This window comes from Sodalis sp. RH21 (assembly GCF_047324175.1).
Classification (GTDB): Bacteria; Pseudomonadota; Gammaproteobacteria; order Enterobacterales; family Enterobacteriaceae; genus Acerihabitans.
Window position 1 is genome coordinate 1,495,374 of the sequence record NZ_CP178732.1, and the last position, 57,671, is coordinate 1,553,044.

General features: G+C 57.3%; 45 protein-coding genes, 1 tRNA gene and 3 pseudogenes (2 of these 49 cut by a window edge). 29 read left to right on the forward strand and 20 right to left on the reverse strand.

The annotated features are described in order from the left end of the window. Window positions 1-107, reverse strand: the beginning of a protein-coding gene (gene ttdR / locus ACL2XP_RS06910; RefSeq protein WP_413737897.1) for an L-tartrate utilization transcriptional activator TtdR. It extends 802 nt beyond the left edge of the window; 107 of the gene's 909 nt are visible here — the first part of the coding sequence; the start codon lies at window positions 105-107; the stop codon falls past the left edge of the window. Between the two features lie 409 nt (window positions 108-516). On the opposite strand from ttdR, the gene ttdA reads away from it, so the two are divergent. The 4 genes from ttdA to ACL2XP_RS06930 all read left to right on the forward strand — a co-directional run bounded on the left by ttdA (window position 517) and on the right by ACL2XP_RS06930 (window position 4,412). Further along, entirely contained in the window at window positions 517-1,428 is a 912-nt protein-coding gene (gene ttdA / locus ACL2XP_RS06915; protein WP_413737898.1) for a L(+)-tartrate dehydratase subunit alpha, read from the forward strand. Next, window positions 1,425-2,030: a L(+)-tartrate dehydratase subunit beta gene (ttdB, locus tag ACL2XP_RS06920; RefSeq protein ID WP_413737900.1), complete on the forward strand. Its 606-nt coding sequence runs from the start codon at window positions 1,425-1,427 to the stop codon at window positions 2,028-2,030. The genes ttdA and ttdB overlap by 4 nt, the downstream gene beginning before the upstream one ends. A 50-nt stretch (window positions 2,031-2,080) precedes the next feature. Then, the gene (locus tag ACL2XP_RS06925; RefSeq protein ID WP_413737901.1) at window positions 2,081-3,541 is read left to right on the forward strand and encodes an anion permease; all 1,461 of its coding nucleotides are present in this window, start codon (window positions 2,081-2,083) and stop codon (window positions 3,539-3,541) included. Between the two features lie 646 nt (window positions 3,542-4,187). Next, window positions 4,188-4,412 carry a hypothetical protein gene (locus ACL2XP_RS06930; protein ID WP_413737902.1) on the forward strand — a complete coding sequence of 75 codons (225 nt, stop codon included), beginning with the start codon at window positions 4,188-4,190 and terminating at the stop codon, window positions 4,410-4,412. 107 nt (window positions 4,413-4,519) lie between these two features. On the opposite strand, the gene ACL2XP_RS06935 is transcribed toward ACL2XP_RS06930, so the two are convergent. The 3 genes from ACL2XP_RS06935 to ACL2XP_RS06945 form a co-directional block, all read right to left on the reverse strand. Next, window positions 4,520-4,596: transfer RNA gene (locus ACL2XP_RS06935), tRNA-Pro, on the reverse strand. Window positions 4,597-4,674: 78 nt separating this feature from the next. Then, window positions 4,675-6,450 (reverse strand): LPS biosynthesis-modulating metalloenzyme YejM, encoded by a 1,776-nt coding sequence (gene yejM / locus ACL2XP_RS06940; RefSeq protein ID WP_413737904.1) that lies wholly within the window; start codon window positions 6,448-6,450, stop codon window positions 4,675-4,677. A 23-nt stretch (window positions 6,451-6,473) separates the two neighbouring features. Beyond that, window positions 6,474-6,701 carry a YejL family protein gene (locus ACL2XP_RS06945; RefSeq protein WP_413737905.1) on the reverse strand — a complete coding sequence of 76 codons (228 nt, stop codon included), beginning with the start codon at window positions 6,699-6,701 and terminating at the stop codon, window positions 6,474-6,476. Window positions 6,702-6,882: 181 nt separating this feature from the next. On the opposite strand from ACL2XP_RS06945, the gene yejK reads away from it, so the two are divergent. Next, the gene (yejK, locus tag ACL2XP_RS06950; RefSeq protein ID WP_413737906.1) at window positions 6,883-7,890 is read left to right on the forward strand and encodes a nucleoid-associated protein YejK; all 1,008 of its coding nucleotides are present in this window, start codon (window positions 6,883-6,885) and stop codon (window positions 7,888-7,890) included. A gap of 114 nt (window positions 7,891-8,004) precedes the next feature. Here the strand turns inward: yejK and rplY are convergent, their stop codons facing one another. Continuing rightward, a complete protein-coding gene (rplY, locus tag ACL2XP_RS06955) occupies window positions 8,005-8,289 on the reverse strand; it encodes a 50S ribosomal protein L25 (protein ID WP_413737907.1) in 285 nt (94 codons plus the stop codon). A 126-nt stretch (window positions 8,290-8,415) separates the two neighbouring features. Beyond that, window positions 8,416-10,176 (reverse strand): DEAD/DEAH box helicase, encoded by a 1,761-nt coding sequence (locus ACL2XP_RS06960; RefSeq protein WP_413737909.1) that lies wholly within the window; start codon window positions 10,174-10,176, stop codon window positions 8,416-8,418. Window positions 10,177-10,489: 313 nt separating this feature from the next. Between ACL2XP_RS06960 and rsuA the strand changes: the two genes are divergently transcribed. The 8 genes from rsuA to ACL2XP_RS07000 all read left to right on the forward strand — a co-directional run bounded on the left by rsuA (window position 10,490) and on the right by ACL2XP_RS07000 (window position 18,422). After that, a complete protein-coding gene (gene rsuA, locus ACL2XP_RS06965) occupies window positions 10,490-11,197 on the forward strand; it encodes a 16S rRNA pseudouridine(516) synthase RsuA (protein WP_413737910.1) in 708 nt (235 codons plus the stop codon). Window positions 11,198-11,250: 53 nt separating this feature from the next. Then, window positions 11,251-12,453 carry a Bcr/CflA family multidrug efflux MFS transporter gene (locus ACL2XP_RS06970; RefSeq protein WP_413737911.1) on the forward strand — a complete coding sequence of 401 codons (1,203 nt, stop codon included), beginning with the start codon at window positions 11,251-11,253 and terminating at the stop codon, window positions 12,451-12,453. A 522-nt stretch (window positions 12,454-12,975) separates the two neighbouring features. After that, complete coding sequence (locus ACL2XP_RS06975; RefSeq protein WP_413737913.1) at window positions 12,976-13,395, forward strand: hypothetical protein; 420 nt, start codon at window positions 12,976-12,978, stop codon at window positions 13,393-13,395. Beyond that, window positions 13,392-13,595 (forward strand): hypothetical protein, encoded by a 204-nt coding sequence (locus tag ACL2XP_RS06980; RefSeq protein WP_413737915.1) that lies wholly within the window; start codon window positions 13,392-13,394, stop codon window positions 13,593-13,595. The genes ACL2XP_RS06975 and ACL2XP_RS06980 overlap by 4 nt, the downstream gene beginning before the upstream one ends. Window positions 13,596-14,353: 758 nt before the next feature. Next, complete coding sequence (gene efeU, locus ACL2XP_RS06985) at window positions 14,354-15,184, forward strand: iron uptake transporter permease EfeU (protein ID WP_413737916.1); 831 nt, start codon at window positions 14,354-14,356, stop codon at window positions 15,182-15,184. A gap of 40 nt (window positions 15,185-15,224) precedes the next feature. Then, complete coding sequence (efeO, locus tag ACL2XP_RS06990) at window positions 15,225-16,361, forward strand: iron uptake system protein EfeO (protein WP_413737917.1); 1,137 nt, start codon at window positions 15,225-15,227, stop codon at window positions 16,359-16,361. A gap of 13 nt (window positions 16,362-16,374) precedes the next feature. Next, window positions 16,375-17,655, forward strand: coding sequence for an iron uptake transporter deferrochelatase/peroxidase subunit (gene efeB, locus ACL2XP_RS06995; RefSeq protein WP_413737919.1), 1,281 nt, complete (start codon window positions 16,375-16,377; stop codon window positions 17,653-17,655). A 398-nt stretch (window positions 17,656-18,053) separates the two neighbouring features. Further along, on the forward strand, window positions 18,054-18,422 hold the full coding sequence (locus ACL2XP_RS07000; RefSeq protein WP_413737921.1) for a YejG family protein: 369 nt from the start codon (window positions 18,054-18,056) through the stop codon (window positions 18,420-18,422). A gap of 34 nt (window positions 18,423-18,456) precedes the next feature. On the opposite strand, the gene yejF is transcribed toward ACL2XP_RS07000, so the two are convergent. From yejF to ACL2XP_RS07050, 10 genes are all read right to left on the reverse strand, one after another. Further along, window positions 18,457-20,046 carry a microcin C ABC transporter ATP-binding protein YejF gene (gene yejF, locus ACL2XP_RS07005; protein WP_413737923.1) on the reverse strand — a complete coding sequence of 530 codons (1,590 nt, stop codon included), beginning with the start codon at window positions 20,044-20,046 and terminating at the stop codon, window positions 18,457-18,459. A 3-nt stretch (window positions 20,047-20,049) separates the two neighbouring features. Then, a complete protein-coding gene (locus ACL2XP_RS07010; protein WP_413737924.1) occupies window positions 20,050-21,075 on the reverse strand; it encodes an ABC transporter permease in 1,026 nt (341 codons plus the stop codon). Continuing rightward, window positions 21,072-22,166, reverse strand: coding sequence for a microcin C ABC transporter permease YejB (locus ACL2XP_RS07015; protein ID WP_413737925.1), 1,095 nt, complete (start codon window positions 22,164-22,166; stop codon window positions 21,072-21,074). The genes ACL2XP_RS07010 and ACL2XP_RS07015 overlap by 4 nt, the downstream gene beginning before the upstream one ends. A 34-nt stretch (window positions 22,167-22,200) precedes the next feature. Then, window positions 22,201-24,012, reverse strand: a complete 1,812-nt coding sequence (locus tag ACL2XP_RS07020; protein WP_413737926.1) for an extracellular solute-binding protein — start codon at window positions 24,010-24,012, stop codon at window positions 22,201-22,203. A 485-nt stretch (window positions 24,013-24,497) separates the two neighbouring features. Continuing rightward, window positions 24,498-25,100, reverse strand: a complete 603-nt coding sequence (gene mepS / locus ACL2XP_RS07025) for a bifunctional murein DD-endopeptidase/murein LD-carboxypeptidase (protein ID WP_413737927.1) — start codon at window positions 25,098-25,100, stop codon at window positions 24,498-24,500. A gap of 405 nt (window positions 25,101-25,505) precedes the next feature. Next, the gene (locus ACL2XP_RS07030; protein ID WP_413737928.1) at window positions 25,506-26,219 is read right to left on the reverse strand and encodes a phosphatase PAP2 family protein; all 714 of its coding nucleotides are present in this window, start codon (window positions 26,217-26,219) and stop codon (window positions 25,506-25,508) included. A gap of 43 nt (window positions 26,220-26,262) precedes the next feature. Next, a complete protein-coding gene (locus ACL2XP_RS07035) occupies window positions 26,263-27,252 on the reverse strand; it encodes a CobW family GTP-binding protein (RefSeq protein WP_413737929.1) in 990 nt (329 codons plus the stop codon). 3 nt (window positions 27,253-27,255) lie between these two features. After that, window positions 27,256-28,746: a mannitol dehydrogenase family protein gene (locus ACL2XP_RS07040; RefSeq protein ID WP_413737930.1), complete on the reverse strand. Its 1,491-nt coding sequence runs from the start codon at window positions 28,744-28,746 to the stop codon at window positions 27,256-27,258. Between the two features lie 181 nt (window positions 28,747-28,927). Continuing rightward, the gene (gene yeiP / locus ACL2XP_RS07045) at window positions 28,928-29,500 is read right to left on the reverse strand and encodes an elongation factor P-like protein YeiP (RefSeq protein WP_413737931.1); all 573 of its coding nucleotides are present in this window, start codon (window positions 29,498-29,500) and stop codon (window positions 28,928-28,930) included. Between the two features lie 30 nt (window positions 29,501-29,530). Then, window positions 29,531-30,781, reverse strand: coding sequence for a sugar efflux transporter (locus ACL2XP_RS07050; RefSeq protein ID WP_413737932.1), 1,251 nt, complete (start codon window positions 30,779-30,781; stop codon window positions 29,531-29,533). 359 nt (window positions 30,782-31,140) lie between these two features. Between ACL2XP_RS07050 and fruB the strand changes: the two genes are divergently transcribed. The 7 genes and pseudogenes from fruB (at window position 31,141) to ACL2XP_RS07085 (ending at window position 40,869) form a co-directional block, all read left to right on the forward strand. After that, window positions 31,141-32,280, forward strand: coding sequence for a fused PTS fructose transporter subunit IIA/HPr protein (gene fruB, locus ACL2XP_RS07055; protein ID WP_413737933.1), 1,140 nt, complete (start codon window positions 31,141-31,143; stop codon window positions 32,278-32,280). Beyond that, a complete protein-coding gene (gene fruK, locus ACL2XP_RS07060; protein ID WP_413737934.1) occupies window positions 32,277-33,233 on the forward strand; it encodes a 1-phosphofructokinase in 957 nt (318 codons plus the stop codon). The genes fruB and fruK overlap by 4 nt, the downstream gene beginning before the upstream one ends. Continuing rightward, complete coding sequence (gene fruA / locus ACL2XP_RS07065; RefSeq protein WP_413737935.1) at window positions 33,230-34,936, forward strand: PTS fructose transporter subunit IIBC; 1,707 nt, start codon at window positions 33,230-33,232, stop codon at window positions 34,934-34,936. The genes fruK and fruA overlap by 4 nt, the downstream gene beginning before the upstream one ends. A 170-nt stretch (window positions 34,937-35,106) precedes the next feature. Next, on the forward strand, window positions 35,107-37,980 hold the full coding sequence (locus tag ACL2XP_RS07070) for a sigma 54-interacting transcriptional regulator (protein WP_413737936.1): 2,874 nt from the start codon (window positions 35,107-35,109) through the stop codon (window positions 37,978-37,980). A 302-nt stretch (window positions 37,981-38,282) separates the two neighbouring features. Then, window positions 38,283-39,191, forward strand: a pseudogene (locus ACL2XP_RS07075) (mannose/fructose/sorbose PTS transporter subunit IIB). Window positions 39,192-39,202: 11 nt separating this feature from the next. Then, complete coding sequence (locus tag ACL2XP_RS07080) at window positions 39,203-40,009, forward strand: PTS mannose/fructose/sorbose transporter subunit IIC (protein ID WP_413737938.1); 807 nt, start codon at window positions 39,203-39,205, stop codon at window positions 40,007-40,009. Between the two features lie 14 nt (window positions 40,010-40,023). Further along, window positions 40,024-40,869, forward strand: a complete 846-nt coding sequence (locus ACL2XP_RS07085; protein ID WP_413737939.1) for a mannose/fructose/sorbose PTS transporter subunit IID — start codon at window positions 40,024-40,026, stop codon at window positions 40,867-40,869. Window positions 40,870-40,978: 109 nt separating this feature from the next. On the opposite strand, the gene narL is transcribed toward ACL2XP_RS07085, so the two are convergent. Beyond that, entirely contained in the window at window positions 40,979-41,659 is a 681-nt protein-coding gene (gene narL / locus ACL2XP_RS07090) for a two-component system response regulator NarL (RefSeq protein ID WP_413737940.1), read from the reverse strand. Beyond that, window positions 41,656-43,473, reverse strand: coding sequence for a nitrate/nitrite two-component system sensor histidine kinase NarX (gene narX / locus ACL2XP_RS07095; RefSeq protein ID WP_413737942.1), 1,818 nt, complete (start codon window positions 43,471-43,473; stop codon window positions 41,656-41,658). Before narX ends, narL begins: the two co-directional genes overlap by 4 nt. A 334-nt stretch (window positions 43,474-43,807) precedes the next feature. Here narX and ACL2XP_RS07100 point away from each other — a divergent pair, with 334 nt between their 5' ends. The 5 genes from ACL2XP_RS07100 (at window position 43,808) to narI (ending at window position 52,034) form a co-directional block, all read left to right on the forward strand. Then, window positions 43,808-45,226 carry a NarK family nitrate/nitrite MFS transporter gene (locus ACL2XP_RS07100; protein WP_413737944.1) on the forward strand — a complete coding sequence of 473 codons (1,419 nt, stop codon included), beginning with the start codon at window positions 43,808-43,810 and terminating at the stop codon, window positions 45,224-45,226. Window positions 45,227-45,324: 98 nt separating this feature from the next. Further along, the gene (locus tag ACL2XP_RS07105; protein WP_413737946.1) at window positions 45,325-49,107 is read left to right on the forward strand and encodes a nitrate reductase subunit alpha; all 3,783 of its coding nucleotides are present in this window, start codon (window positions 45,325-45,327) and stop codon (window positions 49,105-49,107) included. Beyond that, window positions 49,104-50,648: a nitrate reductase subunit beta gene (narH, locus tag ACL2XP_RS07110; RefSeq protein ID WP_413737948.1), complete on the forward strand. Its 1,545-nt coding sequence runs from the start codon at window positions 49,104-49,106 to the stop codon at window positions 50,646-50,648. Before ACL2XP_RS07105 ends, narH begins: the two co-directional genes overlap by 4 nt. After that, window positions 50,641-51,354: a nitrate reductase molybdenum cofactor assembly chaperone gene (gene narJ, locus ACL2XP_RS07115; protein WP_413737949.1), complete on the forward strand. Its 714-nt coding sequence runs from the start codon at window positions 50,641-50,643 to the stop codon at window positions 51,352-51,354. Before narH ends, narJ begins: the two co-directional genes overlap by 8 nt. A gap of 2 nt (window positions 51,355-51,356) precedes the next feature. Beyond that, entirely contained in the window at window positions 51,357-52,034 is a 678-nt protein-coding gene (narI, locus tag ACL2XP_RS07120; RefSeq protein WP_413737950.1) for a respiratory nitrate reductase subunit gamma, read from the forward strand. Between the two features lie 56 nt (window positions 52,035-52,090). On the opposite strand, the gene nfo is transcribed toward narI, so the two are convergent. Together nfo and ACL2XP_RS07130 are read right to left on the reverse strand one after the other, a co-directional pair. Beyond that, window positions 52,091-52,936 (reverse strand): deoxyribonuclease IV, encoded by an 846-nt coding sequence (gene nfo / locus ACL2XP_RS07125; RefSeq protein WP_413737952.1) that lies wholly within the window; start codon window positions 52,934-52,936, stop codon window positions 52,091-52,093. 123 nt (window positions 52,937-53,059) lie between these two features. Beyond that, entirely contained in the window at window positions 53,060-54,130 is a 1,071-nt protein-coding gene (locus ACL2XP_RS07130; RefSeq protein WP_413737954.1) for a YeiH family protein, read from the reverse strand. A 138-nt stretch (window positions 54,131-54,268) separates the two neighbouring features. Between ACL2XP_RS07130 and yieE the strand changes: the two genes are divergently transcribed. The 4 genes and pseudogenes from yieE to ACL2XP_RS07150 all read left to right on the forward strand — a co-directional run. Next, window positions 54,269-55,141 carry a DNA-binding transcriptional regulator YeiE gene (yieE, locus tag ACL2XP_RS07135; protein ID WP_413737956.1) on the forward strand — a complete coding sequence of 291 codons (873 nt, stop codon included), beginning with the start codon at window positions 54,269-54,271 and terminating at the stop codon, window positions 55,139-55,141. A gap of 157 nt (window positions 55,142-55,298) precedes the next feature. After that, window positions 55,299-56,798: an amino acid permease gene (locus ACL2XP_RS07140; RefSeq protein WP_413737957.1), complete on the forward strand. Its 1,500-nt coding sequence runs from the start codon at window positions 55,299-55,301 to the stop codon at window positions 56,796-56,798. A gap of 199 nt (window positions 56,799-56,997) precedes the next feature. Continuing rightward, window positions 56,998-57,450: pseudogene (locus ACL2XP_RS07145) on the forward strand (iron chelate uptake ABC transporter family permease subunit); the annotation flags it as partial. Further along, window positions 57,441-57,671: pseudogene (locus ACL2XP_RS07150) on the forward strand (ABC transporter ATP-binding protein); its annotated part runs 336 nt beyond the window's last position; the annotation flags it as partial. The pseudogenes ACL2XP_RS07145 and ACL2XP_RS07150, both read left to right, overlap by 10 nt.

Genomic DNA, 57,671 nt, shown 5'->3' on the forward strand with positions numbered 1-57,671 from the left:
GCCGGTGTCTGCCCTAAATTTTCAGCGGCAGCCAATAAACTGCCGCTATTAACCACTGTGGTTAATACCTGAAGGTCTTTCGGTAAAGGATAGTGAACGAGACTCATTACGCTATTCCCGGGCTAATATCGCATAGTGTCAATATTAACGCGTAATGAGCCATAATGAGAATTAATAACCATTAATTTTGTATATGTATCGGCGGACTTAACCGATTTTATTTTTTGGTTATTTTTATGTTATTTTATTGTTGTTATTTTAAATCAAAATGTAATTTATCTATAATCACTTTTTATGATATATCACTATAAAGCGCGAATTTTCAAGCAAAATCGATAATTCACGTTCTGTTAATTTAATAATCACGCTTTAAAAATAGAATAACCTTACAGTTTATGATACTTTTTTATTACTGTCGGCAGAGCAAAAAAATCATATAAATAGAGGCCATGTCTTTATTTTAATAATACAAATATGGCGCCACGTTTCGCCATATTTTATGCTGGAGCACTATTTATGAGCATACGTGAGCAAAAAGAATCAGTGAAAGAACTCACCGATATTGTGGCCGACTTCACCGCAATGATATCGACCAGAATGCCGGATGATGTTGTTGATAAATTAAAAAAATTACGTGATTTAGAAAATGAGGGTATGGCGAAAATAATTTACCATACTATGTTTGATAATATGGAAAAGGCCATAAAACTCAACCGGCCCGCTTGCCAGGATACCGGGGAAATCATGTTTTATGTCAAAGCAGGCGCTAAGTTTCCCTTATTAGGCGAGCTGCAGGGTATCCTGAAAGCCGCAGTGCAACAGGCCACCATCAAAGCGCCGCTGCGTCATAATGCCGTTGAAATATTCGATGAAGTCAATACCGGCAATAATACCGGCACCGGTGTCCCTTGGGTAACCTGGGATATCATCCCCGATAACGACTGCGCTGAAATTGAAGTGTATATGGCCGGCGGCGGCTGCACCTTGCCGGGCCGCTCAAAAGTGCTGATGCCGTCGGAGGGTTACGAAGGCGTGGTGAAATTTGTTTTTGAAAATATATCTACGCTAGCCGTTAATGCCTGTCCGCCGGTATTGGTGGGCGTCGGTATCGCCACGTCAGTTGAAACGGCGGCCGTATTGTCGCGCAAAGCCATATTACGCCCGATCGGCACCCGCCATCCCAACCCTGTGGCCGCGGATTTAGAAGTCCGGCTGGAAGAAGGTTTGAATAAATTAGGTATCGGCCCGCAGGGATTAACCGGCAAGGCCTCGGTTATGGGCGTGCATATCGAATCGGCGGCGCGTCATCCCTCCACCATCGGCGTAGCCGTATCTACCGGTTGCTGGGCCCACCGGCGGGGGACGCTGCTGGTACATCATGACCTGTCTTTCGAGAGCATCTCCCATACCAGAGGTGACCAGCTATGAAAAAAGTATTAACCACACCGATTAAAGATGAAGATTTAGCTGATATTAAAGCCGGAGATATCATTTATTTAAACGGCACGTTGGTAACATGCAGGGATGTGTGCCATCGCCGTCTGATAGAACTAAAACGCGAAATACCTTTTGACCTGAAAGGCAAAGCTATTTTCCATGCCGGTCCTATTGTTAAAAAGAATGGTGATAAATGGGAGATGATCTCTATCGGCCCAACCACCAGCATGCGTATGGAAAGTTTTGAAAAGGCATTTATCGAACAAACGGGCGTTAAATTGATTATCGGCAAGGGCGGCATGGGGCCTAATACCGAGCAGGGCTGTAAACAGTATAAAGCGCTGCATGCTATTTTCCCGGCAGGTTGCGCCGTATTGGCAGCCACTCAGGTTGAAGAAATCGAAGAAGTCCATTGGACTGAACTTGGCATGCCGGAATCGCTCTGGGTGTGCCGGGTAAAGGACTTTGGCCCGTTGATAGTGTCTATCGACACGCATGGAAACAACCTTATTGAAACCAACAAAAAAATATTTGCCGATAAACGTGATGCAATTGTTGATGAGATTTGCGAGCACGTTCATTACATTAAATAATATAAAAGGAGGGCGATTCACCACCCTCCATAATAAATAAGGAAATTATTATGACAAAGTTAAATTTGTCATGGCGATTCTTTATCCCCATTGCAGTTGCTATTATTATTGCATTGTTCCCTTCACCCAGTGGTTTACCCGTATACGCATGGCTCTATTTCGCTATATTTATGGGCGTCATCGTGGGATTGATCCTGGAGCCTGTTCCCGGCGCCGTGGTCGCTATGACCGGTCTGGCGGTTATTGGCGTTTTCTCTCCCTGGCTGCTGTTCAGTCCCACTCAATTGGCCGAGCCCGGTTTCAATTTTACTTCTAAAGCGCTTTCCTGGGTCGTTTCCGGTTTTTCCAACTCGGTCATCTGGTTGATATTCGCGGCGTTTATGTTTGGGACCGGCTATGAGAAAACGGGCCTGGGCCGGCGTATAGCGCTGTTATTAGTGAAAAAAATGGGGCACAAAACGCTGTTGCTCGGTTATGCCATCATGTTTTCAGAATTGCTGCTGGCGCCGGTTACGCCCTCTAATTCAGCGCGGGGCGCGGGGATTATTTATCCCATTATCCGCAACCTGCCGCCATTGTATGATTCACAGCCCAATACGCCGGGGATACGCAAGATTGGTTCCTATATCATGTGGATAGGTATTAGCGCGGATTGTGTCACCAGCGCAATATTCCTGACCGCCATGGCGCCCAATCTGCTGTTGGCCGGCTTGCTCAAATCCGCTTCGGGAACAACCTTGTCCTGGGGCGCCTGGTTTATCGGCATGCTGCCGTTAAGTCTGTTGCTGATTGCGCTGGTCCCTTGGCTGGCTTATATCCTCTATCCCCCGGAAATCAAACAGGGTAATCAGGTGCCCGAGTGGGCAAAAAAAGAACTTGAGGCCATGGGGCCGCTGCACCGGCGTGAAAAAATACTGCTGGGGCTGATGATTACGGCGCTAGTGCTGTGGATCTTCGGCGGTGGGTTTATTGATGCGGCATTGGTGGGGTATTCGGTAGTCGCGGTGATGCTGCTCTGCAAAGTTATTACCTGGGACGATATTATCAGCAACAAATCGGCCTGGAGCGTGTTCTTCTGGCTGGCATCATTGATTGCACTGGCTACCGGGTTAAATCAAACCGGATTTATTGCCTGGTTCGGCCACCATGTCGCCGGCGGCCTGGCCGGATTATCGCCTACCATCATCATGATAATGCTGGTCGCTATTTTTTATGGCCTGCGCTACTTTTTTGCCAGCGCTACGGCGTATACTTCCGCGCTGGCGCCGATGATGATTGCGGCCGCATTGGTCATCCCGGAAATTCCTCTGCTGACGTTCAGCCTGATGATAGGCGCCGCGATAGGGCTAAGCAGCATTACTACGCCGTACGCTACCGGCCCAAGCCCTATTTATTATGGCAGCGGTTATTTGCCCACCGCCGATTACTGGCGTCTAGGCGCCATTTTTGGTGTGCTGTTCTTGGTCTTATTACTGCTTACCGGATTAATTTGGATGCCGCTGGTCATGTGATTGACCGGTCATTTTACCAACGGTATGAGGTGCCGCCGGCTGGCGGTACCTCAAAGGCTTGGCAACCGGCGGCACTGAATTTTTCAGGTAGGATGTATACCGCACCCCTCAAGTTGTTGCAAAAATTCATCGATTCGCAAAATGATTTGGCATGTGCGTTATGAATTGATGATAGCTCCCCCTGGAGGATTTTGACTTGCTGGGCACTGCCCTCCGCAAGGGTATGGCATTGAAGATGTTGACAAGCACTATGTCATTTTATGGCATCGCATGAATTATTTTGGACGTTATCCATATGGCCCCCGTGCCCAGACTGCGCAGATCGCTGGCAACGCTCTCAACGCCGCGCTCATCCGTCAGTTTCAGAGTCCGGCCCTGCCCATGGCACGGTCAGGGGCTTGCAACCGTGCTCACGAGTTTTTCTAAAGAAAATGGGACGTTGCTGTTTCCTTCCATACCGGTAGATGTAGCGTTAATTGCTATATCGACCTGTTGGGGAAGACCCATATAAAAACAGTAATTGCAAAAGCGTATTATGGGATTTCCCTCTCCCGCAGCAGACTATGAAGAACGGCCCATTAGCCTGGACGCGACGTGCCTCGCGCGGCCGGCGTCAAGCTATCCCATGCGGTCAGATAGTACGTAAATGGGTGCCCGCATCTTCAAAGACGGGATACTCGGTGTGGATGCCGGCCTTAAGCCTGCGCAGGGGAACATTGTCGTCGCGAAAGTAGATGGGCGCCGTGTCGTGAGGCGATTGCAATTATGCCCGGCAGTGGGTCTGGAACGATTCGCTACAGGGTATGTTCAATTGGTAGATATCGTCGGCATGAATGAGCGGGGAGTGAGCATTTTCGGCGCGGTGATGTAAGGTACTTAAAAAATGAGTTGTTCCCTCATTTTTCCCTGGTTTTTCCCCAAGCAAAATCAAGACGAAAAAAAACCAACCACAAGTGGTTGGTTTTTCTCGGGATGGATTGGTCGGCATGAGAGGATTCGAACCTCCGACCCCCGACACCCCATGACGGTGCGCTACCAGGCTGCGCTACATGCCGACTTCATGGGCGCCTATACTACCTTGTATTGCGTTGAATGCAATAGCCCATCGAATTGATTGCCTTAGATTTAAACAGTTAATTGGCAATAAATCGTTTTTCGTCGGTCAGCACCTGCAAAAGCAGCGCGAGCTGCGGTTTGGCCTGGTGAATAATATCGCCGTTCAGATCATAAGTGCGGTAGTCGCCATTGCTTTGCAGCAAAATAGTTTGGGTTGGAGTATTGATGACCAGGGTACCGTTATCGCCGCTAGCCACCCAGTCATTGCTCCGGCGCGGGGCGAACAAATCCTCTCCCTGGGAATAATCGCTGATATCGGTGCTGGTATGCAGCAAACGCTGCATCAAGGTCGCGGTGACATCATTATGGTAGGTCAGTTTACTGACCTTCTGCGCCGGGGTGCCCGGCCAGTGCACGATGAGGGGCACCTGCAGCTGATAGCGGTTAAGATGGGTGCCGGCTTCGCGGCGGTCATTCTTGCGATCGTTTAATTCCAGCCCGTTGGCGGCGGTAATTACTACCACCGTATGTTCTAAATCGCCCTTGTCGCGCAGGGTGGTCAGGATCTGGCTGATACAAGCATCCAGGCGCTGCGCGCCCTGCTGATAGCGCTGGGTGAGATCGGCAGTATTATTTTGCCGGGCGGTGACGTCGGTGCCGTTAAATTCCACGTAGGAGAACCAGGGCGCGCTGCCGGTAAACGCCCCGCGCCATTGCTGCCACTGCTGGACGGTTTGCGCATCCGTTTGGCTCTTGGGTTCCGGCAGGCTGAAATCGGTCAGCAGCGCCTGGCGCGCCAGCGGGCTGCTAAAGCCGTTGGAGGAGAACAGGCTTAGCTGGTAATCCTGCTTGGCCAGGGCATCGAGCAGCACGGAGGTTTTGCGCGCCGCCAGGATGCCGTCCAGATATGAGGACGAAATACCGTAGAACAGCCCGAACAGGCCGGTGTCCGCACGGTTGCCGGTGCTGAAATGGTTGGCGAAACGGATATTTTCCTGGGCAAACTGGTTTAACGCGGGCATCCGCTGCTCCACCGTATCGTTGCGTAATGCCCCGGTGGTAATCAGCAGCAAATTATAGCCGCTGCCTTTATTCTGGAAGCTTATCGGGCTCAGGGGGTACTCCACCGTCACCGCTTCGGGGTTGCCTTGCTGCACCAGGCGGCGTTCGTATTCCTGCGCGTCCAGCAGGCCGTGCCGTTCCAGGAACCGGCGGGCGGTCATGGGATAAGACAGCGGCAGGTTGGAGCGCTGCATGGTAATCGGCCGGTAGAAATTGGCATCCGCCCAGATATAGATAATGTGCGAAGCGAAAAAGGCGCAGATCAGCAGTATGGCAACCGGCTTGCCGATTTTACGCCGGTTGAGGCTGCGCAGCTTTTGCCAGCACCAGGTGCCGAACAGCATCTCGATAAGAAAAATTACCGGGATGCCGATAAACATCAGCTGCCAGTCCCGGGCCAGTTCGCCTTCGTCGGGATTGACCACCAGTTCCCAGACCACCGGATTAAGATGCAGGTGAAAACGGGTGAATACCTCGGTATCCACCAGCAGCAGGGTCAGCCCGGCGGTGGCGATGATGGCCGACAGAAAACGCAGCAGGCGCTGGGACATCACCACAAAGGTCAGCGGGAAGACAATCAGCAGGTACAGCGTGAAACCGATAAAACTGAAATGGCCAAGCCAACTGGTGAAGGCGTAAATGCGGCCCAGCAGCGAGCCCGGCCAGTCTGCGACAAATAGATAACGGCTGCCCAGCCCCAGGCTAAGCAGGATATTGAAGAGTGCGAACCAGTGACCCCAACTGATCATTTGGGAAACTTTGTCACGGTAGCGCTGGCTATTTGTCACCATAAATCAGTCTTGGCAGAATTTAATCAATGGGAATCGGTCGTCCGGACGGAAGACAACAAAGCCTCGCCGAACGAGTTTGCCAGGGTTTTGCGCTGTTCCGGCGCCACGCTGGTATTGATCACGTGGGTAATCATATTACCCAATACCATCAACGATAAGTCCGTCGGCGTGCGATGCTTTTCCAGCACCGCCGAAAGCTCGCTCAGCAATGTTTCAACCTGTTCGTCACTATAACGGGATGCTTGTGGCATAATATATTCTTCGTAACCTATCAAAGTCCGCTATCTTACCGTATCAACTCCTCTTTTTCCGCTTTTTTATCGTGCCGGACCCGCATTACGCAAGCACGGCGCGCGTCACTTTCGCAACATCGGTTGCAGATTCAGACTATTCGGTGTTTGAATACGTGCCTGACCTGAAGGAGAAACAATCATGAGTCTGGATATTGACCAGATAGCCTTGCATCAGCTTATCAAACGCGATGAGCAAACGCTGGAACTGGTATTACGTGATTCGCTGTTGACGCCTAATGCGGCAGTGGAAGAAATGATGGCGGAATTGCACCGGGTGTATAGCGCCAAAAGCAAGGCTTACGGCCTGTTCGACGAGCAAAGCGAGCTGGCATCCGCCCTGCGCGCGTGCCGTAAAGGGGACGACGATTTTCTCGCCTTTACCCGCGCCGCCACCGGCAGGCTGCGCGACGAATTGGCTAAATATCCTTTTGCCGAAGGCGGCATCGTCCTGTTTTGCCAGTATCGCCATCTGGCGGTGGAATATTTGCTGATTGCGGTGCTCAATAGCCTGAGCAGTATGCGGGTCAACGAGCAGCTGGATATCAGCAGCACCCATTATCTGGATATCAACCATGCGGATATCGTGGCGCGCATCGATCTCACCGAATGGGAAACCAACCCGCAATCCACCCGCTACCTGACGTTCTTGAAAGGGCGGGTCGGGCGCAAGGTTTCCGACTTTTTCATGGATTTCCTGGCCGCCAGCGAAGGGCTGGACGCCAAGGCGCAAAACCGCGGCCTGCTGCAGGCGGTGGACGATTATTGCGCCGATGCGCAGTTGGATAAAAATGAACGGCAAAACGTCCGCCAGCAGGTCTATAGCTATTGCAAGGATCAGTTGCAGGCCGGGGAGGAGATCGCGGTGGCCGAACTCTCCGATTCCCTGCCGCCGGTGGGCGACAAGACCTTCCAGGCTTTTTCCAGCGGGCAGGGCTATGAACTGGAAGAAAGCTTTCCGGCGGATCGCAGCACCTTGCGCCAGTTAACCAAGTATGCCGGCAGCGGCGGCGGCGTCACGCTCAATTTTGATGCCCAGCTCCTGGGCGAGCGTATATTCTGGGACCCGGCCACCGATACCCTGACCATCAAAGGTACTCCGCCAAACCTGCGCGATCAGCTCCAGCGCCGGCTTAACGGCGGCAGTTAAGCGGATTGGCGCACGGTTTGCGGGCGAGCCGTCCCACCGCGCGCCGCCTTTAGGCTGCGGGCAAAAAAAACGCCGCATTAAGCGGCGTTGTTTATCTTATCGGTGTCTGCGCGATTAAACGCGAACGAAGTCGATATGAGTCAGTTTAGGTTTGAACGGATGACGTTGTACCGCCTGAACCTTAACTTTCGTTTCGGCGCCGTCGATAACCAATGACAATACGTCGCTGTAAAAACCCGGTTTAGTCTGGGTGTTCAGCACGATTTCATGATCCATCTCGATAGAGACCGGCGCTTCCGGGCCACCGTAAACGATAGCGGGAAACTTATTGGCTAGACGCAGGCGGCGGCTCGCACCCTTACCCTGATCTTTACGCACTTCTGCATTAATAATTAACATGTGTTTTCTCGATACTAAAAAGTAACCCCGCTACAGGCGACCCAGCAGCAGGTTGGATAGACTTGCTTCAAATGAAAGCGGGCGGAATCATACCGGAATATGCCCTCCGGGGCAAATAAAACCCCCTTAGCCGCGTAATTCATGGGCCAGGCGATACCGTCCCTCATAGTCAAAAATTTTTTCCCGCACCTGCCAGAAATGCCCCTGGCGCCGGGCCACGACAAAATCCGGCGGGCGTAGCCGATCCTGCGCCGCCACGATATCCCCGGCGGTGCGCCAGCTAAACGCCACCCCCGGCGCCCGCTGGTGCAGGCGCAGGAAACGATGCTCGAATACCCGGCGCTGCGCCGCGGTATGTAGCCGGAAGCGTTCGCTGACATCGGCTCCGTCCTCGTCATAATAGGTGACCCGCATCCACTCTCCTTTATCGTCCCGGCCATCGGCCAGGCTCATGCCGCTGCAGCGCAGCACCAGGGCGTCTTTGAGCCTGAGCGCCGCTTTAAGCATGTCGTCGGGGTCCACCAGGATCTTGTCGCACTCATGGCAGCGCCGCGCGGCAATATCGTTTTCGGCGCCGCAGTCCGGGCAAATTTTAAACCGGAAGCGGAAATCGCACTGCCGGCGTTCGCCGTCTTCATCTTCCTCCCAGCCCTGGCAGCGGCGGCCATAATGCTCGATCACTTCGCCGTCCGCGGCGGTTTTGCCCCAAAACAGATTGGCAAAACCGCAGGCCGGGCAGAAAACCTGTACCGGATTGCCCGTGCCGCGGGGTTTGGGCTGGCCCACTTCCGGGGAGAACAGATCGTGGCCGTTGCCGGCATAATCCAGAATCAGGCAGGCGGTTTTACCGGGGAATAACCGCAGGCCGCGGCCGACGATTTGTTGATACAGGCCCACGGATTCGGTGGGGCGCAAAATGGCGATCATATCCACATGGGGCGCGTCAAAACCGGTGGTCAATACCGCTACGTTCACCACATAGCGCAGCGCCTGCCGGCGAAAGTCGGCGATTAACCGATCGCGCTCCCCCTGCGGGGTGGCGGCGCTGATTAGCGCCGCCTGTTCTGGCGGCAGCAGGCCGAGTATTTCGCCGGCGTGCTCGACGGTGGCGGCGAAAATCATGACGCCGCGTTTGTCGGCGGCATATTGCTGAATCTGGGCGACAATCAGCGGGGTGATGCGGCGCTGCCGCTGTAGCTCCCCATTGAGCTCGGTCTCGGCGTAATAACCGTTGATATTCGGGGACAGCCGGCTGAAGTCGTAGTGCAGCACCGGCATATCCAGGCGCTCCGGCGGCACCAGGAAACCCTGTTTAATCATAAAATGCAGCGGTAGTTCAAAAATGCAATCGCGGAAAAAACAGGTTTCATCGCCGCGGATCATGCCGTGGTGGTGATATTGATAAATCCAGCCTTTACCCAGCCGGAAAGGCGTGGCGGTTAATCCCAGGATGCGCAATTCGGGACGCACCTGGCGCAAATGGCGGATAATTTGCTGATATTGACTGTTATCGTCATCGCCCAGCCGGTGGCACTCGTCGATGATTAATAAGGAAAAGGCCCGATCGAACGCCTCCAGGTTGCGGGCCACCGACTGAACGCTGCCGAATACCACCTTGCCCTGGCTGGCGCGCTGCTGCAATCCTGCGGCGAAGATATCCGCCTCCAGTCCGAGCGCCCGATATTTCTCATGATTTTGCGCCACCAGCTCTTTGACATGGGCCAACACCAGCACCCGGCCGCGGGCTAAACGCGCCAGTTCGGCGATAACCAGGCTTTTGCCCGCGCCGGTGGGCAGGACAATCACCGCCGGTTCGCCATGGTGCCGGAAATGCCGCACCGCGGCGTCCACCGCGTCGCGCTGGTAGGGTCTGAGGGTAAAGGCCATCAGTCGCACGACCCGCGCGCGGCGTAACGGGGAAGAAATAATGAAGAGGTTAAATAATCGATTGTCATTCTAATAAGCGGCGCGGTGATAATAGTAATGGTAATAAATGAATCTCTTTGTCTGCTATGCGACGGAGGCAAGCCCCGTTATACTGCCTGTTCTTTATTAGCACATGCGGCATATGCTGCCCCTCCTGCACGATCCTTTAGACCGCCTTATAGACCGCCGGACTCGAAGCCCGGTTATGCGTCAGGCTCAGGCGGGCCGGGACCATCGTCAGGCATTTTCCAAGATTACAGGCAAAACGAAGTTAATGCGACTGGACAAATTTTTATCTCAACAGTTAGGTATCAGCCGGGCGCTGGTTATCCGGGAACTGCGCGCCAAGCGGGTCACGATAGACGGCGAACTCGTCAAGCAGGGCGCCTTCCAGCTACTGCCGCACCATGAAGTCCGCTTTGACGATCGGGTACTCCATCAGATCCTCGCTTCACGCTACTTTATGCTGCATAAGCCGCAAGGCTATGTCTGCTCCACCGACGATCCCGATCATCCCACCGTACTTTATTTTATGGATGAGCCGGTTCCCGACAAGCTGCATGCCGCCGGCCGCCTGGACATCGATACTACCGGTCTGGTGCTGATGACCGATGACGGGCAATGGTCCCATTGGATCACGTCTCCCAAACACCACTGCGAGAAAACCTATCTGGTTACGCTGGAAAATCCGTTGGATCAAGATACCGCGCGCCAGTTCAGCGAAGGCGTTATGTTGCACAACGAAAAACTCCCGACCCGTCCGGCGGTCCTGGAAGCGCTATCCGAACGGGAAGTGCGGCTGACCATCAGCGAGGGGCGCTACCACCAGGTTAAAAGAATGTTTGCCGCGGTGGGAAACCACGTAACGGCGCTGCATCGTGAACGGGTCGGCGCCATCGTGCTGGACCAGGATCTGCAGCCCGGCGAATACCGGCCGTTAACCGAGGCCGAAATCCAAAGCATCGGCGCGCCGGCAAAATAACCCCATATCCCGGCCCGCCGGCTGAATAAAGAGAGATTAAGGAGTAGTACAACGTGCAAGCTGACCGGAAATCCCATATCGGTTTGATCGTCATCCTGGGGCTACTGTCGATGCTGATGCCCTTGGCCATTGATATGTATTTGCCGGCGATGCCGCTTATCGCCAGCGAATTCGGCGTCAGCGCGGGCAGCGTGCAAATGACGCTTAGCGCTTATGTGCTGGGGTTCTCGGTAGGGCAGTTGTTTTACGGGCCGCTGGCCGACAGCCTTGGCCGCAAGCCGGTGATTTTATTCGGCACTTTCTTTTTTACCCTGGCCGCGGCGGCCTGCGCCTTGTCCCAATCGGTGGAACAATTAATCAATATGCGTTTTGTGCACGGCCTGTCCGCCGCCGCCGCAAGCGTGGTCATCAATGCCCTGATGCGCGATATGTTCACCAAGGACGATTTTTCGCGCATGATGTCGTTTGTGGTGTTGGTCATGACGGTGGCGCCCCTGCTGGCGCCTATCATCGGCGGCGGCTTGCTGCTGCTGTTCAGCTGGCACGCCATTTTCTGGAGCATGGCGCTCGCGGCGCTGATCGCCACCGTGCTGGTGATGCTGTATATCCGCGAAACCCTGCCCAAAGAGCGGCGGCAAAAATTCAGTTTGCGCACGACGATCGGCAACTTCGGCACGCTGTTTCGCCACAAGCGGGTATTCAGCTATATGCTCGCCAGCGGCTTTTCCTTTGCCGGCATGTTCTCGTTTCTCAGCGCAGGGCCGTTTGTGTATATCGATCTTAACGGCGTTTCGCCGCAGAATTTCGGCTATTACTTCGCCTTGAACGTGGCGTTCTTGTTTATCATGACCTTGATTAACAGCCGCAGCGTCAGGCATTTCGGCGCGCTGAAGATGTTCCGCCTCGGGCTGTTTATCCAGTTTATGATGGGCATCTGGCTGCTGGTGGTCTGCGCCATGAATCTGGGATTCTGGCCGCTGGTCATCGGCGTGGCGGCTTTTGTCGGCTGCGTGGCCATGGTCACTTCCAACGGCATGGCGGTTATTCTGGACGAATTCCCCCATATGGCGGGCACTGCCTCGTCCCTGGCCGGCACCCTGCGTTTCGGCGTCGGCGCGGTCGTGGGGGCCGTGTTATCGCTGGCCACCTTCAATAGCGCCTGGCCTATGGTGCTGTCCATGGGATTTTGCACCTTGAGCTCCATGCTCTGCTACCTCTACGCCAGCCGTCCGCGCAAGGAGCGGGTTACCGCCTGACCACGGGACTGCCGGCGGCCTCCTGGGGTACCGGCAGCCCGCGCGCCGGCTTGCGTTCCGCCAACCGCTCCATGCCCCCTTACTTGATGCCCCTGGCTTTATGCTCCCTGGCGTGGCTCCGCTATTTGGAAGGCAACCCGCAGTATAAAAAACGGGGATCAATTTATCCTTTCGCTGTGTAGGGCGCAGACGTAAGATGTGTTTTAATCTTATGGCGCGTCTCGTTAGCAGTTATTGGCTATAGGTAATAACGCGTTACCGCTTTTTATTTCCGCATTTTAAGAAAAAACCTGATGTAAAGGATACCCAGTATATTTGATGGACAAAGGTAGCCGGTCTAAAAATTATTTAGACGATTTAATGATGCTGGTACATATAATGAAAACAAAAGACGAAAAATAGTATGTTGGCAAAAATATCAAACAGGCTGATAACAGAATAATGTTAATCATTAATTCGATAAAAAATAGAGCCAGAAAAAATAAAATAATAATCTATTTCGATCATAATGGTGGCGGTAACATGGCCATTATCAAGGAGCTCATTGTTGCTATTGATAACTGTCCATCAGATCGGCTGATAGTGCTGGTTTTTACCGGTTATGCCATCAGTGCCGTTGCGTATCTCCTGGCTTACTTCGCTTTCTATTCGGTCACCAGGGAAAACGTCATCGTCCAGGCCCAAGGCCCATTATGCTTAGTTTATCACAAGCCGAGAATAAAAAAATATGCCGTAACTCTATTTGCCAATTCGCTTGATAGTAAAAATACTTATTCAAAAGAAGTGGAATGTATGAGGAAATATACGATGAACTTCGATCATATTTATGATGCCCTGGAGAGGGCATGCATCAAGAAAGGAATTGAAATTGCTCCCCATATGAAAGCAATATATAATATGAATGGCGATATCAGCGTTACTTTTAATGGAGGTCCTTTATGAAGGTTGATAATACGGGCAGTTGGAAGCTCATGCATCAGTACCGCCGTGAAATGCGCCGGCTTATTGAAAAAAAAATCATTCCCGAACCAAAACTCCCTGTTTCCAATGACGAACTGATGCTCCTGCACGAGCAAATGAAACAGGAGCGTCAGGAGGCGCTGCTTGCCGGCAATACCGATAAAGATTACGAGATATTCTAAACCCGCCACCCGCCGGCACGAAAACCGGCCAGACGCCACGCCCGCTGAAACGGAACCCATGCCGATTGGCGGGGAAGCGTGCCGTGGGGGTCGAAGCGGCCATGGTTTTCCTGGCCGCCGGAGGCCCCCTGGCGCGGTAAACCCACCACCCGCCGACACGAAAACCGGCCAGACGCCATACTCACTGCAACGGAACCCATGCCGATTGGCGGGGAAGCGTGCCGCGGGGGTTGAAGCGGCCATGGTTTTCCTGGCCGCCGGAGGCCCCCTGGCGCGGTAACCCCGTCACCCGCCGGCACGAAAACCGGCCAGACGCCACGCCCGCTGAAACGGAACCCATGCCGATTGGCGGGGAAGCGCGCCGTGGGGGTCGAAGCGGCCATGGTTTTCCTGGCCGCCGGAGGCCCCTGGCGCGGTAACCCCGCCACCCGCCGGCACGAAAACCGGCCAGACGCCGCACCTACTGCAACGGACCCCATGCCGATTGGCGGGGAAGCGTGCCGCGGGGGTCGAAGCGGCCATGGTTTTCCTGGCCGCCGGAGGCCCGCTGGCGCGGTAACCCCGCCACCCGCCGGCACGAAAACCGGCCAGACCCCATACCTACTGCAACGGAACCCGCCGCCCACCGGCGCCGGTTACAAATAGTCGCAAATCTGCACTTGTGTTTATTGTTGCCGTAATGATAATCAATATCGTTTTAATTGACGTTTCTTTACTTTCTTTATCATTCGCTCCCACAGGTATTTAAGGTGACGGCCATGTTTGTGCCATTTCTGATCATGTTGCGCGAAGGTCTCGAAGCCGCGCTGATAGTCAGCCTGATCGCCGGTTATTTAAAAAAAACCGGCCGCGGTCGCTGGCTGAAAGCGGTATGGGCGGGGGCAATCGGCGCCGCGCTGCTATGCCTGGTCCTGGGTATCGCCATCAACGAAACCACCGGCGAATTCCCGCAAAAACAGCAGGAACTGTTTGAAGGGATCGTGGCGGTGCTGGCGGTAATCATCCTTACCTGGATGGTGTTCTGGATGCGCAAAATGTCCCGCTCGATTAAGGCGCAGCTCGAAAACGCCATTGACCAGGCGTTAAGCAACAACCGCCGGCAGGGTTGGGCGCTGGTGGGCATGGTGTTTTTCGCCGTCGCCCGCGAGGGGCTGGAATCGGTATTTTTCCTATTGGCGGCGTTTGAGCAAGATGTAGGCATCGCCGCGCCCATAGGCGCGATGCTGGGGCTGGCCTGCGCCATTGCGCTGGGCATGCTGATGTACTACGGCGGCATTCGCCTGCGCCTGGAGAAATTTTTTAAATGGACCAGCCTGTTTATTTTATTTGTTGCCGCCGGGCTGGCGGCCGGCGCCATTCGCGCTTTTCATGAAGCGGGATTATGGAACGGCTGGCAGGATATCGCCTTTGACTTAAGCCAGACGCTGTCCACCCACTCGCTGTTCGGCACCTTGCTGGAAGGATTACTCGGCTATCAGGAAGCGCCCACCGTCAGTGAAGTCACGGTGTACTTGCTCTATCTGGTGCCCGCCTTGATTGTTTTTTTTCTGCCGGTCCGCGGCAGCCGGGCGACTCGCCTCGCCGGATAAATTTTCCATTATAACGTTCCATTATTCAGGGTAAAACACCATGTCTACTACGCTACGCTCCCACCGTCTGCTTCCCCTGGCCTTACTGGTAATGCCGGCTCTGTCGGCATTGTGCCCGCCGGCCATGGCGGCCGATATTCCCCAGGTGAAAATCTCCGTTAACGACAAACAATGCGACCCGATGGCATTGACCGTTAAGCCCGGCAAGACCCAGTTTATAATTCATAACGACAGCCAAAAAGGGCTGGAGTGGGAAATCTTAAAAGGCGTCATGGTAGTGGAAGAGCGTGAAAACGTCGCGCCCGGTTTTACCCAAAAAATGACCGCTACCCTGGAACCGGGCGAATATGACATGACCTGCGGCCTGCTCAGCAACCCTAAAGGCAAACTCACGGTTTCGGCGGATGACGGACAGACCGCCGCCAAACCCGATGCCATGGCGTTGGTCGGGCCGATCGCCGATTATAAAGTGTATGTCTTGCAGCAGGTGGCGGAATTGGTAACGCATACCAAAACCTTTACCGATGCGGTGAAGAAGGGCGACTTAGCGACCGCGCAAAAACTTTTCGCCTCCACCCGCGTTTATTATGAGCGTATCGAACCCATCGCCGAACTGTTTTCGGATCTGGATGGCAGCATTGACGCCCGCGAAGACGATTTTGAACAAAAATCCGCCGATCCGAAATTTACCGGTTTCCACCGGCTGGAAAAAATTCTGTTCAGCGATAAAACCACCGCCGGCACCGCGCAGTTCGCCGATCAATTGTATAAAGACACCCAGGATCTGCAAAAGCGTATCGCCGACCTGACTTTCCCGCCCAGCAAAGTGGTCGGCGGCGCCGCGGGCCTGATCGAAGAGGTGGCCTCCAGTAAAATCAGCGGTGAAGAAGACCGCTACAGCCGCAGCGATTTGTCGGACTTCCAGGCCAACATCGATGGTTCGCAAAAAATCGTTAACCTGCTGCGCCCGCTGCTGCAAAAAGCCAATGCGCCGCTGCTGGCCAAAATCGACGGCAACTTTGCCAAGGTGGACAGCGTACTGGCGAAATATCGCACTAAAGACGGGTTCGAGTCTTATGATAAGTTGACCGATGCGGACCGCGGCGCCCTGAAAGGACCGATTACCGCTTTGGCGGAAGACCTGGCGCTGCTGCGCGGCGTATTGGGTTTAGATTAGGACTCAGCGCATCATGAGCAAAGATCAGGATAATCGAGGGGACGCGGCCGCGTCCCCATCCCGCCGCCGCTGGTTGAAAGGGTTGGGAGCGGTCGGCGGCGCGCTGGCCCTGCGTGCCGCGCCGGCCTCCGCCGAACCGCAGCCCGATTCCCCTGGCGCGCAGCCCGCCGATGCCCGCTGGCAGCGCCAGCCGTTTTACGGTCCGCGCCAGTCCGGGATAACCACGCCGCAGCAGGCGGCCATGATGCTGGTGGCGTTTGACGTATTGGCCGGCGATAAAGACGACCTCAGACGGCTGTTTCGCTTGCTGACCGAACGTATCGCTTTTCTGACCACCGGCGGACAGGCGCCGGCGGTGGACGAAAAATTGCCGCCGATGGATTCCGGTATTCTCGGGGAGCATATCGCCCCGGATAACCTCACTATTACCGTAGCGGTGGGGGACTCACTGTTTGATTCGCGCTTTGGCCTGGCGGCGCAAAAGCCCCGCCGCTTGCAAAAAATGATCCGGTTTCCCAATGACGCGCTGGATGCCGACCTATGCCATGGCGATCTGCTGCTGCAAATTTGCGCCAACGGCAACGATACCGTCATCCATGCCCTGCGGGATGTCATCAAGCACACCCCGGACCTGCTCAGCGTACGCTGGAAAAGGGAAGGATTTATCCCGGCCCGTGCGGCGGGCAGCGCAGGGCGGGAGACCCCCATTAATCTGCTGGGATTTAAAGACGGCACCGGTAATCCCGATACCCACGACCAGGATTTGATGGATAAGGTGATTTGGGTCGGCGACGATGCGCAGGAGCCCGCCTGGGCGGTAAACGGCAGTTATCAGGCGGTGCGCATCATCCGCTTCCACGTCGAATCCTGGGATCGCACGCCGCTGCACGAACAGCAGACCATTTTCGGCCGCGATAAGCGCACCGGCGCGCCGCTGGGCATGCAACGGGAACATGACGTCCCGGATTACAGCCAGGACCCGGCGGGTAAGATCATCCCGCTGGACGCCCATATGCGCCTGGCGAATCCGCGTACGCCGCAAACCCAGCCGAATCTGCTGCTGCGCCGGGGCTACAGCTATTCCCTGGGTGTTTCCCGCGCCGGGCAACTGGACATGGGGCTGCTGTTCGTTTGCTTCCAGCACGACCTGGAGCAAGGTTTCCTCACCGTGCAGCGGCGGCTCAACGGCGAGGCGCTGGAAGAGTATATTCAACCTATCGGCGGCGGCTACTTTTTTGCCCTGCCCGGCGTAGCGCCGCCGGACGGATACCTGGCACAGGGACTGCTGGGATAACGACGTTAACCCAGCGGTTGTTGATTTCCGATAGCGGGCGTTAAGCCCGCCATTGTCATAATCGTCCCGGCCTGACGCCGTCCCTGTCCCAAGCACCCCATCTATCCCTCTCTTCCCGTTCCCCCTGTTGCTGGCGATGCTGCTTTATCTTTCGAGGATTGCCTTTAGCGGTGATGCGCACGGATTTGACAAGTTGTTCGTAAAATGTAAACGATAAGGTTGATCTGGGTTATGCAAATGCATAAAAATAGGTTGCGTTCGTAGCCTTAAAGCGGTACATATAGGCCGAAAAAGAGATCTGTATCCCATTTTTTACGGAAATGAGATTTTTTTGTGAACTAATAAGATGTCAATGTCACACTAACATTATTGTAATGTGATAAAATTGTTATGGGTTGATGTGGTTTATTCTGGGGACAGGCGTGACAAATTTACAGGTATCGGTAGTACATCGATTGCCACAACATTATCGTTGGCTCCATGGCTTCAGCGGCATTAAAGTTGAACCCATCGCCGCCTCGGAAAACGACGCCGATAATGAGCTGATAGGCCTTACCCTGCTTAGTCACGAAGGGGATACGGCATGGCAGGTCATGGAAGAGCTGGCGCGTTCCCTGGTGGAAATTCAGGTCGCCTGCTCCGTGGTGGAATGCGAAGGGCAGCCTTGCCTGTTTTTACATCGCGATGATGAGTGCACCAGCCTGTGCCGGTTGAAAAACATCGGCGTGGCCATTGCCGAACCGGCCGCGGCCCCCTATTTTTCCTGATGGCGCGCGCCGATCGCTTACGTGAAAATAGCCGTTATCCGGCCGATTGCATAAGCTGCCGGGTATAGTCCGCCGCCGGAGAGTCGAAAACCTGCCCGCACTCTCCTTGCTCCACCACTTCCCCTTCCCGTAATACCATCACCTGATGACACATGGCCCGCACCACCTGCAAATCGTGGCTGATAAACAGATAGGTGAGCTGATGTTTTCCCTGCAATGATTTCAGCAATTGCAAAATCTGCGCTTGTACCGAGCGATCCAGCGATGAAGTGGGCTCGTCGAGGATTACCAGGTCCGGTTGCAGAATCAGCGCCCGGGCGATGGCGATGCGCTGGCGCTGGCCGCCGGAGAATTCATCGGGATAGCGGTTGCGGGTCGCGGGGTCGAGACCCACCTCTTCAAGGGCGGTAATCACCCGCTGTTCCTGTTCCTGTGGCGTATAGCGGTGGTGCACCCGCAGTCCTTCCTCGACAATTTGCGCCACCGTCAGCCGGGGATTCAGCGCCGAATTGGGGTCCTGGAACACCACCTGGATGCGGCGGCGTACCGGCAGCATCTGGCGCCGGTTAAAGGTATGCAGCGCCAGGCCGTCAAACCAGATCTCGCCGGCGGATTTCAGCAGGCGCAGTATCGCCAGGGCGGTGGTGCTTTTACCCGAACCGGACTCGCCCACCAGGCCCAGGCTTTCACCGCGCCGCAGGGAAAAATTCACCTGCCGTACCGCGCTTTTTTGCGCCACCGGACGGCGGAACAGGCCGCGCTGCACCGTGAAGTCCACCCCCAGGCCATTAACCCGCAGCAGCACGGGCGCCTGCGGGCTGATGGGCAGTGGTTCGCCGCCGGGCTCCGCCGCCAGCAGCTGGCGGGTATAGGCATGGCGCGGCGCGCTAAATAGCGTGGCGCACGGGCTATCCTCCACGCATTTGCCCGCCTGCATGACCACCACGTTGTCCGCCAGCCGGCGCACGATATTCAGGTTATGGGTAATAAACAGCAGCGCCATGCCCAGTTCGCGGCGCAGCTCGTCCAGCAGCCCCAGGATTTGCGCCTGCACCGTGACATCCAGGGCGGTGGTCGGCTCGTCGGCGATCAGCAATTTTGGGCGCGTAAGCAGCGCCATGGCAATCATCACCCGCTGGCGCTCGCCGCCCGAGAGCTGATGGGGAAAATCACCCAGGCGGGATTTCGCCTGGCGAATCCCCACCCGCTCAAGGCTGGCCAGGACTTCGGCCCGGGCTTCGGCGCCCCGCAGGCCGCGGTGCAATATCAGCACTTCCAGCAGTTGTTTTTCCACATTGTGCAGCGGGTTGAGCGACGACATCGGCTCCTGGAAAATCATGGCGATATCATCGCCCCGCACCCGGCGCAATGCCGCCTGGTCGGCGTGCAGCAGGCTTTGGCCCTGGAACAGGATATCGCCGTGCGTATACACCACCGGCGGCGACGGCAACAGGCGCAGCACCGATAGGGCGGTAACGCTTTTGCCCGAGCCGGATTCCCCTACCAGGGCCAGGGTTTCGCCGGCGTTGAGCGACAGCGATACCCGATCCACCACCTGGCGGGTCAACGCGCCCTGGCGAAAGGCCACGCTCAATTCCTGAATCTGCAACAAAGGTTGGGTCATGGTTTAATGCGCCTTACCGGGGTCGAAGGCGTCGCGCACCGCTTCGCCGATAAAAATCAGTAATGACAGTACCAGGGCCAGCATGACGAACGCGGTAATGCCCAGCCAGGGCGCCTGGAGATTATTCTTACCCTCAAGTAATAAATTCCCCAGCGACGGCGAGCCGATGGGCAGCCCGAATCCCAGGAAATCCAGCGAGGTCAGGGTGGTAATGGAACCGCAGAGAATAAACGGCAGAAAGGTCAGGGTGGCCACCATGGCGTTGGGCAGCATATGGCGCAGCATAATCATCCGATCGCTGACCCCCATGGCCTGCGCCGCGCGGATATAATCGAAATTGCGGGTGCGCAGGAATTCCGCGCGTACCACGCCCACCAGGCTCATCCAGCCAAACAGCACGGTAATGCCCAATAGCCACCAGAAATCCGGCGGCACCACGCTTGATAACAAGATAATCAGAAACAGCGTCGGCATGCCCGACCATACCTCGATAAACCGCTGTCCCCAGAGATCCAGGCGCCCGCCGTAGTAGCCTTGGGTGGCGCCGGCGATAATGCCGATCAGGCTCGATAGCACCGTCAGCGCCAGGCCAAACAGCATGGATAAGCGAAAACCGTAGAGCAAATTCGCCAGTACATCCTTGCCCGTGCTGTCGGTACCCAACCAGTTCTGCGCCGTGGGCGGCGAAGGGAAGGGTCGCTCGGTTGAAAAATTGATGGTGCGATAGTCGTAGCGCACCGGCGCCCATAGCGCCCAGCCGTGCGCGGCCAGCCTGTCGGCCAGATAGGGGTCGCGATAATCCGCCGCGGTGGCCAGTTCTCCGCCGAAAGTGGTTTCGCTATAATTAAACAGCAGCGGCGCGTAAAAACGCCCCTCATAGCGTATCAGCAGCGGTTTATCATTGGCCACCAGCTCCGAGCAAAGGCTCAGGATAAATAGCAGCAAAAATAGCCACAGCGACCAAAAACCGCGCCGGTTATGGCGAAAGCGCGCCCAGCGCGCCTGATTAGCCGGACTTGCCTGTTTCATTGGCGGCCCTCGAAATTAATCCGGGGATCGACCAGCGTATAGGTCATATCGCTGAGGATATTGAGCAGCAGGCCAATCAGGGTAAAAATATATAAGGTGCCGAACATTACCGGGTAATCGCGCTGTAAAGTGGCGTCGTAGCCCAGCAGGCCCAGGCCGTTAAGGGAAAACATCACCTCGATCAGCAGCGATCCGGTAAAAAACATGCTGATAAAGGTGGCGGGAAATCCGGCGATCACCAGCAGCATGGCGTTGCGAAACACGTGGCGATAGAGGATCTGGTTTTCGGACAGCCCTTTGGCGCGTGCGGTAATCACATATTGTTTGCGGATTTCATCGAGAAAGGCGTTTTTGGTCAGCATGGTCAGCGTGGCGAAGCCGCCGATTACCGTCGCCAGCACCGGCAGCGTGATATGCCACAGGTAATCGGTGATTTTTTTATACCACGGCAGGCTGTCGAAATGTCCCGACACCAGCCCGCGCAGCGGAAACCAGTCAAGGTAGCTGCCGCCGGCGAACAGCACGATCAGCAAAATGGCGAATAAAAATGCCGGAATCGCATAACCGATGATAATCAGCGTGCTGCTCCAGATGTCAAAGGCGCTGCCGCTGCTTACCGCTTTGCGTATCCCGAGCGGAATGGATACCAGGTAGATAATCAGCGTACTCCATAACCCCAGCGTAATGGAAACCGGCAGGCTTTCTTTAATCAACTGCATCACGGTTGCGCCGCGAAACAGGCTGTCGCCGAAATCAAAACGCACGTAGTTCCACAACATGGCGAAGTAGCGCTCGTGCAGGGGTTTATCAAAACCATAGCGCTTGGTGATCTCGGCGATCACTTCGGGGTCCAGCCCGCGGGAGCCGCGGTACTGGCTGTCGCCGATTTGGCCGCCGCGCAGCGTTTGCACCCGGGCGGCGGGGTCGGCGTGGCCGACGCTAAAACCGCTTTGCTGCCCCATTTCAATATTGGCGATGGCCTGATCCACCGGCCCGCCTGGCGCGATTTGCACAATAAAAAAATTCAGCGTGATAATGGCCCATAACGTGGGTATCACCAGTAATAAACGACGTAGCAAATAGGGCAGCAAGCGGCCTCCAATGGTTAAGCGCGATAAATCCCGGTCAGCGTCGCTCGGCAGGCAATTTCGCCGCCCGGTTAACGTCGTACCACCAACTGTCAAAACCCAGGGCGTACGTGGGCTTGATGGCCGGCATGGCGAATTTGTCCCAGTAGGCCAGCCGGGTTTGTTGGGAGAACCACATCGGGATCATAAAATAGTTCCAGGTCAGCACCCGATCCAGCGCGCGTCCCAGCGGCAGTAGCGCCTTTTCATCCCCCTGGTGGCGGACAATCTCGTTAATCAGATGATCGATGGCCGGATCTTTTACGCCGGGCCGGTTGTAGCTGGATTCCACATAGGCGGACCCCCAGGAGATTTGCAAATCGCCGCTGGGGTAGGGCGCCGCATTATAGGTGGAGGGCATCATATCGAAATCGCGCTTGCGCAGGCGGTTGGTGAATTGGGCGCTATCCACTTCGCGAATCGTCAGCTGAATGCCCAATCGCTGCAGGTTGTGCTGAAACGCCAGAATATAGTTGCTGCTGTTGCCGCCGCTCATCAGCATCATTTCAAAATGAAAAGGCTTGCCGGTTTTGCGGTTGACCAATTGCTGGTTTTTCAGCTCCCAGCCGGCCTGCTTTAGTAGATCCAGCGCCTTAAGCAGATTTTTGCGATCGTAACCGCTGCCGTTGGATACCGGCGGCTGATAGCGTCCGGTAAACACCTCCGGCGGTATCTGCCCTTTCAGGGGCGACAGCAGCGCCAGTTCCGCCGCGTCGGGGTAGTCCCTGGCCGCATACTCGGTATTGATAAAATAGCTGTTGACCCGCTGGTAGCCATGGTAAAACAGCGCCTTGTTCATCCATTCAAAATCAAAGGCCAGCGTCAGCGCTTCGCGCACCCGCCGGTCGGCAAACAGCGGGCGCTGGATGTTAAAGGCCAGCCAAGGTGTGTTGACCGGCGCATTGTTGGGGATTTCCTGCTTGATAATATAGGCGCGATCGAAATTGCCGCCGTGATATTGGGTGGCCCAGAGCTTGGGCGAGCCTTCAATACGTAAATCAAAGGCGCCGGCTTTAAACGCTTCCAGGGCGACGTTGTCATCCAGATAATAATCGTAGCGGATGCTGTCGAAATTATTCCGTCCGCGGTTCACCGGCAGATTGGCCGCCCAGTAATCCCGCACCCTGGAGTAGGTGACATATTGCCCGGTGCGCCAGGCGGTGATGCGGTAGGGGCCGCTGGCCGGCGGCGGCGAGGCCAGCGGGTCGCCCAGCTTATGATGTTGCCAGTAGCTTTCCGGCATAATCGGCAGCGTCATCAAACCGAGCATCATCTCTTTGTCGGGCTTGGGGAATTCATAGCGCACCGTCAAGGGCGCAATGGCTTTGACCTTGACGCCTTTATAATACAGCCGGAACTGCGGCACCCCTTCGGTCATGAATTTGCCGAACGTAAAGGCCACGTCTTTGGCGGTGATCGGCTGGTGATTGTGATAATGCGCCTGGGGATTGATGGCAATCTCCACCCAGGAGTAGTCCGCCGGATAACGGGCCGATTCCGCTACCAGGGGATAATAGCTGGCCATTTCATCATCCGACGTGACGAACAGGCCGTCATAAAGCTGTTCGGTGCGCATGGCCGCGGTGCCCCGCAGGGCGAAACGGTTAAAGTTATCATAGGTGCCGATGGCCGCCATGGTGACGGCGCCGCCCTTGGGCGCGGCCGGGTTAACATAGTCAAAGTGGCTGAAATCACTGGGGTATTTGGGTTCGCCCAATAGCGCAAATGCGTAGCCGTCATTAATGGTTTCGGCGCGCGGGCCGAGACAGACAGCGCTTAAAAGCAGCGCAATCCAAACACGTGGAAACATCAGGTTACGCTCCTGCGGTGATGCTTAACTGTGGCTTTAACTGAGCCGGTAATGAGTCTGCGTTAGAGCTTCTATTATAGAGGGCTTAACTTAAAGCTATTAACGGTTTTTTCTATATTAATGTCAAAACTATCAAAGTAACCTATCCGATCCGGCCCTCGGACGCTGGCGCCGCCATTGTACATAAATCCACCGATTGCCAACCGTAGGCGCGCTAATGAGCCGCAAATATATCCGGCTTATCCGGTCTTCACCGCGGCATGCTGGGGAAATATGTTAATAAGATGAGGGGAATTATGTTGATTTAGATCGAAATCCATAGGCTGGAATAGTGAGCAAAGTCGATTAATTATTATTAAGCTAAAAATAAGATATACAAATCGTTAATTATGATTAAAAAAAAGCCACCTTATCAGGCGGCCTTTTTTATCTCGTTCGGCATTTGGGACGTTTACTGAATAATCTATTTTACCGCTCAACAACCACTAGCTATTACGATTATGCGCGGTGGTCAGGGAACCGTGTGAACCGCTGGTCAATACCCGTCGCGCTTCCCGGTAGCGTTTTTTCCAGTAGTCTTCACTCAGGCTGGAAATCATCACGCCGCTGGTGGTGGAGGCATGGACGAACTGATCGTTGCCCAGGTAAATACCCACATGACGCCCGGTGGAGCCCGCATGGAACAAGACTAAATCACCCGGCCGCAGCTTGGCGCGCTGGATTTTTGAGCCCATGCCCTGCTGTTCGCTGGTGGAACGGGGCAAATCAAGGCCGAACTGCTCGCGGAAGGTCGTCTGAACAAAACCTGAACAGTCGATACCCCGTTTGGTGCTGCCGCCTAGGCGATATCTCACGCCTTTCCATACGGCATACTGATCCATAATTTTAGTTTTAATATCTACATTACGGACCATATCTTCGAATTGATCCTGAGAGGCTTGCAGTAAAAAATCACTTTTATCGTTGACTGCATGCATCTCAGCTGTTTGTTGACTGCCATGAGAACTACAGGCGGAAAGCAAAACCGCTACCGCCACTGCGGGGATGAACCGCAGCACATATCTCAAAATAGGTTGAGATTTGACCATTATAAGTGTTATCCCTTAAAGTCCTTAGCGACGATGCCGCTATAAAATGCCAAACGAACCGAGAATAATGCGCTAATACCAATTGACCAACTGTTATTCCTGCGTTGTGTGCAATCACTCACACATTTTTATTTGCGGGATAATATCAGCGTAGAAGTACAGCGAAATCGAGATTACCGTAATGAATAAGGGAAAGCGAGGTTTTTTATCGACTATTTTATAACTTTTGGTGATGTAGAAAGTTATTAAAAGTTAGGTAAAGAATTGGATCAAAACGTCACGCATTCCCCACACAATGGCGGCAGGTGGGGATGGCTGATACCGAAGCGCGTGGCTTTCGCCGCGCCGTGGCCCAATCGGCGGCGCCGATCGGCCGGCCCCGGCCCCGGCCGCCATAGATAATTCCTATTGATAACTCTTGACGCGATGGCCGGGTAAACGCTGGTTCAACCAATGGATGACGTTGTCGCAGGCGCCGGTCATCAGCCACCAGCTCAAGCCTACCAGGGTCACCGATAACGACCCTACCGCAACATCCGTGAACCAGTGGGCGCCGATCATCACCCGCGGCAGCGAGAACAACACCAGGATCAGCAGGCCGCCGGCAAAAGCCCGCCGGCCGAAATAGCGCAGCATATAGGCGGCGAAAATCATCAGCATCATGCCGTGATCGCCGGGGAAGCTGTCCATCGACGCGTCCTTGGTGGGGATGGAGGTAAACTGCGCGATGCGCGCCACGTTGTCGTGATTTTTGAAAAATACCGACGGACTGGCGTGGCTGACCGGCAGCAGGTGGCCCAGTTGATTGAGCAACATGGCCGAGAGCAGCATCACGATACCGAGTCCTATCAGCTCATAGCGGCGGGCGGGCGGGGTGCGCAAATAGTAAAGGCCGAAGAGCAGCCCCATGGCCAGCAGCGAAACCACATCAAAGCCGCGGAAATTGGTGATGGCCAATATGACGGCGAACCCATGGCTTTGCGCCATCCAGGTATTGAAATAAAAGAATATGGCCGAGTCAATGCGCCACCACACCCCATGATGTGCCGGCAGATACCAGGACAGAAACAGGGCGATGCCGAGTACATTGAGGATCGCGATAGCAGGTAAGCGCCGCATAAATCCGTACCTGAACTGACGTTAAAATATGAAGATGAACATATTAATCCGGTAAACATAAACGAATCCTCAACAGGGAGGATTGCAAGGCGTTCCAGTCAGCGGGCGCGGGGTTGATCAATTCAATACGGCTGTCCGGCGGCGGGGCCGGGCGGGTTTCGATCTGCAAGTCCTGCCCCTGGCGGTTCACCAGCAGGGTCCCTTCGGCGATACGCATCACCCCTTTGACCCGTTCCACCGGCGCCAGCCGCGCCCACTCCAGTACCCCGACGGTATCGAACAGGGTGTCGCCGTCGAAAATCCAGCCGCTGGCATGGTAGCCCTGTCCCTGGTTGAGCGCCCGGCGCCAGCCGGTATTGCTCGGTAAGCGCAGCGCCGCCAATCCGGCGCCGGGGGCGTCGTGCCGGTGGTGATGGCGGCCCGCGGGAAGCTCGCGCAGGTTCAGGCGCGGCGCGTCCAGCAGCGAGAGGTCAATCTCGCCCCGGGTGGCGGGTATCAGCGAACGGCCGCCGCCATATTCCCGTTCCCAGGCGGCGAGCAGCGCGCGATCCTCCGGGGCATAGCGGTCTTGCTTGTTGGCGATAATAATATCGGCGGCGGCAAGCTGGTCGCGAAAATTCTCATTGTCCCGGCAGCGGGGATCGCCGAGCTGGCGGGCGTCCAGCAGGCATAGGGTCGCCTGCAGGCTCAGCCAGCTTTCATAGATGGGCGAGGTGAGCAGGGACAGGATCTGTTTCGGATGCCCCAGGCCGGTCGGCTCGATCAGCAAGCGGTCGGGGGCGCTGCGCTGGAGCAGGGTATTAAGGCCGATTTGCATCGGCAGGCCGTTAACGCAGCACATGCAGCCGCCGGGAATCTCCTTGAGCACCGCGCCGCTTTCCGCCAGCAGCGCCCCGTCGACGCCGATCTCGCCAAATTCATTGACTAATACGGCCCAGCGTTCGCCGGCCGGTTTTTGCGCCAGCAAATGCAGCAGGGTGGTGGTTTTCCCGCTGCCGAGAAAACCGGTTACCAGGGTGGTTTTAGCGATCATGATTTAATTGATACCTCGGGATAACGGGCCGGCAGCCGCGGCGACCGCCGCTTTGGCGCCAACGTGCATTAATTGCGCGTACGCCTGGGTGACGGCGGCGACAAAGGATTCCACGGCGGGTAAATCGTCGCCAAATACCTGGCGCAGGGCCAGCAAGGCCCGCACCCGCGGTGCGCCGTCCGCGCTGGCATCGACGATGCGGCGCAGATCGTCGCGCAGCGGGTCCCGGATGTCGATATCCCCGCCCGCGTCGTCGCGTCCGCCCGCATAACGCATCCAGCCCGCAATGCCCAGCGCCAGCAGGGGGTAATCATTGCCGCGCGCGATATGCCAGCGTACCGAATCGAGCATGCGCTGCGGCAGTTTTTGCGTGCTGTCCATGGCGATTTGCCAGGTGCGGTGCCGCAGCGCCGGATTGGCGAACCGCACCAGCAATTGCCGGCCGTAGCCGGCAAGATCCGCGCCGGCCGGGTCCAGGCGCAGGGTCGGTGCCTGCTCATTCATCATCAGTTCCGCGACGGCGGCGCGAAAATGCCCATCCGCCATGCAATCGCTGATATGGCGGTAACCCGCCAGATAACCCAGACAGGCCAGAAAAGAGTGGCTGCCGTTGAGCATCCGCAGTTTCATTTCTTCATAGGGGGAGACGTCCGCGACGAACTGCGCGCCGGCCTGTTGCCAGTCGGGCCGCCCGGCCACGAAATCATCTTCTATTACCCATTGGATAAAAGGTTCGCAGGCGATGGCGCAGGGATCATCCACGCCCAGCAGCGCGTTGATTTCATCAAAGGTGTCTTGCGTGGCGGCGGGCACAATGCGATCGACCATCGTCGCCGGGAAGGAGACATGCTCATCAATCCAGGCCGCCAGCGCCGGATCGCGCTCCTGCGCCAGTCCCAGCACCGCACGTTTGACCACGTGGCCATTGCCGGGGATATTATCGCAGGAGAGCAAAGTAAAGGGGGGCAACCCGCGCTGATAGCGCCGGCGCAGCGCCTCCACCAGAATACCGGGCACCGAGGACGGCGCCGCGGGATGCGCCAGATCGGCCATGATGCGCGGATTATTCCGGTCCAGCTCGCCGCTGCCCGGCTCGATGCAATAGCCCTTTTCTGTAATGGTCAGCGAGACAATCGCCACCTGCGGTTCGGCCAGTTTTTCCAGCACCGCGTCGATGCCCTGGCCGGCGGCTATCACCGATTCATGGACCGCGCCGATAATGCGGGCCTGCCGCCCGTCGCCGTCCTTTTCCAGTACGGTGAATAAATGATCCTGGCGGCGCAGGGCCTCCAATAGATCCGCGCTGTGCAGACCCACCTCGCAGATGCCCCAATCCCCGCCGAGCAAATTAAGCGTCCGATCGGTCATGACCGCTTGGTGGGCGCGGTGGAAGGCGCCGAAACCGATATGCACGATGCGGCTGCGCAGCGCGTCGCGGGGGTAATCGGGCCGTTGCACCTCGGCGGCCAGGGGCTGGTTGGCTATGGTGGTCATGATGGGGCTTCCTATATGGCCGGGGATGGGTTGCGTTCGCTGCATGCCGACAAGTATAGAAAAGATGGTGAAATCGGCGCTATAGGGTATGTAGGAATGGGATTTGGTGCAAGTAAATGAAAGGAAAGGACGGCAAACCGCTGCGCCTGTCGCGGCGGGGCAGCGGCGTCGTCGGCCGGTGTTAGTCGGCGCGGCTCATATAGCGGCGTTCGGCCACGTGGATACGGATTTTTTCGCCGCTATTGAGGTATTCCGGCACCGAAACGGTCAGGCCGGTACTCATCAGCGCCGGTTTGGTACGGGCGCTGGCGGACGCGCCTTTGATGCCCGGCGTGGTTTCGACGATAACCAGATCCACCGTTTGCGGCAATTCCAGCGCCAGCACCAGGCCGTCGAGGGTCAGCACCTGCATGCCGGGGATGCCGCCTTCGGGAATAAACAGCAGTTCATCTTCGATCTGCTCTTTTTTAAACAGATAGGGGGTGTAATCCTCGTCATCCATAAAAACGTATTCATCGCCGTCTATATAGGAAAAATTCACCGAGCGCCGCACCAGGTTGATGGTATCGAGGATATCGTCACCCTTGAAACGCTCTTCCACCTTCAGGCCGGTGCGGACGTCGGAGAAACGCATTTTATACAGCGTACTGGCCCCGCGCGCGCTAGGGCTTTGAATATCAATGTCTTTCACCAGCAGTAATTTACCGTTGTAGTTTACCGCCATACCGCGCTTAATTTCGTTTGCTCTAGCCATCAAAGTGGACCTGTATAATTGTGTCGGAATCTATGGCGACACGTTACCGTTGCCGGGGCTTCCAGGCAAGCGGGAAGTGCGTGTGTCGCGGGGCAGCGGCGAATCTACATCACGGATGCGCCACATGCAATAACCGGCGCCGCCAATCATTAGCAGCGCCACAAAAAAGACCGCGTGGAACTGCCAGATTTCCGAAATCAGGCCCGCCAGCGAACCGGCGATAATCCAGCCCACCCGCCCGCTATTGGTAAACAGCGTCGTGGCGGCGCCGGCCTGGCCGGGCATCAGATCCTGGAAATAAATCATACCGATGCCCGCCAGGATACCGATAAACACCGCGTTAAGCAGTTGCAGCGCCAGCAGCGCCAGCGGGGCGGTAAATACCAGCAGGCCGAAATAAAACAGCAGTCCGGCGCCGACGGCCACGCGCATCAGCAGCCGGTTGCCGAAGCGTTTGGAGACATAGCCGGCAATCAGCATGGTGGGAATTTCCAGCCCGGCGGCGGCGCCCATCATCAGCCCGGCCAGTTTTTCCGGCAGATGCAGTTCATGGATCAGGTAGAGCGGCATATTGATCAGATACATGCAGTTGCAGGTCCACATCAGGGTGCAGGCGATAAACAGCAGCAGGGCGGCGCGGCGATTACGGCGGGGCGCTTCCAGCACCGCGGCGGTTTTCAGCGCCGTTTTGCGCATTGACGGCAGCATTAGCCACACCAGGGCGCCGCACAGCAGGAACGTGACGGCGGCCATCATATACATGGCCTTGAAACCGAACCCCAGCGCCAGGGCGAATGCCAGCGGCGGCCCGATCACCCATGCCAGGGAAACCTGCGCGCGCATTACCGAGCTGAACATGACCGCTTCGCGCCCGGTGCGTTCGGCATGCTCGCGCGCCAGGGCGAACATCTGCGGATTGGCGGTGGACCCGAAGCTGGTCAACAGCACGCCGCAAGCCAGCAGCACAAAATAGTTGCGGCTGAAGGCAAACAGCACGCACCCCGCGGCGCCCAGCAGGCAGCACTGTAGTATTAGCTGCTTGCGATCGCCTTGTTTATCGGAGCGGCCGGCCAGGAATTGGCTCACCGCAATGCCGATCGCCGCGCTGCCGGTATAAAACAACCCCACCATGAAGGGCCGCGCCTGGACTTCCGTGGACAGAAACAGGCTCAGGGTAGGCAACTGCAGCGCGCCGGCGATACCGGAAAGAAAAGCAATGGCCAGAAATGCCGAAGCGGCCATATCGGGCAGGCGCCAGGATAGCGCGGTAGGGGTATGCATGATGTTATGTCGAAATAAAAACGGATGGACGCGCGAATGATACGCCTGCCGGCCAAAAACAAAAGAGGCTGGCGAAAAAAAAGACGCTCTGCGCGGCGGATGGCGCGCCGGTCATTCGGCCTTCAGCATGGGTTCAGCAAACGCTGGCTAACGACGCCGGCAGGCGGTGAAAAGAGGCAAAATGTGCGTCGCTTCAAAGATCCAACATCAATAATACGGCGGTGCTTGCATTCGCAGGCACAACGTCGGAGACTTTATTGAAACGTTTCAGCGTCGTTGTTTGGCGGTTTTCCAAACGATTGCGCTTTTATTTCCCATTTAAGCTGAAACGATTCAACGTTCAGCAAGCGAGGAGAGGTATGTTTGATCTGTCATTGAAAGATATTCATCTCGGTGCTCAAGCGCAGAACAAGCAAGAGGCCATCGCCCAGGTTGCTTCAGCCCTGGCGCAAGCAGGCAGCGTCAGCGCGGGCTATGTTGACGGCATGCTGGCCCGCGAGCAGCAAACGTCCACCTTTTTAGGCAATGGCATCGCTATTCCCCATGGCACTACCGATACCCGCGATCTGGTGCTGAACACCGGCGTACAGGTTTTCCAGTTTCCCCAGGGGATTGACTGGGGCGACGGCCAAACCGCCTATGTGGTGATCGGTATCGCCGCCCGCTCCGATGAGCATCTCGCGCTGCTGCGCCAGTTGACCCATGTATTAAGCGATGACAGCGTAGCCGCCCGGTTGGCGACCACCACCTCCGCCGAAGAACTGCGCGGCGCATTGACCGGCGAGCGGCAGCCCGCGCCCTTCCTGTTTGATATTTCCCTGATGAGCCTGGATGTCGCCGCCGGCGATCTGATGACGCTAAAAGCGCTCAATGCCGGCCGGTTGCAGCAGGCCGGCGCGGTGGATGCCTCCTTTGTCAGCCAGGTTATCAGCGGGCAGCCGCTGAATCTGGGCCAGGGCGTCTGGCTCAACGATAGTACCGATGGCAATTTGGCCAGCGCCGTGGCCGTCAGCCGCCCGGCGGCGGCGTTCGACGCCGGCGGCGAGACCGTAGCGCTACTGGTGACCGTCGCCATGGCCGACGACCGGCCGCTGGCGGTGCTGAACGCCCTGGCGGATCTGTTATCGTCGGGCAACGCGTCCCGTCTGCTGACCGCCGACGGCCCGGCCCTGCTGGCATTGCTTAGCGGCGAAACCGCCGCCCCGGCATCGGCATCGCTGCACAGCGCGGAATTCGTGGTGCGCAACGAACATGGCCTGCATGCGCGGCCCGGCACCGCGTTAGTCAATGTGATCAAACAGTTCAACAGCACGATTACCGTCACCAACCTCGACGGCAGCGGCAAGCCGGCCAACGGACGCAGCCTGATGAAGGTCGTGGCCCTGGGAGTGAAGTGCGGACACCGGCTGCGTTTTACCGCCGACGGCGATGATGCTGAACAGGCGCTGAAGGCTATTGGCGAGGCGATTGCCTCAGGTTTAGGGGAGGGTGCGGCATGAGTAGGCGCGTTGCCACGATTACATTGAATCCGGCCTATGATTTGGTCGGTTATTGCCCCGAAATCGAACGCGGGGAAGTTAACCTGGTGCAAACGGCAGGACTGCACGCTGCGGGAAAAGGGATCAATGTGGCCAAGGTGCTTAAGGATCTCGGCATCGATGTAACCGTCGGGGGCTTTCTGGGCAAGGACAACCAGGATGGTTTCCAATTGCTGTTCAGCGATCTGGGCATTGCCAACCGTTTTCAGGTGGTGCAGGGGCGTACCCGCATCAACGTCAAGCTGACCGAAAAGCAAGGTGATGTCACCGATTTTAATTTTTCCGGGTTTAACGTCACGCCGCAGGATTGGGAGCGTTTCGTCAACGACTCGCTGACCTGGCTCGGCCAGTTCGATATGGTGGCGGTCAGCGGCAGCCTGCCGGCGGGCGTCCCGCCGGAAGCGTTTACCGAATGGATGATCAAGCTGCGCAGCCACTGCCCGTGCATAATTTTCGATAGCAGCCGCGAGGCGCTGGTGGCCGGCCTGAAAGCCGCCCCCTGGCTGGTCAAACCCAACCGCCGCGAATTGGAAATCTGGGCCGGGCGTAAATTACCCACCCTGTCCGATGTGGTGGTGGCCGCGCATGCGCTGCGCGAACAGGGCATTGCCCACGTGGTTATCTCGCTGGGCGCCGAGGGCGCGCTGTGGGTTAACGCCTCGGGCGCCTGGCTGGCCAAGCCGCCGGCCTGCGAAGTGGTCAGCACCGTGGGCGCCGGGGACTCCATGGTCGGCGGGTTGATCTACGGCCTGCTGATGCGCGAGTCCAGTGAACATACCTTACGTCTGGCCACCGCCGTGGCGGCGCTGGCCGTAAGCCAAAGCAATGTCGGCATCACCGATCGGCCGCAATTGGCCGCGATGATGGCCCGAGTCGATCTAAAACCTTTTAATGACCGGTTGGAGGCACAATGAAAACGCTGCTGAAAATAGACAGCTCGCTGGGGCAGGCCCGTAGCCACCTGGTGAAAAAAATACTGGCCGACGCCGCGCCCGACGCGGGTCTGACCCTGGTTGATTCCGCCGCCGACGCCGAGTTGATCGTGCTGGTGGGCAACGGCGCGGCCGATGCCGCCCTGAACGGCAAACGGGTCTATGCCGGCGATGCCTCCCTGGCGGCCAGCCGGCCCGGCGAATTCCTGGCGCGGGCGAAAACCGACGCCGCCCTTTATCAGGCGCCGGCGGCTAGCGCGCCAGCCGCGGCCGGGGCGGCGCCGAGCGTCGCGGGACCCAAACGGGTGGTGGCGATTACCGCGTGCCCTACCGGCGTGGCCCATACCTATATGGCGGCCGAAGCCATTGACGGCGAAGCGAAAAAACGCGGCTGGTGGGTGAAAGTGGAAACCCGCGGTTCAGTGGGCGCGGGCAATGCCATTACGCCTGAAGAAGTGCAGCAGGCCGATTTGGTGATTGTGGCCGCCGATATCGAAGTGGATCTGAGCAAATTCGCCGGCAAGCCCATGTATCGCACCAGCACCGGCCTGGCGCTGAAAAAAACCGCCCAGGAACTGGATAAAGCGGTGCTTGAAGCCAAAATCTATCAGCCCAAGCAGGGATCGAACGAAGCCGGCGATAATGACGAGAAAAAATCCTCTCCCGGCGCCTATCGCCATTTGCTGACCGGCGTGTCCTATATGCTGCCGATGGTGGTGGCGGGCGGTTTGTGTATCGCCCTGTCGTTTGTGTTCGGGATTCACGCGGCGGAACAGCCGGGTACCCTGGCGGCGGCGCTGATGCAAATCGGCGGTAAATCGGCCTTTGCCCTGATGGTGCCGGTGCTGGCCGGGTTTATCGCCTTTTCCATCGCCGATCGTCCCGGGTTGACGCCAGGACTGGTGGGCGGCATGCTGGCGGTCAGTACCGGCGCCGGTTTTATCGGCGGTATCATCGCCGGTTTCCTGGCCGGGTATGTGGCCAAGCTTATCAGCACCAAGCTGCCGTTGCCGCAAAGTATGGCCGCGCTTAAACCCATTCTGATCATTCCGCTTATCGCCAGCCTGGTTACCGGCCTGGTGATGATTTATGTGGTCGGCACCCCGGTGGCCAAGATCCTGACCGGCCTGACCAACTGGCTGCAATCCATGGGCACCGCCAACGCCATACTGCTGGGCGCGATTCTCGGCGCCATGATGTGCAGCGATATGGGCGGGCCGATTAACAAAGCCGCGTATGCCTTTGGCGTGGCCTTGCTCAGCACCCAGACCTATGCGCCGATGGCCGCGATTATGGCCGCCGGCATGGTGCCGCCGCTGGGTATCGCCGTCGCGACGCTGCTGGGACGCAATAAGTTTGATAAAACCGAACGCGAGGCGGGCAAAGCCGCTTTTGTTCTCGGCCTGTGCTTTATCTCCGAGGGGGCGATTCCGTTTGCCGCCCGCGACCCGTTCCGCGTTATCCCGTGCAGCATGATTGCCGGCGCGGTCACCGGCGCATTGTCGATGTTCTTCGGCGCCAAGCTGATGGCGCCGCACGGCGGGATGTTCGTGCTACTGATCCCGGGGGCGATTACGCCGGTGGTAGGTTACCTGATCGCCATTGCCGCGGGCACTCTGCTGCTGGGCGTGATGTACTCGATGCTCAAACGCCCGGATGCCGAACTGGCAAAAGCCCTGGCGTAGCATTGCCGGCTAAGGCGCGAGCGCGCCATCCGCGGCGCGCCGGGCTTTAGGCGGCTTGCCAACAATTTGACGGGGCGGCTTGCCGCCCCGTTTTGCTGCGATAAAAACACGTGCTGCGACGCCTGGGAACGCTATTGCCGGGCGGATAGCGATATGGAACAGGAGCGGTGATGAAACGGATTGATAAAATCTATGCCTGGATGTCCGAACAATTCGAACCCTTCACCCGCAATGAATTGCGTGAACGGGGCGGGTTTACCACCCAGGACATTGCCGAAGCCCTGGCGATACTGCGTAATAACGTTAGCTTTGAACTAAATAACCTGCTGCGCCTGGGACTGATTATTAAAATCAGGGGGCGGCCGGTGAGGTATTTACCCAAAGCCGGCATTGAACGACTGCTGGCCATTAAACTCGGCGAACCGTGCGGCGAATTCGCCGATCTTGCCGCTTTGCTTAACCCGGCCTCCTTGCCCGCGGCGCCGGTGGATGAAAAACCGGTAGCCGTGCGTGATAAAAACAACCCCTTCAGCATGTTGATCGGCGCCGACAGCAGCTTGAAAAATCTGGTCGAGCAGGCCAAAGCCGCCGTACTTTACCCCCCCAGCGGTCTGCATACGCTGATTACCGGTCAAACCGGCGTCGGTAAAAGCCTGTTTGCCTCGATGATGTTTAACTACGCCCGTTATGTCGGCCGCTTTGCGCCCGGCACCCCGTTTATTGTGTTCAACTGCGCCGATTACGCCATGAATCCCCAATTATTAATGGCCCATCTCTTCGGTTATGTTAAAGGCGCCTTTACCGGCGCCGGCGCGGACAAAGAGGGGCTGATTCAAAAGGCCGACGGCGGCATGCTATTTCTTGATGAAATACATCGCCTGCCGCCGGAAGGCCAGGAAATGGTGTTCTATTTCATGGATAGCGGCACCTATAGCCGCCTGGGGGAAACCGAACGCGGCCAGACCGCCAGCGTGTTGCTGGTGGGCGCGACCACGGAAGATCCCAAATCATCGTTATTGCAGACCTTTGTCCGGCGCATTCCGATTATTATCGATATCCCCACCTTCGAGCAGCGCAGCGCCAAAGAAAAAATCGAGCTGCTGAAGTTCCTGCTGGTAAAAGAAGCGCACCGCATCCAAAAGCCGATTCGCATCGATGCCGAAGCCATGAAGGCCCTGATCGGCAATACCGCGTTTGGCAATATCGGCCAGATGAAATCCAATGTCCAACTGGTGTGCGCCAATGGATTTTTGCATTGCCTGCATCAGGATACCGTCAGTATCGCTTTCCGGGATTTACCCGGCGAGGTAAAAAACGGCTTTTTTTACCTGAGCGGCAGACGCAGTGAAATGCAGCAAATCACCGATCGCCTGGAAAACGAACTGGTGGTCGGGCCGCAGGATGACTCCCGGTCGTTGCAGGAGGACGATCAATACGAACCTTCGTTTAATTTGTATAACGTGATCGAAGGCAAGGTCGGTTTTATGCAGGAACGGGGTATGTCCCATGATGAGATAGTGCGTTTTATCACGCTGGATATCAGTATTCATTTAAACAGCTTTTATCTCAAATTCCAGAACGGCAACCGCCTGCAGGAGAATATTCTCAAGCTGGTGAATGAAGATATCCTCGGCTTTGCCCAGACGATGAGAGTTCTGGTGGAGCGGGAACTGAACCAACGCCTTACTGAACGTTTTCTACTGGCGTTCAGCCTGCATTTGACCTCTTTTCTGGAACGGGTGAATAACCATTATCCGCTCGCCTATCCCAATATCGACAATGCGGTGAATAATCATGCCGTTGAATATGCCGTCGCCCTCAAGCTCAAGACGGCCATTGAGGAGAAATTTGCGGTAACCGTACCCGATATGGAAATTATTTACCTGACGCTGCTGATCGGTTCGCTGCTCAAGACGCAGCAGGAAGAACGGGTGGCGGTGCTGGTGGCCATGCACGGCAGCGGTACGGCCGGTTCCATGGCCAATGTGGCGCAAAAACTGTTGGGCGAAGGCGTGATCGACAGCATCGACATGCCGCTGGATCTGAGTCCGAAACTGGTGCTTGACCAGATGCGGCAGCGGATTAAAGATCTTAACCAGGGTAAAGGGGTGCTGTTATTGGTGGATATGGGATCGCTGAGCGGCTTTGGCGACATAATTATGCAGGAAACGGGGATTCCGGTCCGCACCCTGACCATGGTTTCCACCCCTACCGTAATCGAAGCCGTGCGGAAATCCGCCGGTATGGATATGGATCTCGACGATATTTATTTTTCATTATGCGATTTTAAAGGCTACGGCAATTATCAAAAAACCGCCCAGCAGCAGGATACGTCGGGTTTGCTGCAAAAAGTCGAGGCGATACTGAGCGTGTGCTCCACCGGCCAGGGCACCGCCGAAAAATTGAAAATCTTTGTCGACGGCATGCTGCAAGGCATGGGGCGCGGTGATATCAACGTAATAGCCATGTCCCTGGGCGAAATTGAACAACAGCGCGCAACGCTTATGGGACGCTATCGGTTTATCATGGCGCTGGGGATCGCCGACCCGCGCATCGGGGCCCCTTACCTAACGCTGGAACAGCTATTTTCCAGCGATGGGGAAGCACAGTTTACGCGCCTGGTGCAACATTACCCCGTGACCGCGCCAGCGGTTAAACCCCATGCCATGGTGCGCAAAATCAGCGAAGAGAGCATGAATGAATTCATCACTTATCTCAACCCGCACAAGATAGTCGAGCCGATACTGGAATTTATCAGCCTGCTGGAAACGCTGGAGCGCCGATCGTTTGATAATGGCATGAAAATCAGCCTGAGCGTGCATATCGCCAGCGCGCTGGAACGGATGATCCGTAATACCGGCCTGGTTTATCAGGGCCGGCTGGCTGACGTGCAGCAGCAACGTCTCCAGGCATATCGGCAGGCAGCATCGTGTTTTGAAAAAAAACTCGCGCTTACTCTGGATGATAGCGAACTGGCTTATTTGCTGGAAATCGTCACCGAATTAAGCAATCGCAGGTGCGTGCCTGAAGATAATGATTTGTGATAAAGATCACTCTAAATAGCCATTTCGCCGCGGCAGGCTGGCATTATTTAACGCCATAATTTTACTATCCACTTATGTTGCGAATAATTGACAGTGTATTACCCCTGTTTAATACACTGCCGTTGTTTGGTCTCAGCGATTCCTTGCCAGTGTATCAAGCCGCTAATAGCGTATCATTTTATTTTGTATTGGCTGGCCAAGCCGCGCCGGCTGCGGAGTGGGCGTAATACAGAATAATGGCATGGTTGTTGCTATATATTTAGCGGGATTATTTAGCATTTCGTTGACGGGAAATTAAGACGATGAATACAGCAATTATCATTGCTACCCACGGCGCCGCTGCCGAACCCCTATTAAATACCGCGCAAATGATTATCGGGGCGCAGGACAATGTCGGTTTTATCACTTTTATGCCGGGTGAAAACGTCGATACGTTGGTACAAAAATACCGGGCGCTGTTACCCGGGCTGGATACCCACGACGGGCTGCTGTTTTTGGTGGATATGTATGCGGGCAGTCCGTTTAACGCGGCCAGCCTGCTGGCGGTGGACCGGCCCGATTGGGATGTAATCACCGGCGTCAGCGTGCCGATGCTGATTAATTTGTTTCTGGAACGCGAGGGTTTCGAGAATTATGAGCAGTTGGTGAATGCCACCATCGAAATGGCGAAAGAGGGTGTGAAGTCGTTAAAACAAAGTCTGAAAAATAATAACGATGTGGATGAGGAACTTTAAATGAATATTTTACTAGTGCGGATTGACGATCGTTTTATTCATGGCCAAGTGGTGACCCGCTGGATAAAAGAGTATCCCGCCGAACGTTTAATTGTGGTGTCCGATGCGGTGGCGGCGGATGAGTTGCGTAAATCATTATTGATTTCCGTTGCGCCATCGAATATGAAAGCCAGCGTGGTATCGGTGGATAAAATGATTAAAGCCTGGGGCAGTCCGCGTTACGAAAACGTCACGGCGTTTTTATTATTCGAAAACCCAACCGATATTTTACGCATGGTGGAAGGCGGCGTAAAAATCGACAGTATTAACGTCGGCGGCATGCGGTTTGAAAACGATCGTGAACAAGTCACCAAATCGGTCAGCGTTACCGGCCAGGATATTGCCGCATTCCGGGCCTTGCAGCAATTGGGCATTAAACAGGAATTACGTCAATTACCTTCCGACTCTCCCGTCGATTTCATGACTAAATTAAAATAAATGAGGGGATCATGACTACATTACAAATCGTTTTATTGTTGCTTATTGCCGCCATTACCGGCATGGGCAGCGTGCTGGACGAAGGGCAGACCCATCGGCCGCTGATTGCCTGTACCCTGGTCGGCTGGGTGCTGGGCGATCTCACCACCGGCGTGATTTTGGGCGGCACCCTGGAGATGATGGCGCTGGGATGGATGAACGTCGGGCTGGCGATGGCGCCGGATACGGCCATTGCGTCGGTGATTTCCACTATTTTGGTGATCAATACCCACCAGGGGATTGGCGAGGGCATAGCGATTGCCGTGGCGCTCGCCGCCGCCGGACAGGCGCTGACGATTTTTGTCAGGACCACCACGGTGTTCCTGATCCACCGTGCGGATGCCTATGCGGAACATGGCAATACCCGCGGTATTGAGATCATGCATATTACCGCGCTGTGCTTCCAGGCGTTACGGGTCATGATCCCCACCTTTATCGTGGCGTTGATGAGCGTGGACTCGGTACGCATGATGTTGAACAGTATCCCGCAGGTGGTGACCCACGGCTTGCAGATTGGCGGCGGCATTATCGTGGTGGTGGGGTATGCCATGGTGATCAATATGATGAGCGTTAAATATCTGATGCCGTTTTTCTTCGCCGGTTTTCTGGTCGCGGCCTTTACCGGCTTTAACCTGGTGGGCCTTGGCGGCATGGGGCTTATCGGCGCGCTGCTCTATATGCAGCTTAATCCGAAATACCAGCCCAAAACCACGGCGCCCGCCGCCCATCCAGCCGGTGGCGCGGCTTCGCTGAACGACGAAGACGATCTGGACGCATAATGAAGGAGAATGCCATGACTACGCAACCGGTCACCCTGGGTGCCAAAAAACTGAGCAAAGGCGATATTTTCAGCATGTTCCTGCGTTCCAATTTCCTGCTGGGCTCGTTTAACTTCGAGCGTGTGCAGGCGCTGGGCTATTGCTTCATCATGATACCGGCCATCAAGCGGCTGTACGGGCCGGGCGCGGAGCGTAACGAAGCGCTAAAACGCCACCTGGAATGGTTCAACACCCAGCCCTTTTGCAGCGCGCCGATTTTAGGGGTTACGGCGGCGATGGAAGAGGAAAAGGCCAACGGCGCCAATATCGACGGTAAAAGCATCAGCGGTGTTAAAGTTGGTTTGATGGGGCCATTTGCCGGCGTGGGCGATCCGATTTTTTGGGGCACCATCCGCCCGGTGCTGGCGGCGCTTGGCGCCTCCCTGGCCTTGAGCGGCAGCATTTTCGGCCCGCTGTTTTTTTTCCTGGCGTTTAACGCCATCCGCTTGCCGGTAAAATATTACGGCTTGAAATATGGCTACGTGAAAGGGCGCGAGATCCTGGCGGATTTAGGCGGCAATCGCATTCAGAAACTTACGGAGTCGGCGTCGATTCTGGGACTATTCATCATGGGGGCCCTGGTGTGTAAATGGACCACCATCAATGTGCCGATCGTGGTATCGCGTATTCCCGGCGCCGACGGCCAAATGGTGGTCACCACGGTGCAAACTATCCTCAATCAGCTACTGCCGGGCATGCTTCCGTTGATATTGACCATGCTGGTGGCAAAATTATTACGTAAGAAAGTTAATCCGCTGCTGATGATCATCGTGATCTTTATTATCGGTATTCTGGGGTATTGGGGCGGGGTGCTGGCCTAGCCGCCAGGCCGGCCTAACGCCTCGGCCCGCCGTAACGGCTTTCATGGATGAGAGCCGTTTTTGCCATGGACGCCTTTTACTTACCAAGGCATTCCGGCCGGTTTTATCCTCAGAACGCCTTGCTTTGCAACGCCCATACCGCCGCTTCCACCCGCGATTTCAGCCGCATTTTTTTCAGCAAATGCTTCACATGCACTTTGACGGTGCTTTCGGAAATATCCAGCCGGCGGGCTATCATCTTATTGGGCAATCCCAGCGCAATCAGCTTGAGGATATCGCGCTCGCGCGGCGTCAACTGCTGCAAATCCTGGGCGGGGCCCGGCCGGCCTTCGCGCAGGCTGGCGGCCAGGACCGGCATCAGCGCGTCGCTTAACACCATCTTGCCCGCCGCGGCCTGGCGCAGGGCGACCAGCAAATCCTCCGGTTCCATATCTTTAAGCAAATAACCGTCGGCCCCGCGCTTGAGCGCCGTGATCACGTCATCCTCATGGTTTGATACGCTAAACACCACGATCCGTCCCGACAGCGAGAGCTGGCGCATGCGATCGAGGGTATCCAGCCCGTTCATGCCCGGCATATTCAGGTCAAGCAGGATCAAATCCGGGTCCCACTGCGCCGCCAGTTCGATGCCCTGGGCGCCGTTGGTGGCTTCGGCAATGACTTTCAGGCTGCGGTCCATGGCGATAAGCTGCCTGACGCCGCTGCGCAGCATGGGATGATCGTCGATCAGTAAAATCGTGGCCGCTTCGGATTCGGTAACGTCCGGTCCGTTGATGTCTGGTTCGCTCATGTTCGGGTCCTGGTCATGGGGGCTGCGGACTGCGGGCGCACGCTGACCCGCACCTCGGTACCGCCGCTCGGCCGGCGCGCCACCCGGCAGCTGCCTTGCAGGCTATGGGCCCGATCCTGCATGATAATCAGGCCGTAATGATGCAGCCGCCGGTGTTCATCCGGCAGGCCGCGGCCGTTGTCCCGGATACTGAGGATCAGCTCTCCCGCCTCCAGGGTTACCGCCACGTCAACCTTGGTGGCCGCGGCATGCTTGACGATATTATTCAGCGCCTCGCGGGCGATTTGCACCAAATGGATTACCTGGTGGGAACCGGCCGTCCTGGCGGGCAGCCGGTAGTCGAAATCAATAGCGAATCCCAGCCGGGCCGAAAACTCATCCACCGCCATTTGCAATGCCGCCCGCAGGCCGGGTTCGGTCTGGCGCAGGCGAAAGGTGGTCAGGAGTTCCCGCAGTTGGCGATAAGCGGTGTTCAGCTCATCGCGCATTTGCCGCATCAAAAGCTTATTTTCCGGCGTGCTGTCCGCGCTTTGCATTTGCAGGCAGCCGATTTGCAATTTCAGGCAGGAGAGCGACTGGGCGAGGCTGTCGTGCAACTCCCCGGCGATGGCGGTGCGCTCCGCCATCAATAACAACTGTTGCTGATGCTCGGCCTGGCGCTCCAGCGCCAGCGTGCTGGTCAGCTGTTCAATCAGCGTATTCACCAACTGCTGTTGGGCATCGTCCATGGCCTGTTGCAGCGGGTAGCGCGCCAGCATCAGGCCGTACTGCCCCAATTTATCGTGCAGGCTCCAGCTAAGCTGCTGCGGCTCGGCTTCGGGGGATAACCCCTGCATCACCGGATGGGACGCCACTTCCCCCGGGTGCTCCGGCGCCGGCTGGCCGTCAGCCGGACCGGGAGGATTTACCCCCCCATCGCCGTCGTTTTCATACAGCCGGATCTGGATTTCCCGCAGCGGGGTAAGGGTTTGCAGCTCATCGAGCACCGGCACCAGGCGGCCGGACAACGGTTCGCTGGTATGCAGCCGGCGGCTGGCGCGGTACAAAAAATCCAGCACGCGGTTTTTTTGCCGCAGATCGGCGGTTTTATCCGCCACCCGCTGCTCCAGTTCGGCATACATTTCAGATAGCGACTGCGACATACTGTTCAGGGTCAAGCCAAGCTGGTCCATTTCATGATGGCCCTGGCGGCCGGCTCGCGCGGGCAGGGGATAACGCTGGCTGAAGTCGCCGCGGCTGACGGCCTTGGCCTGGTTGAGCAACCGCCGCCAGGGGCGCAGCAAACGGCGGCGCAAATAGCCGATGGTGCAGGCCAATACCAGCAGGGTCAGGCCAATCACCACTTTTTGCACCAGCGCCACCAGCATCAGCCGGTGCTCGGTATTGCGATCCAGCGCCGACACCAATAAATCCAACTGACGCACAAACTCCGCCACGCCCGCGGCGGCGTCCTGCGGACGTTGCGCCTGTATAAGCAATGGTTTGAGCCGGTCGAGCCAGTAAGCGCGCAGGGCGAGATATTGCGGAGTCAGGCGCTCGCGGCGCACCGGTTGCTGCAAATCGTCGCTGAGCTGATCCCCCTCCAGTTCGGCGATAAACGCCGCGCTTTGGCCATCCAGGGGCACCCGGGACAGCAGGCGGTAACTTTGCATGCGCAGCGAACCGGCCTTATTAATCGCATGGGCGTTGCCCTGCATGCTTTCGGCCATCCACAGCGACAGGCTCATCCCGCCGATGCCCAACAGGCCCAACAGCAACATCAGCAGGGCGACTTGCTGAACGATGGAGACTGGCGCAAACAGACGTTTTGTCATAAAGCGGCGATCCTTGAACCGATGGTGAAACCGGACCCGGCGGCATGGGCTGTACGGCTATTGTTTATCATCCCCGCCGATTACCCTATACCCCTTTTGGAGTACCCACAAATAGCCGGCGCCGGCCCGGTGACTACCCCTGCCGGCGGCGGAGGGCTATAACCAAGTGAATACTAGGGTTTTTATCGATTTAACCCTGTACTTATAAAGGATATGGGCCGCCGGCAGCGCCGAATGCCATCGGATTGTCCATTGATTTGCATCAAGTTTGCTCCCGGCCGGGTTGCCTAGGGTAGCGGGAATACAGAGGCATTTTAACCCGTCCGAGGCTCCTATGATCCAACTTTCACGTTCAGCCGGCGCGCCGCGCAGCGGCGTAATCCAGAACTGGCAGCCGGAACAGCCCGATTTCTGGCGCACCCAGGGCCAGGGCATCGCCCGGCGCAATCTGTGGATTTCCATCTATTGCCTGTTACTGTCGTTTTGCGTCTGGATGCTGTTTAGCGCGGTGGCGGTAAATCTTAACAAAGTAGGGTTTGATTTCTCCACCGACCGGCTGTTTTTACTCACCGCGCTGCCGGCGGTTTCCGGCGCCATCCTGCGCGTGCCGTACTCGTTTATGGTGCCGCTGGTGGGCGGACGCCGCTGGACGGCGCTCAGCACCCTGTTTCTGGTGATCCCCTGCGTATGGCTGGGCCTGGCGGTGCAAAATCCGCAGACGTCCTTCGGCGTTTTTGTCACCATTGCCCTGCTGTGCGGTTTCGCCGGCGCCAACTTCGCCTCCAGCATGGCGAATATCAGTTTTTTCTTCCCCAAATCCCGGCAGGGCAGCGCGCTGGGGCTTAACGGCGGCATGGGCAACCTGGGGGTAAGCGTTATGCAGCTGATTGCGCCGCTGGCCATCTCGTTTTCCCTGTTCGGGCTGTTTGGCGCCACCGGCCGGCAGCAGGCCGACGGCAGCCAAATCTGGCTGGAAAACGCCGCCTGGATATGGGTGCCGCTGCTGCTGATCGCCACCCTGGCGGCCTGGTTCGGCATGAACGATCTCGCCACCTCGAAAGCGCCGCTCAAACAACAGCTGACGGTGCTTAAACGCGGCCATATGTGGACCCTCAGCGTGCTTTATCTGGCCACCTTCGGTTCATTTATCGGTTTCTCCGCCGGTTTCGCCATGCTGACGAAAACCCAGTTTCCCGATATGCAGATCCTGCATTACGCCTTTTTCGGCCCGTTTATCGGCGCCCTGGCGCGCTCGGCGGGCGGGGCGCTGTCCGACCGCTTTGGCGGCATTCGCGTGACCATGGCGAATTTCGTGCTGATGGCCGTGTTTGCCGCGCTGCTGTTCCTGACCCTGCCTTCCGGCGGCCAGGGCGGCTCGTTTGCCGCGTTTTTCACCGTCTTTATGCTGCTCTTTATCACCGCTGGCCTGGGCAGCGGTTCCACGTTCCAGATGATCGCGGTGATTTTGCGTAAATTGACGCTCGATCGGGTCAAGGCCCGCGGCGGCAGCGACCAGGAGGCGCAGCACGAAGCGGTAACCGATACCGCCGCTTCCCTGGGCTTTATTTCCGCCATCGGCGCGGCGGGGGGCTTTTTTATTCCTAAAGCGTTCGGCACCTCGCTGGCCTTGACCGGCTCGCCCGCCGGGGCGATGAAAATCTTCCTGGTGTTTTATGTGGTTTGCCTACTGCTCACCTGGCTGGTTTACGGCCGCAATATCAATAAAGGCATGGCGACTAAAAAACCGCGCTGAACGCCAGACGGCCCGCCGTCGCCTATCTCGGCGCGGCGGCGGGCCGCACCGAATATAACCGCTAGGTCCGCAGGACTTACCTTTCAGGAGAAGACCGGATGAGCAAATTTCTCGATCGGTTCCGTTATTTCAAACAGCTGGACCAGACCTTTGCCGACGGCCACGGCCAGGCGATGAACGCCAACCGCGACTGGGAAGAGGGCTATCGCAGCCGCTGGCAGCACGACAAAATCGTGCGCTCCACCCACGGCGTGAACTGCACCGGTTCATGCAGCTGGAAAATCTATGTCAAAAGCGGACTGGTCACCTGGGAAACCCAGCAAACCGACTATCCGCGCACCCGCCCGGATTTGCCCAATCATGAACCCCGCGGCTGCCCGCGCGGCGCCAGCTACTCCTGGTATTTGTATAGCGCCAACCGGCTGAAGTATCCGCTGATGCGCAAACTGCTGCTGATTCAGTGGCGCGAAGCCAGGGCGCTGTATGCCGACCCGGTGGATGCCTGGGCGGCGATGATGAGCGATGCCGACGCCGTGAAACGCTATAAGCAGGCGCGCGGACGCGGCGGGTTTATCCGTTCAAGCTGGCCGGAGGTCAATGAGCTGATTGCCGCCGCCAATGTCTACACCGCCAAAACCTACGGCCCCGATCGCATTATCGGCTTCTCGCCGATCCCGGCGATGTCGATGATCTCTTATGCCGCGGGCGCCCGCTATTTATCCCTGATCGGCGGCGCCTGCCTGAGCTTCTACGATTGGTATTGCGATTTGCCGCCCGCGTCGCCGATGACCTGGGGCGAGCAGACCGACGTGCCGGAATCCGCCGACTGGTACAATTCGTCCTATATTATCGCCTGGGGTTCCAACGTGCCGCAAACCCGCACCCCGGACGCCCATTTCTTTACCGAAGCCCGCTACAAGGGCACGAAAACCGTGGCGATCACCCCCGACTATGCCGAAATCGCCAAACTGTGCGATCAATGGCTCAGTCCGAAGCAAGGCACCGACAGCGCCATGGCCCTGGCCATGGGCCACGTGATTTTGCAGGAGTTCTACCTGCGCCGGCCGAGCGCATATTTCCTGGATTATGTGCGCCGCTACACCGATATGCCCATGCTGGTCATGCTGGAGCCGCGCGCGGCGGGCTATTATGCCGCCGGGCGCATGCTGCGCGCCGCCGATCTGCCGGGCGCGCTGGGGCAGCAAAATAATCCGCAATGGAAAACCGTCGCCCTGGATGAAACCAGCGGCCAGTTGACGGTGCCGCTCGGTTCCATCGGTTTCCGCTGGGGCGAGCAGGGCAAATGGAACCTGGAACAGCGCGACGGCGGCAACGGCCAGGACGTCAAACTGCAGCTTAGCCTGATTGACGGCTATGATCGGGTGGTGGAAGTGGGGTTTCCCTACTTTGGCGGCACCCCCAGCGAACATTTCAGCCCGGTGCCCCTCGATGACATCCTGCGCCATAAACTCCCGGCCAAACGCCTGGCGCTGGCGGACGGCAGCGAGGTGCTGGTCGCCAGCATCTACGATCTGATGCTGGCCAATTACGGCGTGGAGCGCGGCCTGAATGATGAAAATTGCGCCCGCGACTACGACGATATCAAAGCCTATAGCCCGGCCTGGGCCGAGAAAATCACCGGCGTGTCCCGGCAGAACATCGCCCGTATCGCCCGTGAATTTGCCGATAACGCCGATAAAACCCACGGTCGGTCCATGATCATTGTCGGCGCCGGTATGAACCACTGGTATCACATGGATATGAATTACCGCGGGCTGATCAATATGCTGGTGTTTTGCGGCTGCGTCGGGCAAAGCGGCGGCGGCTGGGCGCACTATGTGGGGCAGGAAAAACTGCGCCCGCAGACCGGCTGGCTGCCGCTGGCGTTTGGCCTGGACTGGCAGCGTCCGCCGCGCCATATGAACAGCACCTCCTTCTTTTATAACCACTCCAGCCAATGGCGTTATGAAACCCTGGCGCCGCAGGAATTGCTGTCGCCGCTGGCGGATAAGTCGCGTTATACCGGCAGCCTGATTGATTTTAACGTGCGCGCCGAGCGCATGGGCTGGCTGCCGTCGGCGCCGCAGCTGAACGTCAATCCGCTGCATATCGCCGCCCGGGCCAGCGGCGCCGGCATGTCGCCGGTGGAGTATACCGTGGCCGGGCTGAAATCCGGCGCGCTGCGCTTCGCCGCCGAGCAGCCGGATAATCCGCAGAACTTCCCGCGCAATCTGTTTGTGTGGCGTTCCAACCTGCTGGGTTCGTCCGGCAAAGGCCATGAATACATGCTCAAATACCTGCTGGGCACCGAGAACGGTATCCAGGGCGAAGATCTCGGCCGGCAGGGCGGGGTGATGCCGGAAGAGGTGGAGTGGCGGGAAAACGGCGGCGAAGGCAAGCTGGACCTGGTGGTCACGCTGGATTTCCGCATGTCGAGCACCTGTCTTTATTCCGATATCGTGCTGCCTACCGCGACCTGGTATGAAAAAGACGACCTGAATACCTCGGATATGCATCCGTTTATCCATCCGCTGTCGGCGGCGGTGGACCCGGCCTGGGAATCGAAAAGCGACTGGGAAATTTACAAAGGCATCGCCAAGGAATTCTCCCGGGTATGCCAGGGGCATTTGGGTCTGGAAACCGATGTGGTGACCCTGCCGATTCAGCATGACTCGGCCGCCGAACTGGCGCAGCCGCTGGGCGTCGAGGACTGGAAAAAAGGGGAATGCGAACTGGTGCCGGGTAAAACCGCGCCGCATATCATGGTGGTGGAACGGGACTATCCGAACACCTACGAACGATTCACCTCCCTGGGCCCGCTGCTTGATAAGCTGGGCAACGGCGGCAAAGGCATCGGCTGGAATACCCAGACCGAAATCGATTTCCTGAAAAAACTCAATCTGACCAAAGCCGACGGCGCCGCCGCCGGACGTCCCAATATCAATACCGCCATTGACGCCGCGGAGGTGATTTTATCCCTGGCGCCGGAAACCAACGGGCAGGTGGCGGTGAAAGCGTGGGCGGCGCTCAGCGTCTTTACCGGCCGCGATCATCGCCATCTGGCGCTCAATAAGGAAGACGAAAAAATCCGTTTCCGCGACCTGCAGGCGCAGCCGCGCAAGATCATCTCCAGCCCCACCTGGTCCGGACTGGAGGATGAACACGTATCTTATAGCGCCAGTTATACCAATGTGCATGAGCTGATCCCATGGCGCACGCTCTCCGGCCGCCAGCAGCTCTACCAGGATCATGAATGGATGCGCGCCTTCGGCGAAAGCCTGCTGGTGTACCGGCCGCCTATCAATACCCGCGCCGCGCAGCCGCTGCTTAACGCCAAGCCCAACGGCAACCCGGAAAAAGCGCTTAACTTCCTGACGCCGCACCAGAAATGGGGAATTCATTCCACCTTCAGCGAAAATTTGCTGATGCTGACCCTATCGCGCGGCGGCCCGATTATCTGGCTGAGCGAAGACGACGCGCGGGAGCTGCGCATCGATGATAACGACTGGATCGAAGCCTTCAACGCCAACGGCGCGCTGATTGCCCGCGCGGTGGTCAGCCAGCGGGTGCCGTCCGGCATGACCATGATGTATCACGCCCAGGAACGCATCATTAATATCCCCGGCTCGGAAATCACCGGCCAGCGCGGCGGTATCCATAATTCCGTGACCCGGGTTTGTCCTAAGCCCACCCATATGATCGGCGGTTACGCCCAGTTGGCCTACGGCTTTAACTATTACGGCACCGTCGGGTCCAACCGCGATGAGTTCGTGGTGGTGCGCAAAATGGATCGCATCGACTGGCTGGATGGTGAACACCGCGATGATGCCCAGGGCAATGCGGCGGCCGGGACTTTGCGCCGCCAGGAGAAAGCCAAATGAAAATTCGCTCCCAGGTCGGCATGGTGATGAACCTCGACAAATGTATCGGCTGCCATACCTGTTCGGTGACTTGTAAAAACGTCTGGACCAGCCGCGAAGGCATGGAGTATGTGTGGTTCAACAATGTGGAAAGCAAACCGGGCATCGGTTATCCCCAGGCCTGGGAAGACCAGGAAAAATGGCGCGGCGGCTGGATACGTAAAATCAACGGCAGGTTGCAGCCGCGCATGGGAGGCCGCGTGGGCGTGCTGGCGAATATTTTCGCCAATCCCGATGTGCCGCAAATCGACGACTACTACGAACCTTTCGATTTCGACTACCAGAATCTGCATACCGCGCCGCAGGGCAAGCACCAGCCCATCGCCCGGCCGCGCTCGCTGATCACCGGGCGGCGCATGGACAAGATTGTCGGCGGTCCGAATTGGGAGGATATCCTCGGCGGCGAATTCGAGCAGCGCTCCAGGGATAAAAATTTCGATCGGATGCAAACGGCCATGTACGGCCAGTTCGAGCATACCTTTATGATGTATTTGCCGCGCTTATGCGAGCATTGCCTTAATCCGGCGTGCGTGGCGACCTGCCCGAGCGGCGCCATCTACAAGCGGGAAGAGGACGGCATCGTCCTGATCGATCAGGATAGGTGCCGCGGCTGGCGCATGTGCCTGACCGGTTGTCCGTATAAGAAGATCTATTTCAACTGGAAAAGCGGCAAATCGGAAAAATGCATTTTCTGCTACCCGCGTATCGAAGCCGGCCAGCCCACCGTGTGCTCGGAAACCTGCGTCGGCCGTATCCGCTATCTCGGCGTGCTGCTATATGACGCCGATCGCATCGAGCAGGCCGCCGCCGTGGCCGGCGAACAGGATCTCTACCAGAGCCAGCTGGATATTTTTCTCGACCCCCACGACCCGCAGGTTATCGCCCAGGCGCTGAAGGATAGCGTACCGCAGGGAGTGATCGACTCCGCGCAAAAGTCGCCGGTCTATAAGCTGGCCATGGATTGGAAACTGGCGCTGCCGCTGCATCCGGAATACCGCACCCTGCCCATGGTGTGGTATGTGCCGCCGCTTTCTCCCATCCAGTCCGCCGCCGATGCCGGCGAACTGGCCCATAGCGGCGTGCTGCCGGATGTGGAAAGCCTGCGTATCCCGGTGCAGTACCTGGCCAATCTGCTGACCGCCGGCGATACGGCGCCGGTGCTGCTGGCGCTAAAACGCCTGTTGGCCATGCGCCACTATAAGCGCGCCGAGACGGTGGACGGGGTAACCGATACCAGCGCGCTGGAGCAGGTGGGTTTGAGCGAGGCGCAGGCGCAGGAAATGTACCGTTACCTGGCCATCGCCAACTATGAAGATCGGTTTGTCGTGCCGTCCAGCCACCGCGAGCTGGCCCGCGAGGCGTTCCCCGAAAGCAAAGGCTGCGGTTTCAGCTTCGGCGACGGATGCCACGGCAGCGATACCCGGTTCAACTTATTTAACAGCAAGCGCATCGATGCCGTCGATGTCAGCAGCAAGACCCGCCGTGGAGCTCAGCATGATTAGTGTAAACATCGTTGGCCGTTTATTGGATTACCCCGATGAAGCGCTGTGGGCCGCCCAGGATGAGCTGGCGGCGGCGCTGGCGGCTACGCAACCGCCGGAATCGCTGTGCGCGGCCCGCCTGACGGCGTTTATCCGGAGTTTTTGCGCTGGCGGGCTGCTTGACGCCCAAGAGGCTTACTGCGAGCTGTTCGACCGCGGCCGCGCCACCTCGCTGCTGCTGTTCGAGCATGTCCACGGCGAATCGCGCGATCGCGGCCAGGCGATGGTGGATCTGCTGGCGCAGTACCGGGAAGCCGGACTGGAGCTGGACAGCCGCGAACTGCCGGATTTCCTGCCGCTCTACCTGGAATATCTCGCCAGCCTGCCGATGGAGCAGGCCCGGGCGGGTCTACAGGATATTGCCCCGATCCTGGCGCTGATCGGCGCCCGGCTGCATAAGCGGGAGAACCGCTACGCCGTGCTGTTCGACTTATTGCTGGAGTTTGCCGGCAGCGAGCTGCGCGGCGCCAGCATGGAGGGGGCGGTGGCCGGCGAAGCCCGGGACGATACCCCGGCGGCGCTGGACGCCGTATGGGAAGAGGAGCAGGTGAAATTTAGCGCCCCGCCGGAGTGCGCCTCCGGGGAACAGGCGCGCCACCAGCGCCGCTTTGCCGGCGCGGTGGTCCCGCAATATTTGCCTAATGATTTCGGTTCAGAAGGAAAATAACCATGCATTTTCTCAATCTGTTCTTTTTTGATATTTATCCTTATATCGCCGGGACCGTTTTCCTCATCGGCAGCTGGCTGCGCTACGATTACGGCCAATACACCTGGCGCGCCGGATCCAGCCAAATGCTGGACAAAAAGGGTATGCGGCTGGCGTCCAATCTGTTCCATATCGGTATCATCGGCATTTTTTTCGGCCACTTGTTCGGCATGCTGACGCCGCACTGGGTATATGAACCGTTTTTATCCATCGCCTTGAAGCAGAAGCTGGCGATGGGGGCGGGGGGGATCTGCGGGCTACTGACCCTGGCGGGCGGCGGATTGTTATTAAAACGCCGGTTGCTGAATCCGCGTATCCGCGCCACGTCGAGCGCGGGGGATATTATGATTCTTACGCTGCTGGTGGTGCAGGTGATCCTGGGGCTGATAACCATTCCCTTTTCCGGCCGGCATATGGACGGCGCGGAGATGATGAAACTGGTGGGCTGGGCGCAGGCGGTGGTGTCTTTCAGCGGCGGCGCGTCGGCCCATCTTGAGGGCGTGGCGCTGATTTACCGCCTGCATATCATCCTGGGCATGACGCTGTTTGTGCTGTTTCCGTTTTGCCGCCTGGTGCATATCTGGAGCGCGCCGGTGGAATACCTGACGCGGCGTTACCAAGTGGTCAGGAACCGGCGCTGATGGCGTGAAACCGCCGGTTCAAAGCGGCGGTTCGCGTGACAAAACGCGCGGCCGCGTTAGTTTTTCGCCTGGGATTTCAGCCAGGCGATTTCCTCCGGCCAGAGATCGGGGGAGACGGTTTCCAGGATCATCGGCATATTGTCAAAGCGCTTATCGCCCATTATCCAGCTGAAGGCGGTGTGGCCGATATTCCCCTGGCCCAGGCTGTGGTGGCGATCGACCCGGCTGTTAAAGGCGCTTTTGGCGTCGTTGAGATGCATGCCGCGCAGATAGGAAAACCCGACGGTATGCTCAAACTGGGTAAAAGTATGGCGGCAGGCTTCCTCGGTGCGTAAATCATAGCCGGCGGCAAAAGCGTGGCAGGTATCGATACAAACGCCTACCCGGCTTTTATCCTCCACCCCGTCGATAATCGCCGCCAAATGTTCAAAGCGGAACCCTAAATTGCTGCCCTGGCCGGCGGTGTTTTCGATCACCGCCGTCACCCCGGCGGTTTTCTCCAGGGCAATATTGATGGATTCGGCAATCTTCGCCAGGCACGCGTCTTCATCGATTTGTTGTAAATGGCTGCCGGGATGGAAGTTCAGCAGCGTCAGGCCCAACTGCTGGCAGCGCGTCATTTCGTCAATAAACGCCGCGCGGGATTTTTCCAGCGCTTCCGCCACCGGATGGCCGAGGTTGATCAGGTAGCTGTCGTGCGGCAGGATTTGGCCGGGTGCAAAATGGTATTCTTCGCAGGCCGCGCGGAATTTGTCGATATCCTCGTCGCTTAGATCGGCCGCTTTCCACTGGCGCTGGTTTTTGGTAAATAAGGCAAACGCCGTGGCTTCCAGCTCATGGGCGCGCACCACCGCCCGATCCGCTCCGCCCGCCGCGCTGACATGGGCACCAATAAACTTCATGTGACTCTCCTGTTATTAGCTCAGCGTTTATTAACTCAGCATAGCAATTAACTCGGCTTAGCTATCCGCGTTGTTCCGTTGATAATGCCGTTAATATGCGCCGATGCCAAACAAACATCATGCTCAACCGAACAATCGCTGGATACCGAGGTTGACCAGGGCGCCGCCGGCCATCAGCCAAACGAATAACAGCAGCGCCAGCAGCAGGGGGCGGATGCCCGCGCGGCGCAACCCGCCGATATGCGTCGTCAGCCCCAGGGCCGCCATGGCCATGGCCAGCAGCCAGGTGTCGAGGCTATTAATCCCGGCAATCAGCCGCGGCGGCAATAAATGCAGGGAATTAAAAGCGGCCACCAGGATAAACAGCAACGCAAACCACGGCAGGGCGATGGGCCGCGCAGGCGCCGCCTGACCGCGCCCGCGCCGTACCCAGGCCGACAGCAATAACAGGAACGGGGCGAGCATCATGACCCGGATCATCTTGCCGATCACCGCGGCGTTTTCCGCTGCGGGACCGATGGCGTGGCCCGCCGCCACGACCTGCGCCACTTCGTGCATGGTCGAGCCGGTAAAAATACCGAAAGTTTGCGGGGTAAACGGCAGCCAGTGATAGTGCAGGTTCAATTGGTAAAACGCCGGGTAGATAAAAATGGCCGCGGTGCCGAAGATCACCACCGTGGCTACCGCTACGGCGACTTTGTCGGCGCCCGCCCTGAGCACCGGCTCCGTGGCCAGTACCGCCGCCGCGCCGCAGATACTGCTGCCGGCGCCAATCAGCATGGCGGTATCCGTATCCAGTTTAAACACTTTGCGTCCCAGCCAGCAGGCCAGCAGAAAAGTCGAGCAGAGCATCACGAGATCGATAATGATGCCGGTGGCGCCGACCGCGTCGATTTGCTGAAAAGTCAGGCGAAAGCCGTACAAAATAATGCCCAGGCGCAATAGCCGCTGTTTGGCGAATTGCACCCCTTCGTCGCAATGGCGGCGCAGCGGCGGGTACAGGCTATTCCCCGCCAAAATGCCGGCCAGGATTGCCATCGTCAGGGCGCTCAGGCCGAGCCGGGTAACGGCCGGTATCTCTCCCAGGCGCACCGCCAGTAAAGTGATGGCGGCGGTCAGCAGCAGGCCGGGAAGATAATGGCCGCCCAGTTGCATGGGCAGCAGGGCGGGGGGCAGGGCAAGACGCTGTGACATAGGGACGTTCCTCATATATGCCGTTATAGGCCAAGCTTAAATAGGACTGGCATAAAAGAGAAATTGATTATATGTTTATAACCTATCGTTATTAGTGGTTAAGCCACGGTTTGCACCCACCGTCGACAAGGTATCCCGATGCATATCACCCTGCGCCAGCTGGAAGTCTTTACCGAGGTGGTAAAAAGCGGATCGACCATCCATGCGTCCGCCCGGCTGTCGCTATCGCAGTCCGCCGTCAGCGCCGCCCTGACCGAACTGGAAAACCAACTGGCCCTGCAAGTTTTCGACCGGGTAGGTAAACGCCTGGCCATCAATGAGCACGGCCGGCTGCTTTATCCCAAGGCCGTGGCGCTGCTTGAACAGGTCATGGAGATCGAACAGCTGTTCCTGGGGGGCAATGGCGCGCTGCGCCTGTTTGCCAGCAGCACCATCGGCAACTATATCCTGCCGGAAATGATTGCCGGCTACCGGCGCGATTATCCGCAAACCTCGCTGGAGCTCCAGGTGGGCAACAGCCAGGACGTGGTCAATGCGGTCATCGATTTCCGCGTGGATCTGGGACTGATCGAAGGTCCGAGCCACCAGCCGGATCTGGTGACACAGCCCTGGCTGCAGGATGAGCTGGTGGTGTTCGCCGCGCCGGATAATCCCCTCGCCGGGCGCCGGCTGGCCCTGGATCAACTGGCCGATGCGCCGTGGATTTTGCGCGAGCAGGGGTCGGGCACCCGCGAAATAGTGGATTATCTGCTGCTGGCCAGGTTACCCCATTTTACCCCGGTCATGGAGTTGGGGAATTCCGAGGCGATCAAGCATGCGGTGCGCCACGGGCTGGGCATCAGTTGCTTGTCGCGGCGGGTGGTGGCGGAAGCGCTGGCGCTGGGCACCCTGGTGACGCTTGATCTGCCGTTGCCGCCTTTAATGCGCACTTTGTATCTGGTGCATCATCGGCAAAAACATCTGTCGCAGGCGTTGACCCGTTTCCGCGACTATTGCCAGGCCTATGGCTAAGCGCGCGGGTTGCGCTAAAAACCGGCGATATCGGCCTGCGCGGCTTATAATCGCCCGCGGATTATGAAGGTCTCTTATAACCGGCGCGCAACGCTATCGCCCACCGCCTGATTTGCTACAATCCGCCCTCGATTTTTGTACGGATACCAGAACAACCATGCTTCATAACCGCATCGAATCCCAGGTCGTTCCCGGCCTGCGGCGTGAACTTAAAGCGCGGCACCTGACGATGATCGCCATCGGCGGTTCAATCGGTACCGGGCTGTTTGTCGCCTCCGGCGCCACCATTTCCCAGGCGGGGCCGGGCGGGGCGCTGCTGTCGTATATTCTGATCGGGCTGATGGTTTATTTCCTGATGACCAGCCTGGGCGAACTGGCGGCCTATATGCCGGTTTCCGGCTCCTTTTCCACCTATGGCGCCCGTTATGTCGAGGAAGGGTTCGGTTTTGCGCTGGGCTGGAACTACTGGTACAACTGGGCGGTGACCATCGCGGTGGATTTGGTGGCTTCGCAGCTGGTGATGAACTATTGGTTCCCCACGGTGCCAGGCTGGATCTGGAGCGCCCTGTTCCTGGCCATCATGTTTTTGCTCAACGCTATTTCGGTCAAGGGTTTTGGCGAGGCGGAGTACTGGTTTTCCCTGATTAAAGTGGTGACGGTGGTGATTTTTATCGTGGTGGGGGTGCTGATGATTATCGGTATCCTGCGCGGCGGCGAAAGCGCCGGCTGGCATAACTGGCAGGTGGGGGACGCGCCTTTCGCCGGCGGCTTCCCGGCCATGATCGGCGTGGCGATGATTGTCGGTTTCTCTTTCCAGGGCACCGAGCTTATCGGCGTGGCCGCCGGCGAATCCGCCGATCCGGGTAAAAATATCCCGCGCGCGGTGCGCCAGGTATTCTGGCGCATCCTGCTGTTCTACGTGCTGGCGATCCTGATTATCAGCCTGATCATCCCCTATACCGATCCGAACCTGCTGCGCAATGATGTCAAAGATATCACCGTCAGCCCCTTCACCCTGGTGTTCCGCAATGCCGGTTTGCTTTCCGCCGCCGCGGTGATGAATGCGGTAATCCTGACGGCGGTGCTATCGGCCGGCAACTCGGGCATGTATGCGTCCACCCGCATGCTCTATACCCTGGCCTGCGAGGGCAAGGCGCCGAGGATTTTCGCCAAGCTCTCCAAAGGCGGGGTGCCGCGCAACGCGCTTTACCTGACCACCGCCATGGCCGGCATGTGCTTTTTAACCTCCATGTACGGCAACCAGACGGTGTATCTGTGGCTGCTCAATACATCGGGCATGACCGGTTTTATCGCCTGGCTCGGTATCGCCATCAGCCACTACCGCTTTCGGCGCGGTTATATTTTCCAGGGACGCCAGCTCAGCGATTTGCCTTATATTTCCGGGTTTTTCCCCCTGGGCCCGATTTTTGCCTTTGTGCTGTGCCTGCTGATTACCCTCGGGCAAAACTACCAGGCGTTTTTGCAGGATCGCATCGACTGGTACGGCGTCACCGCCACCTATATCGGCATTCCGCTGTTTCTGGCGATTTGGCTGGGTTACAGATGGCGCCACGGCTCCCGCCTGGTGCGCTATCAGGATATGATTTTCCCCGATCGCCCCGCGCATCCGGCCATTGACCAAAAGACGCGCGTTTAAGCGCCGTCCGACGCCCGGCGGCGCCCGCCGCCGGGTATGCCCTAGCGTAGCCTGCCGTTAAATCCTATGTAAAACATGCTGTTACATTTTATTGCGCCTCGTAAAACCTCTGTTTCGTATTGATAGGGATTATCATTTGCTTTAGTATAAGGGCCTCTTTAGCTCTTTCATCTTATCCGTTCACGCCAGGTAATTATTCATGAGTGCGACCTTGGAAACCGCGGCAACGGCGCAGGCCCGCAGCGGAATAATGGGCCGATACCAGCGCATCCTGCGCCATCGTCTGCTGATGATCGGCATATTGATATTGGCGATAGCCTGCTGCGTGCTGGTGGATTTCACGTTCGGCCCCTCCGGGCTGAGGCTGGCCTCCCTGACCGATACGCTGCTCCATCCGGCCGCCGCCGATAGCGGAACGCGGGTGATAGTCTGGGATATCCGCCTGCCTTATGCGCTGATGGCGGTGGTGGTCGGGTTATCCCTTGGCCTGGCCGGGGCGGAAATGCAGACCATCCTCAATAATCCGCTGGCCAGCCCGTTTACCTTGGGCGTCTCTTCCGCCGCGGCTTTGGGCGCCGCGCTGGCCATCGTGCTCGGCATCGGTTTACCCGGCGTGCCGGACCAGTGGTTTATTTCGGTTAACGCGTTTATTTAGTGGTTTACTTGCCGCAGAGCCTGCCCGCCGGAGTGCATTTACATGTGATGGAGTCGATCATCGTCGCCCAGCGCGCTTCCGGTGGCCGGGCGCACGCCGGTTATGAGGAGGCGGTCATGGCGCTGCTGGATCGGTTGGGCATCGCCCATTTGGCGCTGCGTTATCTGGAAGAATTGTCCGCCGGCCAAAAACAGCTGGTGGGACTGGCGCAGTCGCTG

Bases quoted from the DNA above. Each gene is read 5' to 3' on its own strand.
- ttdA (WP_413737898.1), top strand. From the start codon at position 517: ATGAGCATACGTGAGCAAAAAGAATCAGTGAAAGAACTCACCGATATT.
- ttdB (WP_413737900.1), top strand. From the start codon at position 1,425: ATGAAAAAAGTATTAACCACACCGATTAAAGATGAAGATTTAGCTGAT.
- ACL2XP_RS06925 (WP_413737901.1), top strand. From the start codon at position 2,081: ATGACAAAGTTAAATTTGTCATGGCGATTCTTTATCCCCATTGCAGTT.
- ACL2XP_RS06930 (WP_413737902.1), top strand. From the start codon at position 4,188: ATGGGTGCCCGCATCTTCAAAGACGGGATACTCGGTGTGGATGCCGGC.
- yejM (WP_413737904.1), bottom strand. From the start codon at position 6,450: ATGGTGACAAATAGCCAGCGCTACCGTGACAAAGTTTCCCAAATGATC.
- ACL2XP_RS06945 (WP_413737905.1), bottom strand. From the start codon at position 6,701: ATGCCACAAGCATCCCGTTATAGTGACGAACAGGTTGAAACATTGCTG.
- yejK (WP_413737906.1), top strand. From the start codon at position 6,883: ATGAGTCTGGATATTGACCAGATAGCCTTGCATCAGCTTATCAAACGC.
- rplY (WP_413737907.1), bottom strand. From the start codon at position 8,289: ATGTTAATTATTAATGCAGAAGTGCGTAAAGATCAGGGTAAGGGTGCG.
- ACL2XP_RS06960 (WP_413737909.1), bottom strand. From the start codon at position 10,176: ATGGCCTTTACCCTCAGACCCTACCAGCGCGACGCGGTGGACGCCGCG.
- rsuA (WP_413737910.1), top strand. From the start codon at position 10,490: ATGCGACTGGACAAATTTTTATCTCAACAGTTAGGTATCAGCCGGGCG.
- ACL2XP_RS06975 (WP_413737913.1), top strand. From the start codon at position 12,976: ATGGCCATTATCAAGGAGCTCATTGTTGCTATTGATAACTGTCCATCA.
- ACL2XP_RS06980 (WP_413737915.1), top strand. From the start codon at position 13,392: ATGAAGGTTGATAATACGGGCAGTTGGAAGCTCATGCATCAGTACCGC.
- efeU (WP_413737916.1), top strand. From the start codon at position 14,354: ATGTTTGTGCCATTTCTGATCATGTTGCGCGAAGGTCTCGAAGCCGCG.
- efeO (WP_413737917.1), top strand. From the start codon at position 15,225: ATGTCTACTACGCTACGCTCCCACCGTCTGCTTCCCCTGGCCTTACTG.
- efeB (WP_413737919.1), top strand. From the start codon at position 16,375: ATGAGCAAAGATCAGGATAATCGAGGGGACGCGGCCGCGTCCCCATCC.
- ACL2XP_RS07000 (WP_413737921.1), top strand. From the start codon at position 18,054: ATGTGGTTTATTCTGGGGACAGGCGTGACAAATTTACAGGTATCGGTA.
- yejF (WP_413737923.1), bottom strand. From the start codon at position 20,046: ATGACCCAACCTTTGTTGCAGATTCAGGAATTGAGCGTGGCCTTTCGC.
- ACL2XP_RS07010 (WP_413737924.1), bottom strand. From the start codon at position 21,075: ATGAAACAGGCAAGTCCGGCTAATCAGGCGCGCTGGGCGCGCTTTCGC.
- ACL2XP_RS07020 (WP_413737926.1), bottom strand. From the start codon at position 24,012: ATGTTTCCACGTGTTTGGATTGCGCTGCTTTTAAGCGCTGTCTGTCTC.
- mepS (WP_413737927.1), bottom strand. From the start codon at position 25,100: ATGGTCAAATCTCAACCTATTTTGAGATATGTGCTGCGGTTCATCCCC.
- ACL2XP_RS07030 (WP_413737928.1), bottom strand. From the start codon at position 26,219: ATGCGGCGCTTACCTGCTATCGCGATCCTCAATGTACTCGGCATCGCC.
- ACL2XP_RS07035 (WP_413737929.1), bottom strand. From the start codon at position 27,252: ATGATCGCTAAAACCACCCTGGTAACCGGTTTTCTCGGCAGCGGGAAA.
- ACL2XP_RS07040 (WP_413737930.1), bottom strand. From the start codon at position 28,746: ATGACCACCATAGCCAACCAGCCCCTGGCCGCCGAGGTGCAACGGCCC.
- yeiP (WP_413737931.1), bottom strand. From the start codon at position 29,500: ATGGCTAGAGCAAACGAAATTAAGCGCGGTATGGCGGTAAACTACAAC.
- ACL2XP_RS07050 (WP_413737932.1), bottom strand. From the start codon at position 30,781: ATGCATACCCCTACCGCGCTATCCTGGCGCCTGCCCGATATGGCCGCT.
- fruB (WP_413737933.1), top strand. From the start codon at position 31,141: ATGTTTGATCTGTCATTGAAAGATATTCATCTCGGTGCTCAAGCGCAG.
- fruK (WP_413737934.1), top strand. From the start codon at position 32,277: ATGAGTAGGCGCGTTGCCACGATTACATTGAATCCGGCCTATGATTTG.
- fruA (WP_413737935.1), top strand. From the start codon at position 33,230: ATGAAAACGCTGCTGAAAATAGACAGCTCGCTGGGGCAGGCCCGTAGC.
- ACL2XP_RS07070 (WP_413737936.1), top strand. From the start codon at position 35,107: ATGAAACGGATTGATAAAATCTATGCCTGGATGTCCGAACAATTCGAA.
- ACL2XP_RS07080 (WP_413737938.1), top strand. From the start codon at position 39,203: ATGACTACATTACAAATCGTTTTATTGTTGCTTATTGCCGCCATTACC.
- ACL2XP_RS07085 (WP_413737939.1), top strand. From the start codon at position 40,024: ATGACTACGCAACCGGTCACCCTGGGTGCCAAAAAACTGAGCAAAGGC.
- narL (WP_413737940.1), bottom strand. From the start codon at position 41,659: ATGAGCGAACCAGACATCAACGGACCGGACGTTACCGAATCCGAAGCG.
- narX (WP_413737942.1), bottom strand. From the start codon at position 43,473: ATGACAAAACGTCTGTTTGCGCCAGTCTCCATCGTTCAGCAAGTCGCC.
- ACL2XP_RS07100 (WP_413737944.1), top strand. From the start codon at position 43,808: ATGATCCAACTTTCACGTTCAGCCGGCGCGCCGCGCAGCGGCGTAATC.
- ACL2XP_RS07105 (WP_413737946.1), top strand. From the start codon at position 45,325: ATGAGCAAATTTCTCGATCGGTTCCGTTATTTCAAACAGCTGGACCAG.
- narH (WP_413737948.1), top strand. From the start codon at position 49,104: ATGAAAATTCGCTCCCAGGTCGGCATGGTGATGAACCTCGACAAATGT.
- narJ (WP_413737949.1), top strand. From the start codon at position 50,641: ATGATTAGTGTAAACATCGTTGGCCGTTTATTGGATTACCCCGATGAA.
- narI (WP_413737950.1), top strand. From the start codon at position 51,357: ATGCATTTTCTCAATCTGTTCTTTTTTGATATTTATCCTTATATCGCC.
- nfo (WP_413737952.1), bottom strand. From the start codon at position 52,936: ATGAAGTTTATTGGTGCCCATGTCAGCGCGGCGGGCGGAGCGGATCGG.
- ACL2XP_RS07130 (WP_413737954.1), bottom strand. From the start codon at position 54,130: ATGTCACAGCGTCTTGCCCTGCCCCCCGCCCTGCTGCCCATGCAACTG.
- yieE (WP_413737956.1), top strand. From the start codon at position 54,269: ATGCATATCACCCTGCGCCAGCTGGAAGTCTTTACCGAGGTGGTAAAA.
- ACL2XP_RS07140 (WP_413737957.1), top strand. From the start codon at position 55,299: ATGCTTCATAACCGCATCGAATCCCAGGTCGTTCCCGGCCTGCGGCGT.